Here is a 56,570-nt window from a genome sequence, read left to right on the forward strand (position 1 = left end):
GGGGGTGGCCGTGCGAGCGGGGGGGGGGGGGGGGGGGGGGGGGGGCGGGGGGGGGGGGGGGGGCGCCGCCCCCCCCCCCGGGGGGCGGCCCCCCCCCCCCGGCCCGGTGAGCCGGCCTAGCGGCCTGCCTGCACTAGCTGATGGTGAAGATCAGGCAGGTGAGGATCAGGCAGGTGTACTGGCAGCCGCCACCGTGACCGGTCAGCTCGACGGACTCGGTCTCCGGCAGCTCCTGCAGCGCGGCGAGGTCGGTCTCGAAGCTCATCAGGTTCTCCATGATTGGGTCCTCCCCTTGGTGTGCACCGACCGCGCGGTGCGGTCGGTCGTGGGTGTTGCGGCCGCGCGGGCGGAGCCCGTCGGGTGCGGCCACTGCGGCAGAATCGTTCCGCCACAGGTCTCTCTCCCGGGTGCGGCGGGTCGGCCGGGCCGGGAAGTCTCCGGGGCGCCGCCCGGTGGACGCGGAGTGTGCGTCCCGACGGGCGGCGGTGCTGGTGGTGCAACCGGTGCGGCGGTGCTGGTGGTGCAACCGGTGCGGCGGTGCCAGTGGTGCAGCCGGTGCGGGCCGGTCGGCGGTCAGGTCGGTCGCCCGGTGCGCAGGAACCCGGCCAGCAGTTCGTGCAGGACTGCCCCGCCCTCCTCCGCCAGCACCTCGTGTCCGGCCCCGGCCGCCTCCACGTACCGGAAGTCGGTGCCCTCCGCCCGGCCGATCCTCAGCAACTCGTGCCGCAGTGACCGGGACTGGCTGACCGGGACCACCTCGTCCCGGTCGCCGTGCACGACCAGCAGCGGTGCGGTGAGCCGGTGGGCGAGCTGGAGGACGTCGCGTGGGCCACGGGCGTCCGCGATCGGGTCGCCCCCGCCGAGCCGGGTGGTCAGCGCCCGGACCGGGGCCGCCGCTTCGGCGAGCAGCCGGGCGCCGGACAGGAACGGTGCGACCACGGCGCAGCGGGACACCTGGTCGGCAGGGGCGTGGGCGGTCGCGAGCAGGGCGAGGAAGGCGCCGTAGCTCACGCCGAACAGTGCAGGCGGTTCAAGTCCCAGCGCGGCGCGCTGGCCCGACAGCCCGTCGAGAAGGTGCAGGACGTCTTCGAGATCCGGACCGCCCCAGGCCCCTCGGATGGCCATCGCGTGCTCCAGGCCGTAGCCGATGCTGCCGCGCTGGTTGGGCGCGACCACGGTCAGGCCCCCGGCGGCCATCCGCTGCAGGGCCGGGTCGAACTCCAGCCGCCAGGCGTCCGCCGGTCCGCCGTGCAGGGCCACCACCAGGTGCGGTGAACTCAGCCAGGCTTCGCCGCCGTAGACCACGGCCTCGATCGGACCTGCCGGACCGGCCAGTTCGAGGCTCTGCGCCGGGTGCCAGCGGCCGCCCTCGCAGGGGACGGCGCTCGAGTCCAGCCGGAAACCTGGTGGTGAGGTGTGCGGAACCCTGGCCGGCATGGACCGGGCGGGCAGGTCCTGCACACTCCCCCGTACGGCCGCCTCCGCCGGCCCGATCGCACCCACGATCGCACCCGCCGCCGGGGTACCGGGTGAGGTCTCGGCCGGGTGCGGCGGTCGGGGTGCGCTCGCGGTGGCGATCGGAGCCAGCCGGAGCGGCAGCGGTACGGGGGTGAGGGCGGGGGCGCCGGACGGGCCGAGGTTGAGCAGGGTGTCGATGTCCAGGGTGGCCAGCGCGGCGGGGTGGTCGGGGGCCGAGTACGGCATCCGCAACCCGGCGGCGGACCAGTGGCCGACCGCGCCGAGCCGTCCGGGCGGGATGGGCAGCGGGTCGAGCCGGCCGCCGGTCGGCTGCCACAGGGCCAGCGCGGAGGCCGCGCCGTGGTCGATCTGCACGGCGACCCGCAGCCCGTCCGTGCCGGCCGTGGCCCGGTCGGTGGTTGCGCCGTGGACGGTGCCCCCGGCCTGGACGGTGCCCGCAGCCCGGGCCGTGGCTGCGGCCCAGGCCGTGCCTGCGGCCGGGTCGTCGGCGGTGGCCGGAGCGCCGGGTCTCGGCGGCGGAACGTCCGGGGCGCTCGGGGCGCTCGGGGCGAGCGCGACCGGCCGCAGGAACATCCCCGGTACGTGCAGGCATTCGGGGAAGCGCAGCGGTTCGCTGCCGCCGAGCAGGCCCCAGCCGAGCCGGTCGGCGCCGGGGGCGTCGCTGCGGACCATCGCGAAGCAGGTGTCCGGGTCGAACAGCACCAGCCGGTCGTTGCTGCCCTCGGCGATCTCCAGCAGCGGGGTGACGTGGCCCGAGTCGAGGTCGAGGACCACGGACTTGACCACGCCGGAGCTGACCCGGTCCAGCGCGAGCAGCCGCCCGGTGTGGTCCAGCCAGACCCCGCCGCCGTGCAGCCCGGGGATCTCGGCGACCGGTCGGGGCTCGGACCCGTCGGCGGCCACCAGCCAGACCGCGGTGACCGGCCGGGTGTCGGTGCCGAGGGCGACCGCGACCGGAGCCTGTGCCGGCCGGACCCCGCCGGGCAGCGGCAGCAGGCGCAGTCCCGGCATCCGCAGCGTGCTCAACAGGCTCTCGGTGGGGTGGAGTCCCCCGCGCGAAGGTGCGGACAGCGCGACCAGGTCGTGCCGGTCGCCGTCGTGGCGGCAGAGCAGGACCCGCCCGTCGGGCAGCGGGACCAGCTGCGACCGCAGGCTCTCCGAGCGGTTGCCGGGCAGGACCAGCGCGGTCGGTTCGGCCGGGCCGCTCGCCGGCAGGCGCCAACTCTCCACGTACCAGCCGCCGTCGGCGGCGGCGGCCAGGCAGGCCGCGTGCGAGCCGTCGGAGGCGAAGGTGAAGCTCAGCCGGCGCAGGACCTGGGCGGTGGTGCGGGTGGCGATGCTCATCGTGGGCTCACCTCCTGGGAGTCGTGGTCGAGTGGCTCGTGCGGTCGGTGGGGGCTCATCGCTGGCCCGCCGCCGGATCGGGCCCGGTGTCCTCGGCGCGGGCGGCGAGCGGTTGCGGGTCGAGCCAGATCCGTGGACCGCCGTGGCGGAGCCGCAGGAGGAAGGCGAGGGCCCCCGAAGTGCCCGTCCCGTACGCGGGGGTGGAGCCGGTGCCGGTCTCGTCCGGGAGGACCAGCAGCCCGTCCGAGAGCGCGGCCCGGGAGGCGATCAGGTTCGCGAACTCCCAGGCCCCGGTGCGGAACCGGTCCTCCCCGGTGGCCTCCGCGAGGTCCAGCAGGTACTCGCCGTTCCCGGCCAGGCCGTGGCAGGCGGACGTCCCGCTGTGCCACCGTCCGTCGAGGACGGCCTGGCCGGCGGCCACGGCCAGCTCGTACGCGGTCGGATCACCCGTCGCCCGCCAGAACCGGACCAGGAAGCTGCCGGCCCCGGACGAACCGTTGCACCAGTGCGCCAGCTTGACGCCCGCCGGGTCGCCTGCGCTCTGCGGCCACCACCCGGCGCGTCCGGCGGGACCGTCCCGCCGGACGGTCGCGGCCAGTGTCCCGACGGCCTCGCGGGCCCCCGCGAGCAGCCGCTCGTCCCCGGTGACCTCGGCGGCGGCGAGCAGGAACGCACCCACCCCGGCGACCCCGTGGCCGTACCCGAGGTGCGTGATCCCGGCGAGGCTGGAGTCGAAGTCCTCCGGTACCGGCCAGACCGTGCCGTACGGTTCGCGCTGCGCCGCCTCCAGCAGGCCGCGGGCGGATTCGGCGACCCGCTCCAGGTGCTCGGCGGATCCGGTCGAGCGGTACAGCCTGAGCTGCAGGAACCCGGCTCCGGCGGCGCCGTGGCAGACGTCCGGGTTGGGCCAGGCCGACTGCACCCGGCGGGCCATCGCCTCGGCCCGGCCGGCCAGCGAAGGGTCCGCCAGCGCCTCGGCGGCGTCCAGCAGTGCCCACGCCGTGCCGGAGCGGCCGAAGTGCAGGCCGGGCAGTACGACCGGCTCGGCCGCACAGCGCCGTTCGATCCACTCGCTCGCCGACTCGGCCGCCCGCAGCACCGGTTCACGCACGGTGGCGGGGACCGGAGCCACCGCCGAACGGGCCAGCACCGCGAGCACACCGGCCGCGCCGTGCTGGACGTTGCACGGATCGGTGAGCCGGCCGGACGGGACGGTCGGCCAGAGCCGGTCGCTCCGCTCGGGCCTCGCGCTCCCGGCCAGGTGCCGCAGGCCGTCCACGACCAGGCGGTCCACCAGGGCGGCCGGCAGCGGCTCCCCGTTGCCCTGCACAGGTACGCCCGTAGCCGTAGCCGTAGCCTCCGTCTTCCGGCCGGCCCCGATGTGCCGCACCGTGCCGGCCCGGAGGGCGTTCAGAGCCATGCCCGTGGGCGCGTCCGGGGACGTGCCCGAGAGTGCGGCCGACAGTGCGGTCCGCACCCGGGCCAGGCCCCACCGCTGCTCGGGCCGGTCGGCGCGCAGGGCGAGGACCAGCGGTGCGAGGTGCCGTGCGGTGTCCCCGGCCAGGGCGGCGGACGCCAGCCAGCGGCCCAGCCGGTCGGCGACCGGGCGAGGGACGGGGGAGTCCTCGGGCAGCAGCGGGTCGTGGCCGGTCGAGAGCAGGAAGAACAGGCCGCCCAGGGCGTACAGGTCGGTGGCGTACTCGGCGGGGGAGCCGGTCAGGCCGGGGCCCTGCTCTGGTGCGCGGTACCCGGGCGTGCCGGCCGATCCCGCCGTCCGGCCCGCCTCCGCCGCGAGTTCGAGGTCGATCAGGCGCAGTGAGCCGTCCGGCCGCACCATCACGTTGCCGGGCGCCAGGTCGCGCACCACCAGCCCGGTGGCGTGCACCCGCTCGACCAGGTCGATCAGCGCGAGTGCCAGCGGACCGGCCTCGGCCCAGTCGACGTCGGGCGTGCCGTCGCGGCGCAGCCGTTCGGCGACCCAGCTGCCCAGGGTCAGGCCGGTGATCCGTTCCTGCACCAGGAAGAGGGAGTCGTCCTGTTCCAGCAGTTCCACGGGGTGCGGGGTCAGACCGAGCCCGTCGAGGCGGTCCAGCAGCCGTGCCTCGTGGCGCAGGGCGGTCCTGGCCTCCCGGCCGGAGCGGTCCACCTCGATGTGCGCGCGGGCCTGCTTGACCACCACCTCGGCGCCGCTGTCGGTGTCCCGGCCGAGGAAGACGCCGCCCTTGGTGCTGTGCCGCAGGGCCGCCGTCAGCGCGTACCGGCCGCCCAGCAGGACCCCGGCGCCGCGGGGCCTCCTGCCGCCCGATCCGGCGCGGCCGGGCCCGGTGGTGCGCGATCCCGCACTGCCTGTTTCCGCACGGCCCGATTCCGCACGGCCCGATTCCGCACGGCCCGATTCGACGCTGGGGGAACCCGCACCGCGCCGCCCTCCGGCGCGGCGGGTGTCGGGGAAGGTCGACCCCCTCCCCTCGACGGGGTCGACCGCCCACGGCGGACACCGGTAGCTCGCGGTCCGCACGTCCTCCGCCCTGGTGCCGTCCGGGCCGGTCAGCATCGAGCGGTACGCGCCGTCGTTGCCGAGCTCGGCGCGGGCGGCGAAGGCCCCGTAGCGGTAGTGCACCCGGCTGCCGGGTGCGTACGGCCGGTCGGAGAGGACGGTCGGCCCCGGCAGGCCCTCGGTCGCGCGGTGCAGTTCGCCGGCGATCCGCCGGAACTGCTGCTCGTCGGCCGGGTAGACGGTGATGAACTTCCCGGCGGAACCGCGCTCGCTGTTCCGGGAGTTGAGCTCGTGGAGCTTCTCCCGGTCGGCGGCGAACTTGAACGCGCAAGGGTCCTCGGCGATGACCGAGGCCACGGCGGAGAGCACGTCGGTGGCCGCCTCGGAGGCCGCGCTGACGTGGATCTTCCAGCCCTGCGCCGGAATCCCGGTGCCGGATCCGGTCGGCCGGGCCGTGCACCAGAAGCCCTCGACGGCGACTCCCCAGTCACCCTCGCCTCCCCGGCTTCCGTCGCCGGCCACGGCCGCCCGCGCCACCTCCGGCCACGTGCCGGAAGCCCCCGGCCCGTCGCCGACCGACCCCGGCCCCCCGGCCGTACGCAGCGGTGTGCCCGCCCCCATCTGCTTCACACCCCTTCTCTGCGCTGCCGACGGCGCCCGCCGCAGCGGGCACCATCGGTGTGGTCGGTCTCTCGGAGGTACGGGTGGCTGCCCCGGCCGCGTCCGCCGTGGCTGTGGCCCGACGGCCGGAGGGCCCCGCCGGCCGGCAGCGCCGGTCGTCTGATCGGCGGAGCTGGTGGGCGGAACGCGGTGGCCCGGACTCCCGGCGGAGCGCCCTTCTCGACCCCCCGGTCGAGGCAACTCCCGTTCGCACCACTGAAGTTACTTTCGGGATGGGTGTGGCTCAACGCAGCCGAGGTCACTTCACTCTTAAGGGTGATCTAGATTCGTTTTCGAATGCGCGCGACCCGCAGGGTGTGACCAGAGCGGACGCGGAGGTTCTGCCTCCGTACGCCGCTCCGGTCTCCGCCGCGCGCCCCCGCACGCCGGTTGACGGGCAGCTGTGCGGCAGGTCGACGGGCGGTTGACGGGCGGTTGACGGGTGTCCCGCGGGCGGTTGACGGGCTGCTTCGCCCACGTCGTAGGCCGCTGCCGCCCCTGCCGGGGCTCTGGGGGCGCTCCGCGCGCGGTAGTCTCGACAGGTGCCGAAACTGTCCGACGTCATCAGTGCCCTAGAAGAGCTGTACCCGCCGCAGTGGGCGGAATCCTGGGATGCCGTCGGGCTGGTCTGCGGTGATCCCGAGGCCGAGGTAGGCCGTGTCCTGTTCGCCGTGGACCCGGTCCAGGCGGTGGTCGACGAGGCCGTCGAGTGGGGTGCCGACCTGGTGGTCACCCACCACCCCCTCTACCTGCGCGGCACCACCAGCGTCGCCGCGACGGGTTTCAAGGGCCGGGTGGTGCACACCCTGATCCGCTCCGGGATCGCCCTGCACGTCGCGCACACCAACGCCGACCACGCCGACCCGGGTGTCTCCGACGCCCTCGCCGAGGCGGTGGGCCTGCGCGTGCTCGGCCCGCTGATCCCCGACCCGACCGACCCGGCGGGCCGCCGGGGCACCGGCCGGATCGGCGTCCTGGAGCCACCGCTCACCCTCTCCGCCTTCGCCGCCCGGGTGGCGGCCGGGCTGCCGGCCACCGCCGCCGGCGTCCGGGTGGCCGGGGACGTCGACCGGACGATCACCCGGGTCGCCGTCTGCGGCGGCTCGGGCGACAGCTTCTTCGCCGAGGTCAGGGCCGCCGGGGTGGACGCGTACGTCACCGCCGACCTGCGCCACCACCCGGCCTCCGAGGTCACCGAGGCGGCCCCGGTCGCGCTGGTGGACGCCGCGCACTGGGCCACCGAGTGGCCCTGGCTGAAGCTCGCCGAACACGGACTGGCCACGGCGGCCGAGAAGCACGGCTGGCCGCTGGAGACCAAGGTCTCCCACGTGGTCACCGACCCGTGGACCGCCCACGCCCCGATGACGCCGGCGGCACCCACCGCCGCCTCGACCGGGCAGGTGTGACGGCAACGCGCCCCGGCCCACCCCGCGCAGCACGCCTGCGCACCCCGAACCCGACCTGAACCTGACCGATTCACAGGAGCTCTTCGCTTGAACGCCGCGCCCGCCGACCAGATCCGCCTGCTCGACCTGCAGGCCATCGACTCCCGCCTCGACCAGCTGGCCCACCGGCGCCGCAGCCTGCCCGAGCACGCCGAGATCGAGAAGGCCAACGCCGACCACACCGCGCTCAAGGACCTGGTCGTCGCCGCCCAGGCCCAGCTGGGTGACACCACCCGCGAGCTGACCAAGGCCGAGCAGGACGTCGACCAGGTCCGCACCCGCGCCGCCCGCAACCAGCAGCGGCTCGACTCCGGCGCCGTCGGCTCGCCGAGGGACCTGGAGAACCTCCAGCACGAGATCGGCTCGCTGGCCAAGCGCCAGTCCGACCTGGAGGACGTCGTCCTCGAGATCATGGAGCGCATGGAGTCCTCGCAGACCCGGGTCACCGAGCTGACGGCCCGCCTGGACCACTCCACCGTCGTCCTCAAGGAGGCCGAGCAGCGCCGCGACGCGGCCTTCGCCGAGATCGACGCCGAGGTCGAGAAGGTCAAGCGCGACCGCGAGACCGTCGCCGTGGTCATCCCGGCCGATCTGCTCAAGCTCTACACCCGCCTGCGCGAGCAGCAGGGCGGCGTCGGCGCGGCCCGGCTGTACCAGCGCCGCTGCGAGGGCTGCCGGGTGGAGTTCTCGACCGCGGACCTGGCCGCCATCAAGCGCGAGCCCAAGGACGAGGTCGTCCGTTGCGAGAACTGCTCGCGCATCCTGGTCCGTACGGCAGACTCGGGCGTCTGAGCCCGTACGGTCACGAGCGGGTCGTACGCGTGCCGGCGTCGGCGTCGGCGTGTGCGGGCGCCGGCGTGTGCCGGCGTCGGAGTGTGAGCGTGTCCGGGCGTGGGTGAGCGCCTACGAGGTGGTCCGAGCAGATGATCTGGTCGGCTGGTGGCCGGCCGGGTGATGGAGGGTGAGCGGTCGATGGCAGGGCGAAGGTTCATCGTCGAGGCGGACGGCGGTTCCCGGGGGAATCCGGGGCCGGCCGGCTACGGCGCGGTGGTCCGCGACGGCGACACCGGTCAGATCATCGCCGAGGCCGCCGAGTTCATCGGGCACGCCACCAACAACGTGGCCGAGTACAAGGGGCTGATCGCCGGACTGCGTTCGGCGCACGAGCTGGACCCGGACGCCGCCGTCGACGTCCGGATGGACTCCAAGCTGGTGGTCGAGCAGATGTCGGGGCGCTGGAAGATCAAGCACCCCGACATGCAGCCGCTCGCGGCCGAGGCGCGGACCGTCTTCCCGCGCTCCCAGGTCAGCTACACCTGGATCCCGCGCGAGAAGAACAAGGACGCGGACCGGCTGGCCAACGAGGCGATGGACGCGGGCAAGGCCGGGCGTCAGTGGGAGCCCAAGGACCGTTCGGCGGTCCCGGTCGTCCCCGCCGTTCCCGCCGAGGAGGAGCTGTCGGCGCCGGCCGCGCCCAAGGCTGGCTGGGCGCTCCCGGCCGACCTCGGTACGCCCACCACGTTCGTGCTGCTCCGGCACGGTGAGACCGCCCTGACGCCGGAGAAGCGTTTCTCCGGGAGCGGCGGCAGCGACCCGGCGCTCTCCGACCGGGGCCAGTGGCAGGCGGCGCGGGCCGCAGAGTCGCTCGCCGCGCGCGGCACGATCCAGGCCGTGGTCAGCTCCCCGATGCAGCGCACCCGGCAGACCGCCGAGGCCGTGGCCGCCCGCCTGGGACTGGAGGTCCGGATCGAGGAGGGGCTGCGGGAGGTGGACTTCGGCGACTGGGAGGGCCTCACCTTCGCCGAGGTGCAGGAACGCCACCCGGACGACCTCGCCGCCTGGCTCGGTTCGGCCAAGGCCAAGCCGACCGGCAGCACCGAGAGCTTCGCCACCCTCACCCATCGGATCGGCGTCGCCCGCGACAAGATCCTCTCCCGGTACTCGGGCAAGACGGTACTGGTCGTCTCGCACGTCAGCCCGATCAAGACCCTGGTGCGACTGGCACTCGGCGCACCGCCGGACTCGCTGTACCGGATGGAGCTGTCGGCCGCCTCGTTCTGCGCCGTGCAGTACTACTCGGACGGAAACGCCTCGCTGCGCCTGCTCAACGACACGAGCCACCTGCGCTGACGGGCGTCAGGCGTCAACTGTCAGACGACAGCTGTCACCCTGTCAGCCGTGCGCTGTCAGCCGTCAGATGACAGCGAGCAGCGGACAGCAGGCAGAGAACAGCGAACGACCAGTGACTGACTGATGACAGATTTCAGATTCTGTCATCAGTCAGTCACTGGTCGTGAGTCGCTGTCCGTCATCCGTCGCCGAGTCCCGGAAACCGCTCAGTGCACGTCCGTCACCACGACGTCCAGCTGCCAGGGCTTCCGCGCCGACCCCTGGGCCGACACCTCCACCCGGTAGCCGAGCCCGAGCAGTGCGTCCACCAGTTCGCCCGGCGAGGCCGGCTCGGCCTCCGCGTTCAGCAGGTCCTTGACCAGCCGTCCCTTGGTGGCCTTGTTGAAGTGGCTCACCACCGAGCGCTTCAGCACCCCGTCCACCTCGCGCTCCTGCAGCACCCGCACGGTGGCCGTCCGTGCAGTCAGCTCCCCGGTCGGCTTCCACGCTGCCGCGTACGCGGAACTGCGCAGGTCCAGGACCAGCCCGTCCCCGGCGGCGCTCGGCAGCACCGAGGCCATCTCGCGCCGCCAGTACGCTCCGAGCGCCCCCAGCGGCGGCAGCTTCACGCCCATCGAGCAGCGGTACGGCGGGATCCGGTCACCGATCCGCAGCGCGCCCCAAAGGCCCGAGAACACCAGCAGTGAACGCTCCGCCCGCCGGTACGCGGCCTCGTCCAGCTTGGCCAGTCCGAGCGCGTCGAACAGAACTCCCGTGTACACCTCGCCCGCCGGGAGCGCACCCGCCGTCCGCAGCTCGGCGTTGCGGGCCACCTCGCCGCGCAGGCCCTTGCTCAGCCCGAGTACCTCCTGCGCCGTGTCCGCGTCGCCCGAGCAGAGCTCCACCAGCGCGTTCAGTACGGTTCCGCGCGCCGCCGACAGGCCGGGCAGCGAGAGTTCGTCCAGTGCCAGCGGTACCCCGGCCCCGGAGGCGGCCTTCCCCTCCGACGGCGGCAACAGGACCAGCACAGCGGACTCCTTCAACACTCTGTTGGCAGCGGACCCTGCCAACCTTACGCACCCCGGGCGGCCACCAGGGCCGCGCCCGTCCCCAGCGCCAGGCAGAGCGGGGAGTAGTAGCGCCGGTCCAGCCGCAGGAACCGCTCGGTCCGGGCGATCCGCCGGCCCGAACCCGCCGGGCCGAAGAGCAGCAGCCCGCCGACACCACGTGCCAGCAGCACCCCCGAGACCGCCCCAGCCCCCGCCGTCCGCAGCAGCCGTGGCCCGACCGCAGGCAGCACCCCGGCGCGAGCACCCACCAGGTACGAGGCCGCACCCAGTGCCACCGCCACCTCCGCACACATCGCGGGCGTCGGAAGCCGCTCCACCCCGACACCGACCACGGTGTCGGCGAACTCCGCCGGGCTGCCCAGCGGCCACGGAGTCCGCATCCACACCGCGTGCAGCGCCCCGATCGCGCCGAGCGCCCCGGCCACCACCGCGCCCGTCCGCCGTACTCCGTCCGACGCCCGGTCCGACCCCGGGCCCGATCTCCCCGGCAGGCCCGTCCGCGACACTCCGTCAGGTGCCGCACCCGCCTGCAGCGCCCCGCCCGGCGCCGAATCCGTTGCCGCGGCTTCGCTCGTACCTGCGTTCACGCCCAACCCCCGTTCTGCCGAACCTTGTTCGCCACGCCCACCCTACGGCCCAGCACAGCGGGCCACTCCGGCGCACCCGCCGTACGCTGCGACCATGCCGCGTCCACAGCTCACCGTCAGAGCCGCAGACTCCGCCCGGATCAACACCGAGCTCGCCGAGTTGCGGGCCGGTCTGCACCTGCCCACCGACTGGTCCGCCGAGGTCCTCGCCGAGGCCGAACGGGCCGCCGCCCTGCCCCGGCTGCCCGAGTTCGACGCCACCGACCTCGACCTGTTCACCCTCGACCCGCCCGGCTCCCGCGACCTGGACCAGGCCATGCGCCTGGCCCGGCGCGGTTCCGGCTACCGGGTGCACTACGCGATCGCCGACGTCGCCGCCTTCGTCTGCCCCGGCGGCGCGATCGACACCGAGGCCCACCGGCGGATCCAGACCCTCTACTTCCCGGACCTGCGGGTGCCGCTCCACCCGCTCCGGCTCTCCGAGGGCGCCGCCAGCCTGCTCCCCGGTGAGCTGCGCCCGGCACTGCTCTGGCAACTCGACCTGGACTCCGACGGTGCCGTGCTGCTCGCCGACGTACGCCGGGCCAGGGTCCGCTCGCGCCGCCGACTCGACTACGAGACCGTCCAGCGCGAGCTCGACACCGGTACCGCCGACGAGCAGCTGCGACTCCTCGCCGAGATCGGGCGGCTGCGCGAGGCCCGGGAGGAGGCGCGCGGCGGCGTCAGCCTGCCCATCCCGGAACAGCAGGCCGTGCCGGTCGACGGCGGCTACCGGATCGACTACCGCGCCCCGCGCCCCGCCGACGGCTGGAACGCCCAGATCTCCCTGCTCACCGGCATGGCCGCCGCCGACCTCATGCTGGACGCGGGCGTCGGCCTGCTCCGTACGCTCCCCGGTGCACCCGAGTCCGCGTACGCCCGGCTGCGCCGGATCGCCCGGGCCCTGAACGTGAAGTGGCCGGTCGACACCGGCTACCCCGAGCTGATCCGCTCGCTCGACCCCAGGCGCGCCAACGACGCCGCCTTCCTCAACGAGTGCACCGGCCTGCTGCGCGGCGCCGGGTACCACGCGTTCGACACGGCTCGCGGCGTGCCGCCCCCGGCTGATCCGGCCCACGCCGCCCTCGCCGCGCCGTACGCGCACTGCACTGCACCGCTGCGCCGCCTCGCGGACCGGTACGCCCTGGAGGTCTGCCTGGCGATCGCCGGAGGTGCAGACGTGCCCGGGTGGGTTCAGGAGGCGCTGCCGGGGGTACCGGCGCTGATGGAGAGCGGTGACCAGCGGGCCCGCGAGGTGGAGCGGACCTGTGTGGACCTCATCGAGGCCGAGCTGCTGCGCGGGCGCGAGGGCGAGGACTTCGACGCCGTGGTGATCGAGGTCGACGAGCGGAAACCGGTCAGCGGCACGGTCCAGCTGTGCGAACCGGCCGTGATCGCCCGCTGCGACGGGACCTCCCGGCAGCTGCCGCTCGGCGAGCGCATCCGCGTCCGGCTGACCAAGGCCGACCCGGCCACCCGCATGGTCCGCTTCGCTCCGGCGTGAGCGCGAGCGTGTGCCGTGCGACCGGCCGCCGTGCGCCGTCAGCGGAGTGCCGTCCGGCGGGGTGCCGTCGCCGGCGGACCTCGTGCGGTGACCTGGCCCCTCCGTCGTCGCCGCCGCCTCCACCCGAATCTGCATCGACTCCGCCACCGACCCGTTGGGATGATCAACAGGTGAGCACACCAATCCTCACGCCGACTCCGACGACGCGCGGCCGTCGACTGTTCGTGCTCGCGATCTGCTGCTTCAGTCTGTTCATCGTCGGCCTGGACAACACGGTCGTGAACATCGCGCTGCCGTCGATCCAGCACGACCTGGGCTCGGCGGCCTCCGGACTTCAGTGGATCATCGACGCCTACACCCTGGTGCTCGCGGCCCTGCTGATCCTCTCCGGATCGGTGGCCGACCGGGTCGGGCGACGGCGGGTGTTCCTGATCGGGCTGGTCGTCTTCGTCCTCGGCTCGCTGCTCTGCAGCCTCGCACCCGGCCTGGGCTGGCTGATCGCCTTCCGCGCCGTGCAGGCGGTCGGCGGCTCGATGCTGAACCCCGTGGCGATGTCGATCATCACCAACACCTTTACCGACCGCCGTGAACGGGCCCAGGCCATCGGCGTCTGGGGCGGTGTGGTCGGGATCAGCATGGCGCTCGGCCCGCTGATCGGCGGTTTCCTGGTGGAGGCTGCGGGGTGGCCGTCGATCTTCCTGATCAACGTCCCCGTCGGACTGGTCGCCTGGGCCCTGACCTACCGCTACGTCCCCGAGTCCCGGGCGCCCCGGCCCCGGCGGCTGGACCCGGTCGGGCAGGTCCTGATGGTGGTGCTGCTCGGGACCGGTACCGCCGCGATCATCGAGGGCCCCGGCCACGGATGGACCTCCCCGCTGATCCTGTCCCTCGCCGCTGTCGCCCTCGCGGCCCTGCTGGTCCTGCCCTGGTGGGAACTGCGCACCGCGGAGCCCCTGATCGACCTGCGCTTCTTCCGCAGCGTCCCGTTCACCGGCGCCACCGTCACGGCCGTCTGCGCCTTCGCCGCGCTCGGCGGCTTCCTCTTCCTCAACACCCTCTACCTGCAGAACGTCCGCCACTACGACCCCTTCGAGGCCGGGCTCTGGACGCTGCCGATGGCCGGAATGATGGTGGTCTTCGCGCCGGTCTCCGGACGCATCGTGGGCCGACACGGTCCGCGCGTCCCCCTGCTCGTCGCGGGTGTGGCGCTGGCGGCGAGCGGCGTCCTGCTCACCCGGCTCGCCGACGACTCGCCGCCCGCGCTGCTGCTGATCTCGTACGCGCTGTTCGGGATCGGCTTCGGCCTGGTCAACGCGCCGATCACCAACGCGGCGGTCTCCGGCATGCCCGTCGCCCAGGCGGGCGTCGCGGCCGCCATCGCCTCGACCAGCCGGCAGATCGGGCAGTCGCTCGGCGTCGCCGTGATCGGTACGGTCGTCGCCGCCTCGGCCACCTTCGGCCCGTCGGCCGGTCCCGGGTTCACCGAGGCCAGCCACACCGGCTGGTGGATCGTGGCGGGCCTGGGCGTGGCCATCCTGCTGCTCGGCGCGCTGACCACCACCGCCTGGGCCGCCCGCACCGCGGCCGGGGTCGCCGTCCGCCTCACCCCGGAGCACGGGCGGCAGACGGTGGCGTCCTGACCGCCCACCGGACGCCTGCCGGCCTGCGGCCGTCGGCGGCGGTGCCGCCGTCCGGGCCGACGCCGCCCTCGGGGCCGACACCGGCGCCGGGCCAGGTACGGGACGCCGTCACCGACCGGCTACGATGACCAGTACGGCGGACGAGCCGGCCGGGCGGTCGCGACGGGTCCTCATGGGGCCCGCCGAGGAACGTCCGGGCTCCACAGAGCAGGGTGGTGGGTAACGCCCACCCGGGGTGACCCGCGGGACAGTGCCACAGAAAGCAGACCGCCTGCGGCTTCGGCTGCAGGTAAGGGTGAAACGGTGGTGTAAGAGACCACCAGCGACCGAGGTGACTCGGCCGGCTCGGTAAACCCCACCCGGAGCAAGGTCAAGATCGGTGCCTTCGGGCGCCGTGCGCGGATGTTCGAGGGCTGCTCGCCCGAGTCCGCGGGTAGACCGCACGAGGCTGTCGGCAACGGCAGCCCTAGATGGATGGCCGCCTCCCCGGGCCGCGCAAGCACCCCGGGAGACAGAACCCGGCGTACAGGCCGACTCGTCCGTCGGCCATCTGAGGGAAGGCCCTCCGATCTGCAAGTTAGCAGGTCGGAGGGCCTTTTCCGTTCTCGAAAGCCGAGTTGCTGACCAGCAGCTGAAGGGAGCAGAGCCGGCCTGTTCATCGACAATCGGGTACCCCGTTGCCGTACGGACGTCCGCCTGCTCAGCCCCGCCCTCGGTGAGCCCGCCTCCCGTGGCCATCACCTTGATCACGTCGGCGCCGATCTCCGCGTTGCGCCGCACCCGCTCCCGGACGGCCGCCTCGCCGGGCACCTCATCGCCGAGGAACCGGCAGTGTCCACCAGGCGGCGCAAGGGGATCCGTGTTCGTCTGTCAGGAACCGGGCGCCCCTCCGGAGGCGCCGGCTTGGCGTCCGCCCGTGTGCGATGGCCCACAGGCCAGCCGGGGGAAGCCGTCAGAGCGGGGCTCCAACCGATACACGACGTCGAGAAGATCCATCACCTGCTTGCGCTGCTTCGGCGACAACTCGCCCGCGCTCATGGGAATCCCGAAGAAGTCCGCCAGAGCCCGTGGCGCCGGAGGATCGGGTTCCCCTCTGTGTGTTCTTGCGGAGCGGCCGGGTGTGGCTCTGCGAGATCGCGACACCGGCCTTGCCGATGGCAGCTGCGACGCGTTCGTTGTCTCTGCCGCCGACCCGTCCGGTTGGCGCGCGACGCCTCGCCCGGGGGGCGCGACTGCGTGATGGGCTCGGCGACAGGCGAGGCGCGAGCAAGGCGTTCACCGCGGCCTGGAGCGGCTGACCAGGGTCGCCTGGACGACCTCCCGGATGGCCGGCTGGGCTGCAGCGGTGACCACCTGCCGGGAGCGGGGGCTCCGACGTGTCCGTGCCGTGCACTTCGAGCCGCATGATGATTCGTCAGAAATGCTTGTAAGCAATGTGGTTGGGCACTATCTCCGAGGGGAGAAGCGCACCTCTGCGTCATTGTCACGAACTACGAACCGGGGCTCGGATGAGCAGTGCACGTATGCGACGTCGAGGATGGCCGCTCCTGGCCTGCGCCTTGCTGGTGCTGGCCTTCTGTGCCATTGCCGTTGCGGTGGTACTGCACGAGGTCCTGACCACGGTACTGCTGACGGCGTGTGCGGCAGGTCTGATCGCCGCAGGCGTGCGGCTCCTGGCCGGAGCAGGCAGAGGGCGCTGAGTCCGTGCCCTGCCTGCCGTAGGCGGGGTCGTCGGACGATCGCCAGGGGGCTGAGGTGCGGAGGACGAGCGATCCACGTTCCGCACTGTGCGCCCGCCGGCGCAATCGGTTGCCTGGTGGACGAGTCGGGTCCCTCGCGGTCTGTGTGACGCGATGCCGGTCGGGCTGATCGGCCGCCCAGTCGGGCGGCGGGGCAGGCGCGGAGTGAGGTGCGGAATCCGCCGTTCCCGCCGGTGCCCGGCTGTGCGGCCGCCGCCCTCGCGTCCGGTGGGAGCGGTGCGATGGCATGCACGGCCTTTCCCGGCCGCGTCACCGGTCCTGATCGCCCGCCGACACGCCGGGGCCGGCTACCAGTGGGCGGGGCGGTCGAGGGCCGCGGGCAGCTTGGTGGTGGCGTCGCCCCTGGCCGCGTTGAGCTGGGCCTGGGTGAGGAAGATGCTTCCGGTGAGGTCGGCGCCGCGCAGGTCGGCGTTGCGGAAGTCGGCTCCGATCAGGTCGGCGGACCGCAGGTCGGCGCCGTTCAGGTCGGCCGCGATGAGGTAGGCGCCGCGCAGGTTGGCGCCGCGCAGGTCGGCACCCTTGAGCCTGGCGCCGATGAGGTCGGCCCCGCGGTGGTTCTTCTTGCGGCCCGGGACGTCGGCCCGGACGAGTTCGCTGGTGCGCAGCAGGAGCGTGTTGATCTCGGCGCGGAGTGCGGGGACATCGGCCCGGGCGAGGGTCTCGGCGTCGCTCAGGGTGAGCTGCTCGGTGTCGTTCAGCGCGCGGCGGAGGTCACCGTGGACGGGGCGGGCGGCCGGCAGCTCCAGTGCCTCGGTGAGGTACCAGAGCAGTTCGTGCAGCTGGCGCATGACGGGGAACACGTCGAACATCTGCCGGGCGCTGTCGGGGGCCTGCCGCCAGTCCTGCCCGCCGAAGGTGACCTGGGACACCTTCTGTCCGGCACCGAAGCAGTCGAACACCGTGCAGCCGGGGAAGCCCTTCTGCCGCAGCTGGGTGTGGATGCCGCAGCGGAAGTCCGCCTGGAGGTTGGAGCACGGCTTGCCGGCGTCCTTGTTGACCGCGAAGTCGGCGGAGGCGGCGAACGGCAGCGCCACGCAGCACAGTCCGAAGCAGTTCGCGCAGTCGGACAGCAGGCTCAGCCGACGGCCGTCGGCGGGGGCGCCGGCGGAGGCGGCGTCCGGTGCGGAGGCGGAGGGCGTCGCCGTGGTGCGGGCGGCCGGGGTGCGCGTAGCCGAGGTGCGGGCAGTGCGGGCGGTGCGGGCCGAGGCGGAAGCGGAAGGGGCTTTGCGCTTCTGGGACAAGGTGCTTTCTCCTGCGGCAGGGGTGAGCACCGCCTCCTGCCGCGCTCCGGACCGGACCCCATTGTCCCCGAGTGCGAGCGGTCCGGCCGATCGGGGTGGGCAGCGGGCCGCACCCGAGCAGGTGCCGCCTGCTGCCCACCGTCCGTGCGAGCCGGGTGGGCGAACTTCTGCGGCACCCGGGCCACCCGGCGCCACATGGCCTCGGTGTCGAGTCCTCCGACGGGTACGCCATCCCGGGTCACGCTGCCCTCCACCGGGAGGTGGAGGTCGGCGAGGATCTTGAGCAGGGTGGACTTCCCGCTGCCTTTCCGGCCGATGATCGCCACGATCTCGCCCCGGCGTAGCGTCATGCTGACGTCGGACAGGGCGGGTTCCTGCTCGTCGCCGGGGTGGCAGTAGGTGAGGTCCCGGACCGCGACCTCCGCCGGGGCCGGTGGCGGCCCGCGCCTCCGCCGCCCGGTACCTGGCCATCAGGAACGGTGCGACGGTGTCCGAACGCACCTCCTCCGCCGTCTGCTTGTCGATCACGAACCACCGGTGGATCCGCAGTGCCCGCCGGTCGTCGGAGGTGGTGACGGCGGTGAGGTAGTGGATCCGGGCGACCCGCACTCGGGCGAGCGGCACCGTCGTACGACCGGCCGTCCGGCGAACCGTGGTCGCAGGACCGGCGCGGAGGGGAGTGACCCGGGGCCCCGGGGGTTACTGGTGGTCGGCCCAGACGTACGTCTCGGGCAGCAGCTGCGAGACGGGGACCGCGCGCGGCCGGGACCCGGCGGCCAGGATGACGGTGATGTCCGGGAAGTAGTCGAACAGGACCTGTCGGCAGCGCCCGCACGGCGGCACTATCCCGCGCCCGCCGTCACCGACCGCGACGATCGCCTCCAGCTCGTACGCGCCTTGGGCGGCTGCGGCGCCGAGGACCACGAGTTCGGCGCAGGGGCCGCCGGTGAAGTGGTACGCGTTGAGCGCCGTGACGATACGGCCGTCCTTGGCGCGGGTGGCGGCGGCGACCGTGTGGTTGTCGCCCCGGGCGTACGTCTCGGCGGTGTGGGTGGCGGCCCGGACGAGTTCGAGGTCTATGCGGGGATCGTCCGGGTGGTGATCGACGACGGCCATCGTGTTCGGCTTCCCTGGGGATCGGGGCGACGCGAGTCCCGATGGCGGCACCGCGCGGGAACGGCGTCGCGGCTTGCTCCGGTGTCCCAACCGGCTGCCCTGCCAGTTGTTCCCACCAGTTGTCCCAACCATTGGAACACCGATCGTTCCGAATGCCGACATCGTTTTCGCCGGCACTGCTCCGCCGTCCCGGGGGAACATGGGTGCCCCGGTCGGCGCGGGGCGGACCGGGGCACTCGGGGGGCGGTCAGTCCAGGTTGTGGTGCGGTTCCACGCCGTCGTAGTCGTCGGACGTCCAGCCTGCCGACTCGCCCTCCAGGCCGGCATCGGGACCGTCGCTGAGCAGATCGCCGATGGTGACCGCCCGGGCCTCGCTGCCGGTCTCGTCGCCGGGGGCGGACTCCTCGTGGATGCTGGGCATGGTGTCTCTCCTCGATCGGGTGCTCGACACTGTTGCCCGGAGATTAATCGGACTCGACCGTTCCGGATATCTTTCCCCGCGCGGGCCTCCGCAGGTTCACCCGAAGAGCAGGTGCGGGTCCGGCGTGACCGGCGGCAGTGGAGTGCTCACCCGAGGTAGCCGGGACTGTGCAGCAGGGCGGTGCCGCCGTCACGGCGGGCCCGGAGCGCGTGCACCAGGCGCGGCACCGCATGCGGGTGCAGCAGTTCGAGGGCCCTCGGCACGGGGAAGAAGCCGTACTCGGCCACCTCCTCGGCCTGCGGGTGGATGACCGAACCGGCGGACACGGTTCCGCCGTCGAACATGAACTGAACAGCCGGGTGGGCCTGTTGACCCTGTTCGGGCAGCGGGTCACGCCACTCCACCACGACCAGGCGCAGGCTCTGCGCACTCAGTCCGGTCTCCTCCCGCAGCTCCCGTGCGGCGCATTGGTCCGGGCTCTCGCCCTGGTCGATCGCACCGCCCGGATAGAGCCAGGACTCGCGGTAACTCGCCTTCAGGAGCAGGACGTTGCCATCGGGATCGGTCAGCAGCACACTGCTCCCGACGTAGGCACGGACGAGGCTCGCCAGCCATTCGTGCTCGGGCAGCCAGGTGGTGGTCAACGTGCTCTCTCCTCCTGGGAGTTGTGCGGGTGGTGCAGGTAGTGCAGGTGGCGCGGGTGGTGCAGGCGGTGCGGTCAGGGAGGTTGGGCGGTCAGGCCGGGTCGGTGAGGGTGCTGAGGACGAGTGCGCGGAGCGGCACCAGCAGGGCGCTGTCCCGGCCGTGGTAGACCGCGTTGGTGAGCAGGACGAGGTAGCGGCCGGTGCGCGGGGCGAGGTGGATGCTGGTGCCGGTGAAGCCGTGGTGGTAGGCGACGGGTCCGGCGTCCGGGCCGGTGTCCGCGACGATCCAGGCGAGGCCACGGCGGCGGCCGGGTTCGATGGGTACGGCGGCGCGCATGCTCTCGGTCAGCCAGGGTGAGACGAGCGCGTGCTCGGCGAAGGCGGCCAGATCGGCGGCGGTGCTGAACGCCCCGGCGTGCCCCGCGATTCCGCCCATGAGGGCGGCGCTCGGGTCGTGCACCGTGCCCCAGATCCGGGCCGCGCCGACCAGTCGCGCCTCGGTCGGCGCGACCTGCGGCGAACGGGCCAGCGGACCGTACGACGTCTCGGTCATGCCCAGCTCGCGCCAGAGTTCGTCGGCGAGCAGGTCCAGACGGCGCCTGCGCAGCGTCGCCAGGAGCAGGCCGAGCAGGATGAAACCCCGGTCGATGTAGCGGTGTTGCCCGCCCGGCTCGCTGATCAGCGGCTCCGCGCAGATCAGCCGGGCCAGCGGGGTCGGGTCTCCCAGGTAGCGGTCGAACTGGGTGCGATCGAGCAGGCCGCTGGTGTGAGTGATCAGTTGGCGAACGGTCAGATCGCCTCCCGGTGGCGGAAGTTCCGACCGGATCACGCGCAGGGGGGTGTCGAGATCGAGCAGCCCCTCGCGGGCCGCCCGGCCGATCAGCGGCCAGGTGGCCACCACCTTGGTGAGTGAGGCGAGGTCGTAGCGGGTGTGCTCGTCGGGTGCCGCTGGGCCGCACTCGGCGCCGACCGTGCCGCAGGCGGCGGTGACGCGTGGGCCGCCGACCGTTCCGGCGGTGATCACACCGCCCGGGACCCGGCCGGCCGAGACGAGCGGTGCCATGGCGTTCTGCAGAGTGGCGGCGGCGCCGACCGCCCAGTTCCGGGCCGAGGACACGGTCACTCCCTCCCACATCCTGTGGGGCCCGACTGCGGAACGGGTCCCTGCTCACTCGTACCCCGGCCACCCGTCGTGGAAGCCGGCGCGGAGGTGTGCGGCAAGGTTCGGGGGAGGGGGAGCGGTCGCGCCTTCCGCAGGGGTGCCGGGTTTTCTCCCGCCAGGGCCCGGCAGTACCCGGCAACCCCCGCGTGCGGCAGGGTGCTCGGAGGTCAGGCGGACGCGGCCAGCTCCTCCAGGACGGCGATCGTCCGGTCGGCATCGTCGGAGGCGACGAAGAGGTGGTCGTGGTGGAAGCCGGCCACCACGTTGCAGCTGATGCCGTGTTCGGCGAGGCGTCCGGCGACGGCGGCGGTCAGGCCGACCGCCTCCAGCGCCGAGTGGATGCGCAGCGTGATCCAGGCGGCCACGAACTCGTACCGCAGCCCGAGCGCGTCGGCCTCCTCCTGCGCCACCACGACGGTCGGCCCCTCCGGCTCGGACACCGTCACCACCGGGCGCAGCCCGGCCGGAACGCGCGCGGGGAGGGTGCAGTAGACGTACCGTCCCGGGTTGAGCGTCGGGCGCATTCCACTGAGCAGCTTCTGGAGATCTCGTTCACCGGCCATGGCGGCCACGGTAGTCCGTACGTCCGGCGGTCGCCGGGAGGACGCGGCGGTCGAGCCGGATTCGCTGCCGCGCCGACGGGTGCCGGGATCGGGGCGGTCGACGGTTGAGGCGGGGTCGCGAGCGGTCACCCGGCTTTGGGCGCCTCCACCCAGTTGGGGGCGAAGCCGGGCTCCGCCCCTGGTCGGCGGCCCGACACAACCGTGCCCCGATGGCGCCGACGCCAACTCGGTTCGGGGGAGGGGAGCTTGCCACGTCGGGTTCGCCTGCCGGTGCGTCCGTGCGCCGGCGCGTCCGCGCGCCGGTGTGGATGTGCGGCGCGAGGTTCGTGGTGGTGGGACCGCCGGCCGCGAGGACGGGGTGCGCGGGTGCGGTGCGGCCGTCGGCGGCTGACGGGTGACGGTGGCGGGCCGCAAGCTCAGCCCGGGCGTCGGTGGCCGCCCGAGCCGGTCGACACCAACTCCCGTGCCGGGCAGTGGAACGGACGGTCGCCGACGGGCTGTGCGTGGAGCGGCCATCGGCCTTCTCCGGCCCCGGGTGGGAGGCGATCTGCCAGGGCGGGGCAGCCGAAGGGCGGTTCCTCCGCCATGTCGGTGCGGACCCGGGGGCGGCGGGGCCCCGTGCCCGCGACCGGCGTCCTCCGCTCATGCGCCCCCGGCCCCCGGTCCTCGGGGTGCGGCCGGGCGCCGGCCGGTGTCCTGCGGCCCGCGATCCGGGACGGCCCGGCGCGGTGAGGTGAACGGAGTCGTTGACGAGCGATAGTTAGCGATATATCGTCGAGTTATCGAGATGCTTCGGAAGAGGGGCATCGAGTGAGTGTTCAGAAGGGTGGTGCGCGCCATGCGCGCAAGAGGATCGTTCCGGGGAGAGCGTCGGCGCCCTGAGCGCGGGGAGTTCGCCGGGGAGGGCTTCGAGGCCCGTCACGCCTTCGGCGGCTTCGGCGGGCCGGGTCGGCCGGCGGGTCCGTGGGGGCCCGGGTTCGGCGGGCCGTTCGGCCCCATGGGGGGACGGGGGCGCGGCGGCCACGGCCGCCGGGGCGGCCGGGCCCGGCGCGGGGACGTCCGCGCCTCGCTGCTCGCGCTGCTCAGGGAGCGGCCGATGCACGGCTACGAGATGATCACCGAGATCGGTGAGCGGACGGGCGGGGCCTGGCGGCCGAGCCCGGGATCGGTTTATCCGACCCTCCAGCTGCTGGAGGAGGAGGGGCTGATCCGAGCTCAGGAGGATTCCGGGAAGCGCCTGTTCGAGCTCACCGAGACCGGGCGGGCCGAGGCCGAGGCGGGGTCGGAGTCCCCCTGGGACGAGGCCGGTCGCGGTGTCGACTGGGAGGCGGTCCAGGAGGTCGGCCAGGCGCTGGCCGCCGTGGACCACGCCGTACGGCAGGTGATGGCCACGGGTACGGAGGAGCAGCGGGCCAAGGGGCTCGCGGTCCTGGCCGAAGCGAAGAAGAAGCTGTACCTCATCCTCGCCGACGAGGACTGACCTGCCCGCCGGTCGGGGGCCCGGGGCTCCGCCTGCCCGGCCGGCCGAACGCGATCACGGGGGCATGCGCGGGCGGGCGTCCACGCCGCCCGCTCCGGTTCCGGGCGGGAGCGACGCCCTGGGGCGGGGCGGCCCGGGCGGGAGAGACGCCCCGGCGGAGAGGTGCCCTGGCCGGGGAGGCGCCCAGGGTGCGGCTGGGCCTCGGGCCGAAAGGACCGTGAGGCGTGCCTCACCGGCCGACACCTGCCGACCCCGGCCGAGCCCTGCCCCCGGCTCCCGTCCCAAGTGCGTTCGGCCGGGGGAGTCCCGGACCCGGAAGCTGCCGGAGGGGGCTACGCCGTGGCGGAGGCGTCGTACTCGTACCGCCAGTAGCGGCGCCGCTTGGCGGTGCGCAGCTCGACCCGCCGGTAGACCAGGGTGGTGGCCGGTACGTCGCCGTGGGCGGGGACCGGTACCCGGTAGACCTTGGGCACGCTGTTGAGCGGGGTCAGTGCGACCGGCAGCACCGTGCCGTCCAGTGGCCCGCCCACGAATTCGGTGTCGGCGCTTCTCATCACCCCAGCGTAAGCGAGCCGGCCCCGGGGCCGGTCCGGTCGGATCCGCCCTGCTCAGAGGGGGAGGAAACGGGGTGGCCGTGGAGAACCGGTGACGTTGCGGAAACGGAGCGGCGGAGCCTCGGTGACAGTCGCCGTGACGGCCGCAGCGCCGCCCCCGGTCAATCGGACCCGTTCCGCACCCTTATCCTGCTCTGTACGCCCCCGGGGACCACCCGGGTCTGCGGGCCCCGTACGGGCCGGGTCGGGCGCGCGGTGGTGTGCCTTCCCGCCGAGCCCAACTCTCGTACTCCGTACCGTGACCCAGGCGTTGGCCGTCCGGCAACCCCGGCTCCGGCTCATGGCGGACGCGCCGGATCGAGCACCACCCGGGAAGCAACAGGCGAGCCCGGATGTTGCGTCGGATGTTGCGTCGGTCGCCGCGCCGTACCGGGCGTGGCAGGTCACGGCAGGGTGCGGAAGGGGTCTGATGGAAGCCAGCGGCAGGTGGACGACCTGGTGGCGGAAGCGCGAGCGGCAGCAGTCGGGGGCTGCGGCGGACGGCGCGGACGCCGCAGTGCGCCTCGATCAGCTGCTCGAAGCCGTCAGAGCGGGTTTCCCGGTGGCCCCGGCGGCACACCCGGCCGGCTATCGCTGCTCCTGTGACCGGGTCGGCTGTCCGGCCCCCGCCCAGCACCCCGTCTCGTTCGCCTGGCAGTCCCAGGCGACCACCGACACCGAGCAGCTGACCCGCTGGCTCTCCCGCGACCCGGAGGCGAACTTCATCACCGCCACCGGCCGCGCGCACGACGTCCTGGACGTCCCGGCCGAAGCCGGCCGGCTCGCGCTGGAGCGGCTGGACGCGCTGGGCGTCGGCGGCCCGGTCGCGGCCGTCGGCGAGGACCGCTACCTGTTCTTCACCGCCACCCGGGGCACCCCGCAGGACGAGGACGAGTGGTGGCCGAGCGTGCTGGACAGCACGCCGGACACCATGTCCGAGCACCCCGGTCTGCGCTGGCACTGCCGTGGCTCGTACACCCTGCTGCCGCCCGCCGCGCTCCCGGACGGCTCCGAGGTCCGCTGGCTCGACACCCGTGGCCCCGGGCAGCAACTGCCCGACGCGCTGCGCGTCCTGGACGTACTCACCGACGCCTGCACCGAGGTGGGCGCCGTTGCCGAGGAGCAGTGGCTGATCGGCTAGCAGGCGCCGCTCCGGGACCGGCCGCCGTCATACCGGCCCTCGACGTGCCGGCCGTCGGCGCACCGACCTCGGCGTGCCGGGGTCGGCACCGGCTTGGACCGGTCCGGCGAATCCCGTGCGGCAGCGGATCTTCGGGGGCGCGCCCCTCGGCCGGACAGGTCCCCCGCCGGGCTGAGCCGCGCCGCGCTGTGCCGACCGGGCCGGGCCGGGACAGCCGCGCCGGGCCGACCGGGCCCGGAGCGCGCAGCGGCCGTCCCGGCGCGCGCCGCCGTCACGGCAGGGTGAGGATCTCCGCTCCGTCGGCCGTGACGACCAGGGTGTGCTCGAACTGGGCGGTCCGCTTGCGGTCCTTGGTGACGACCGTCCAGCCGTCCTCCCAGACCTCGTAGTCGTAGGTGCCGAGGGTGAGCATCGGCTCGATGGTGAAGGTCATGCCGGGCTTGATCACCTCGGTGGCCCGCTCGCTGTCGTAGTGCGGGACGATCAGGCCGGAGTGGAACGACGTGTTGATGCCGTGTCCGGTGAAGTCGCGCACCACGCCGTAGTCGAAGCGCTTGGCGTAGGACTCGATGACCCGCCCGATCACGTTGATCTGACGGCCGGGCTTGACCGCCTTGATCGCCCGGTTGAGCGACTCGCGGGTGCGCTCGACCAGCAGCCTGGACTCCTCGTCCACGTCACCGCACAGGTAGGTGGCGTTGAGGTCGCCGTGCACGCCGTGGATGTAGGCGGTCGCGTCGATGTTGACGATGTCGCCGTCCCGGAGGACCGTCGAGTCCGGAATGCCGTGGCAGATCACCTCGTTGACGGAGGTGCAGATCGACTTGGGGAAGCCCCGGTAGCCGAGGTCCGAGGGGTACGCGCCGTGGTCGCACATGTACTCGTGGGCGACGGCGTCGAGCGCGTCGGTGGTGACGCCCGGCGCGATCAGCTTCGCGGCCTCCGCCATCGCCTGGGCGGCGATCCGGCCCGCGATCCGCATCTTCTCGACCGTCTCGGCGCTCTGCACCTCGGGCCCGGTGTACGGCGTCGGTGCGGGCTTGCCGACGTACTCGGGCCGCGTGATGTGCGCCGGAACCTTGCGGGTGGGGGACTGGATGCCGGGTACGAGAACCATGGCCGCGAGTCTATCCGCCGGGCCCCCGCCGCCCTGGCTGTGTGTGCGAGCCGGGCATCGGGAATGATCCCTGTCGAAGCGAACGAGCGACGGGAGACCATCATGGCGCTGGGATTCGGCCACAAGCCCACCGGGAAGCCGGGGGAGTGGTTCTACTGCATCAAGCACGCCAAGGTCGAGGAGGGCCCGGACTGCCCGGCCAAGGACCGGCTGGGACCGTACACCACCCGCGAGGAGGCCGCCCACGCGCTGGAGACGGCCGCCGAGCGGAACCGCGAGTGGCAGACCGACCCGCGCTGGAGCGACACCGAGGGCCCGGCCGACGAGCAGGTGTGAACCTCCCCGGAGGCGTGGCGCCGGGGCCGGCCGCGCGCCCTCGGTCTCAGACGGTCGCCGCCGCCGGACCTTCGGCGGTTCTCCGGGTGGCGCGGACGGCCGCCGCGTGCGGGTCGGTCCTGGAGTCGTACGCCAGCAGCTTCGGCAGTGCGGCGGTGAGTCCGAGCACGCCGACCACGCAGGCCAGTCCGCCCACCCAGACCGAGCTGCGGACACCGATCAGCGCGGCCATGCCGCCGACCCGGACCTGGCCCAGCTGCGGCCCGACCGAGTAGCTGAGCACCTCGACCCCGGCCAGCCGCCCGCGCAGCTCGTCCGGGACGGACTGGTTCCAGATCACCGAGCGGGCGATGCCGCTGATCTGGTCCGCGCCGCCGGCCAGGGCGAGTCCCAGCAGTACCAGCCAGACGTTGCCCGCGAGACCGGCCAGCACCATCGCCGCACCCCAGCCGAGCGCCGCGGCCACCAGCATCCGGCCGTGCCGGTGCACGTGGGAGGTCCAGCCGCTGGTGACCCCGACGGCCAGTGCCCCGGCCGCCGAGGCGCCGTACATCAGGCCGAGTGCCCAGTCCGCGTGCAGTTCACCGGCCAGGAAGGGGAAGACCGCGACGGGGTACGCGAAGAGCATCGCGCAGACGTCTATCGCGTAGGTGCCCAGCAGGTCGGGGCGGCCCCAGGCGTACTTCACCCCGGTCGCGATCGCCCGCAGCGAGGGCTTCTCGGCGCCGGTCGACGGCGGGACGGCCCGCATCCGGGCGAGCAGCAGCAGCGAGAGCGAGAAGGTGACGACGTCCAGCAGGTAGGCGGTCTGCACACCCGCCACTGCCACCACGACACCGGCCAGCGCCGGGCCGACCACCGAAGCGGCGTTGCGGGACAGGGAGTTGAGCGCGAACGCGGCGGGGAGCTGGTCGTACGCGACGATCCTCGGGGTGAGCGAGTCCAGCGCCGGGCGCTGCAGGCCGCCGAGCGCGGCCACCAGGGCGGCCACCAGGTAGACCGGCCACAGCAGCGGCTGCGGCAGCAGCGCGTTGAGCAGCAGCAGCCCCGAGAGCAGGCCGAGCCCGGCCTCCGAGAGCAGCACCAGCTTCCGGCGGTCCAGCGCGTCCGCGAGCGCCCCGCCCCACAGCCCGAAGACGATCAGCGGGACCAGCTCCACCGCCCCGACCAGGCCCACCGCGAAGGAGGAACCGGTCAGTTCCTTGATCTGCAGGGGCACGGCGACGTACGTCAGGAAGCTGCCGAAGGCGGTGACGGACCCCGAGGTCCAGAGCAGGCGGAAGTCCCGGGAGGAGCGCCAGGGGGACACGTCGGGCCGGATCCTGCGCAGCACGGACCGCAGTCGGCCCGGCTGACGGGGCGGTGAGTCGGAGGTCATGGTCCCGTCATGGTGAGCGCCGCCCACAGACGGACGCAACCGAATATGGGACGAACCCGATCGATCCCGGGCCGACTGCTGCCGCCCGTGCGAATCGGGCTGCGCCGGGCCCCGGGGCGGCTCACCAGTCGGCGAGCGGGGAGGTGGCCAGGTGCGCGAGGAAGGGGAGGCGGGGGAAGCGGGGGCGGATGCCGGCGGCGGTGCTGACGAGGTGTTGGACGAGGTCGAAGGGCTCCTCGTCGGCGTCCGGGACGGTGAGGCGCTCGTGGGCGAGGGCGGCGAGGTCGTGGTCGCCGGTGTCGAGGGCGAGGACGGTGGCGCCGCTGCGGCGGGCGTCGTGGACGCGTTCCAGCAGTGGGGCCTCGGCGGTGGCGGGGGCGACGACCAGGACCGTGGCGCCGCGCCGTACCCGCGTCAACAGGCCGACGCCGTGGGCGAGATGGGCGGGTGAGCCGTCCGGGACGCGGTGCCGCAGCAGGACGGGGGAGAGGCCGCTGACACCGGAGAGGCCGGCCTCCGCGTCCAGGTGGGCGGCCAGGTGCCAGGGTTCGTACCGCTCGGTGCCGACCAGCAGCAGCCCGTCGGCGCTGCGGCGGCTGACGCATCTTCGCAGTGCGCCGCCGAAGTTCCGGGTGCTCTCCGGCCAGCCGGTTCCGGCCAGTGACCGGGCCAGTGCTGAAACTCTCATCGCGTCCATAGCCGCACAGGATGGAGCACGGGGCCCGGCTTTGGCAGGATCTTCCGCATGAGTACCCACGATTCAGTGACGGAGCCGACCCGAGGGCTCCCCGACGTCTCCGAGCTGGTGGTCGGCGTCCTGGGCGGCACCGGTGACCAGGGCCGCGGTCTGGCCTACCGGCTGGCCAAGGCCGGGCAGCAGGTGGTGATCGGCTCCCGTACGGCGGAACGCGCCGAGACGGCGGCGGCCGAACTCGGCCTCGGCGTGCGGGGCGCGGACAACGCGACCGCGGCCAGGGAGAGCGACATCGTGATCGTCGCCGTGCCGTGGGAGGGCCACGCGGCCACGCTCTCCGGCCTGCGCGAGGAGCTCGCGGGCAAGCTCGTGGTGGACTGCGTCAACCCGCTGGGCTTCGACAAGCAGGGCGCGTACGCCATCAGGCCGGAGGAGGGCAGCGCCGCCCAGCAGGCCGCCGCCCTGCTGCCGGACTCCCGGGTGACGGCGGCCTTCCACCACCTCTCCGCGGTGCTGCTCCAGGACCCGGCGATCGAGCAGATCGACACCGATGTGATGGTGCTCGGCGAGGACCGCGAGGCCACCGACACCGTCCAGGCGCTGGCCGCCCGGATCCCCGGTATGCGCGGCATCTTCGCCGGCCGCCTGCGCAACGCCCACCAGGTGGAGTCGCTGGTGGCCAACCTGATCTCGGTCAACCGCCGCTACAAGGCCCACGCCGGTCTGCGGATCACGGACGTCTGACGGGGATCGCGGACGTCCGGCGGGGGCCGCCGGTGTCCGGCCGAGCGGCTCCGGGCGGCACCGACCGCACGCGAAGGGCCCCCTGCGCGGTGGCAGGGGGCCCTTCGGCGACAATGGGTGCTGACTGCCCCCGGCACCAGGAGTACAGACCATGCCCCGCAACGCCCTCTACGCCTCGATCGTCTTCGTGCTGGCGGTCGCCGCAGCCGTGGTCTCGTTCGTGCAGGGCAACTGGCTGGGCGTGGTGTGGGTGCTGATGGCGGGTGTCTCCAGCAACATCGCCTGGTTCCACCTGCGCCGTGAGCGCCTGGCGAAGGCCGAGGCGGCCACCGAGGGCTGAGAAGGCCGGCGAGGCTGGGACGGCCGCCCGGGGGCGTGCCCGGGCGGGCCCGGTCAGTTCTCCCAGAAGCTGAACAGGTACCGGCCGAGCACGGCGTAGGCGCCGTCCACGCCGAACAGGTCCATGATCCGGTAGACCAGGTCGAAGAACCACCGGTTGACCTCGGACTGCCAGAGCACGATGAACACCGCGAGCAGCCCGTACGGGGCGAAGGGCTCGACCGCCCGGCGGGCCTTCGGGGAGAGCCACGGCTCGACGATTCCGTAGCCGTCCAGTCCCGGCACCGGCAGCAGGTTCAGCAGGGCCGCGCTGACCTGAAGGAAGGCGAGGAAGCCGAGCGCCGCCGCGAGCGGGGAGACGTTCAGTTCGTGGCCCTCGTAGCTGGTGTGCACGGCGGGGTCGTCCAGCCAGCCCGCGCCGACCGGGATCAGCAGCAGGACCGCGCAGAGGATGTTCACCAGCGGGCCGGCCGCCGAGATCAGACTGTGCTTGAGCCTGCCCCGGATGCGGTGCCGCTCGATGTAGACGGCACCGCCGGGCAGACCGATGCCGCCGAGGATCACGAAGATGATCGGCAGGACGAAGCTGAAGATCGCGTTGGTGTACTTGAACGGGTTGAGCGTGAGGTAGCCCTTCGACCCGATGGTGATATCGCCGCTGTGCATCGCGGTCCGCGCGTGCGCGTACTCGTGCAGGCAGAGCGAGACCATCCAGCCCGCCACCACGAACAGGAAGACCCCGACGCCCGCGTTGCCGTACCCCGACCAGACGGCCCAGCCCGAGGTGCCGAGGGTCGCGACCAGGACCCAGAAGACCGGGCTGATCCTGTGGTCCTCGCTGCGCGAGCGCTGGGTTTCGGCGAAGGTCATGGCGGCGGGACTCCGGGGGTAGGGGAAGGCAAGGGTCGATCATGCCGGGCCGGGCGAGGCCGGGACAAGCGGTCCCCGGTGAACGCACGGCGCGGAGGCAGGGTTCCGCGAGCCCCCGGCGGGCCGGGCGGCGCGCCGGTCGCCGAGGGGTGCCCGGGCGGCCCGGCGGACAAATATGCGTGCGCGTCCGGCGGAGTCCACCAGAATGGTCCCGTGCACTACGGCATTCTCGGAACGACCACCGCCCACCAGGACGACGGCACCCCCATCCCGCTGGGCGGTGCCCGGCTGCGTGCCCTGCTCACCGCGCTGGTGCTGCGGCAGGGGCGGCCCGTTCCGACGGATCTGCTGGTGGACGAGGTCTGGGGCGCCGATCCGCCGCAGGACTCCGCCGCAGCCCTGCAGACGCTGGTCGGACGGCTGCGCCGCACCATCGGACGGGACGAGGTCGGCTCCGGCCCCGCCGGGTACTGGCTGACCGGCCGGGACACCGATCTCGGGGAGTTCCAGCGGCTGGTCGCCGAAGGCCGGGCGGCAGCGGCGGCCACGGACCACGCCCGCGCCGCCGAGCGGCTGAACGCCGCCCTCGGCCTCTGGCGCGGACCCGCCCTCGCCGACCTGCCGGACCGCGGCGGACCGGCCGCCCGGCTGGAGACCCAGCGCGAGGAGGCCCGCAGGCACCGGATCGGCGCCGAACTTGAGCTCGGCCGGGCCGCCGACCTGACCGCCGAACTGGCCGAGCTCTGTGCGGACCGTCCGCTGGACGAGCAGCTGCAACTCCTGCTGATCCGTGCCCTGCACGGCAGCGGCCGGACGGCCGAGGCGCTCCAGCAGTACGAGCGCGCCCGGCGCGGGCTGGCCGAGCAGCTGGGTGCCGACCCCGGGCCGGCGCTCCGGGCCGTGCACCGTGAACTGCTCCGCTCCACCGCGCCCGGACCGACTTCCGCGCCGGCCCCGGAGCCGGCCGCGACGGACGGGCCCACCACCACCCACCCGCCCGCACCGGGCCCCTCCATACCGGCCCCGCCCGCGCTGTCCGCGGCCGCGCCGCCCGTTCCGGACGGGGACCGGCCCGCAGCGCGCCCGGTCGGCAACCTGCGCCCGAGACTGACCAGTTTCGTCGGTCGGGAGACCGATCTCGACGCCCTGAAGACCGCTCTGACGACCAGTCGGCTGACCACCCTCATCGGCCCGGGAGGCTCCGGCAAGACCCGCCTGTCCGTCGAGGCCGGGCGCGCCGCCGCCCAGGCCGCCCCCGGTGCCCCGGGAGCCGGCTGGCCGGACGGCGTCTGGCTCGCCGAGCTGGCCCCGCTGGAGGACCCGGGCGACGTGCCGGCCGCCGTGCTCTCCGCACTCGGCATGCGCGAGACCGTCCTGCACACCGGTGGCGCGGTCGCCGAGGTGGCCCGCAGTTCGGACGACCCGGTACGGCGGATCGTCGAGCACTGCGCCGACCGCCGGATGCTGCTGGTGCTGGACAACTGCGAGCACCTGATCCAGGCCGCGGCCGAGCTGGCCGACCAACTCCTCGCCGAGTGCCCGGGGTTGACCGTCCTGGCGACCAGCAGGGAGCCGCTCGGGGTGCCCGGTGAGGCGGTCCGGCCGGTGGAGCCGCTGCCCGACCCGGTCGCCCTCAGGCTGCTGGCCGAGCGCGGGGCAGCCGCCCGGCCGGGCTTCGACCCCGCCGAGGACCTGGCGGCCTGTGCCGAGATCTGCCGCCGCCTGGACGGTCTGCCGCTGGCCATCGAACTGGCCGCCGCCCGGTTGCGCGGGCTGACCCCGCGCCAGCTCGCGGACCGCCTCGACAGCCGGTTCGCGCTGCTCACCGCCGGTTCCCGCACCCTGCTGCCGCGCCAGCAGACCCTGCGCGCGGTGGTCGACTGGAGCTGGGACCTGCTGGGCAAGCGCGAGCGCGCCGTACTCCGCCGGCTCTCCGTCTTCACCGGCGGCTGGACGCTGGAACAGGCCGAACAGGTCTGCACCGACGGCGTCGAGGTCCCCCGGGAGGAGGTCGCCGACCTGCTGCTCTCGCTGGTGGACAAGTCCCTGCTGGTCGCGGGTCTCGGTACCGAGACCCGGTACTGGATGCTGGAGACCATCCACGAGTACGCCACCGAACGGCTCGCCGAGGCTGCCGCGGACCGGGACGCCGACCCGGCGGCCGACGGCGGAGCGGTGCTCCGGCACATCCGCTGCTTCCGCGAACTGGTCAGGGCCGCCGAGCCGCAGCTGCGCGGTCCCGACCAACTGCACTGGCTGGATGTGCTGGAGCGCGAGCAGGACAACATCCGTGCCGCGCTGCGCCGTGCGGTGGACGGCGGCGAGGAGCAGGAGGCGCTGGTCCTGGCGCTCGGGATGAGCTGGTTCTGGTCCCTGCGGGACTTCCCCACGGAGGCGCGCGGCTGGTACGAGGCGATCGGCGCGCTCGCCCCGGACCCGTACGCCGACGACGCGCCGAAGCCGGTCCCGCTGCTGGTCGATCCGCTGGAGTCGCCGCCGCCGATGCCGCCGGAGCTGCTGCAGGAGGCGCGGCGGCAGATCCATCTGCACCGCCTGGTCTCCATGTTCATCGGGAACATGGAGATGCTCGGGCAGTCGGAGGCGGCCGATCTCGCCCGGCGGGTGGTGGCGACCTACACCGGGGATCTGCCGCAGTCCTTCCGCTTCCCCGCGCTGAACCGGGTCTTCGCGATGTTCCTCTCCGGTGAGCTGGACCAGCTGCGGCCGATGCTCGACGAGGCCGTGGCGGGCTGCCGCCGTCACGGCCGGGACGGCGACCTCGCCTTCATCCTGCAGATCCGCTCCCGGATGCTGAACGACTGGTCGGGTGGCCTGGAGCAGGCGGTCCGCGACAGCAACGAGGCGCTGGAGCTGTTCACCCGGCTCGGCGACCGCTGGGGGATGTCCGAGGCGCTGTCCGCGCAGGCCGAGAACGCCGCGAAGCGGGGTGACGCCGTCCGTGCCACCGAGTCGTACCGGCGGGCCGCGGAACTGGCCGAGGAGCTGGGCTCGCCGCAGGAGGTCCTGCTGATCCGGGTGCGGCTCGGCGAGGCCATGTTCGGCATCGACCTGGCGGAGGGCGAGCGGCTGGTCCGGCAGGCGCTGGCGGACATCCGGGCCGGGAACCACATGATCGACGGCGCGATGTTCTCCGGACGGCTGGTGCTCTGCAACCTGGCCGCCACGCGCGGCGATTACGCCGAGGCGCTGGACCAGCTGGACCAGCTGGAGAGCGGCCAGCGTTCGTTCGGTCCGCTGGCGCCCGCCATCTTCAGGAGCATCGTGACCTCGATCCGGGCGTGGGTGGTCACACTCGGCGGCGATCCCGAGGCCGGTCTCGAACTGCTCAGGGAGGCACGGCGGTTGGTGAACTCGGTGGACGGTGTCGTCACGATCTTCGTCGAGCACATGACCGTGATGCTGCTGCTGCCGGCGATCGGCGTGCTGTGCGGACTCGCCGGGCTGCGTGCGGACCTGGGCCTGGCCCGGCGGGCGGCGGTGCTGGTGGGCGTCCACCGCAGCCTGTACAGCGGGCTCGGCTCGTACGCGGAACGGCTGGAGCAGGAACGGAGCGACCGCGAACTGCGCGCGCTGCTCGGCGAACAGGTCTACCGGGAGGCGCTGGCGGAGGGCGGCGGCCTCACGATCTCGGAGGCGACCGCCCTGCTGAACGACCCGGACGGGTCCGGAGCCTGAGCAAGCGCCCCCGGGCGCCGGACCCCGTCGGTCGATCGGGGTCCGGCGCCCGGGGGCGTCGGCGGGCTCAGGTCCGCTTGCGGAACCTGGCCACCGCCAGCGGAGCGGTGACGGCGGTGATCGCCACCGCCCAGATCAGCACGATGCCCACCGGGTGGGCCACCGCGCCGTGGCCGTTGATCAGTGCCCGGCAGGCGTCCGCCAGGTTGGAGAGCGGGTTGACCCGGGTGAAGGCCTGGAGCCAGCCCGGCATGCTGGAGGTCGGCGCGAAGATCGAACTGCCGAACTGCAGCGGCATGATGACCAGCATCGACACTCCCTGGACGGCCTGGGCGCTGCGCAGCGACATGCCGAGCAGCATGGAGATCCAGACGACCGACATCCCGAAGAGCAGGGAGAGGCCGACGGCCGCCAGCAGGGCCGCGAAGCCGCCGTCGATCTCCAGTCCGAGGATCATCGAGAAGCCGATCAGGATGGTGAAGGAGAGCAGCCCCCGGCAGGTCTCCGCCGCGATCTTGGAGAGCAGCACCGAGGCCCGGCCGATCGGCAGTGTCCGGAAGCGGTCCATCACGCCGGTCTGGAAGTCGCTGTTCAGTCCGGTGCCGACGGCCATCGCCAGGTTGAGCCCGGTGGTGCCGAGCAGCCCCGGGACCATGTACTGGATGTACGTGTGCTGGTCGCCGGAGACGGCGCCGCCGAAGACGTAGACGAACAGCAGCGTGAAGATGATCGGGACGAGCACGGCGTCGAGGATCGACTCCGGGTCGGCCTTGATCCGCATCAGGTTGCGGCGGGTGAGGGCTCCGACGTGCCGCAGGTGGGCTCGGGGGCCGATCCGCGGGTCGGCCGAGTCGTAGGCGATCGCGGCGCTCATGCCACGGGCTCCTTCGCGGGGGTGGGGGTGACGGCGGTGGGCTTGGCGGTGATGGCGAGGAACACCTCGTCCAGGCTGGGCAGTTTGGTGTCGATGGCGCTGATGCCGAAGCCGCGGGTGCCCAGCACGCCCACCACGGAGGTGAGTTGGCCGTCGTCGGCGATCTGCACGGTGAGCAGGCCGGCGTCCGCGGAGACGGTGGCGGTGCCGAGGCCGGCCTCGCGCAGGCAGCGGGCCATCTCGGGCAGTTCGGCGACGTGGACCGGCGTCACGTGCAGGGTGCGGCCGCCGACCTGGGTCTTGAGCTCGCTGATGCCGCCGTTGGCGATCACCTTGCCCTTGTCGATCACGGTCAGCTCGTGGGCGAGCTGCTCGGCCTCCTCCATGTACTGCGTGGTGAGCAGCACGGTGGAGCCGTCGGCGACCATCCGCTGCACCTCGTCCCAGACCTCGTTGCGGGTCCGCGGGTCGAGTCCGGTGGTCGGCTCGTCGAGGTAGAGCACCTTGGGGCGGCCGATCATGCTGGCGGCCAGGTCGAGGCGGCGCCGCATACCGCCGGAGTACGTCTTGGCCGGGCGCCTGGCGGCCTCGGTGAGCGAGAAGCGCTCCAGCAGTTCGGCGGCGCGGGCCTTGGCCTCCTTGCCGGGGAGGTCGAGCAGCCGGCCGATCAGGTAGAGGTTCTCGTAGCCGGAGAGCAGCTCGTCCACGGAGGCGTACTGGCCGGTGAGGCCGATGGTGCGGCGCAGCTGCCTGGGCTGGCGCAGCACGTCGTAGCCGCCGACGAAGGCGGTGCCGGCGTCCGGCTTGATCAGGGTGGACAGGACGCGCACCAGGGTGGTCTTGCCGGCGCCGTTGGGACCGAGCACACCGAGGACGGTGCCCTGGCGGACCGTGAGGTCGACGCCGTCGAGGGCCTTGGTGGTGCCGTAGTGCTTGACGATCCCGCGTACCTCGACGGCGTTGCCGTTGCGGGGTCCCCGGTCGTTCGGGGCGGTGTCGATTCGTGTCATGCCCTCAGGCTGCCCGGAGGGACTGTCAGCCCGCTGTCACGCTGCCGCCACCCCTGTCAGCCCCCTGTCAGCCCACGGTCGGGACACCGTCGGGACGCCGTCGGGACGCCGTCGGGACGCTCTCCCGGCCGGTCGGGCGCGCCGTCGGAACGGGTGCGGGGCCCGCGACCGACCCGGGTCGGCCGCGGGCCCCGCACCGCCGGGCTGCCGCTACTTGAAGCTGTCGCTACTTGAAGGTGTGTTCCGGCGCGGGGAAGGTGCCCGCGCCGACCTCGGCCGCGAACTCGCGGGCGGCGTCGCCGAGGACGGCCCGCAGGTTGGCGTACTGCTTGACGAACTTCGGCACCCGGCCCGCCGTCATCCCGGCGAAGTCGGTCCAGACCAGCACCTGCGCGTCGCAGTTCACGCCCGCGCCGATGCCCACGGTCGGGATCGCCAGCTGCTCGGTGACCTGCGCGGCCAGCTCGGCCGGGACGGCCTCCAGCACCACCGCGAACGCACCGGCCTGCTGCACCGCCTTCGCGTCCCGCAGCAGCTGGTGCGCGGCCTCGTCGCCGCGGCCCTGCACCGGGTACCCGCCGAAGGCGTGCACCGACTGCGGGGTCAGGCCGATGTGCGCCATCACCGGGATGCCGGCCTCGACCAGCAGCTCGATGGCCCGGGCGCTGCGCTCGCCGCCCTCCAGCTTCACCGCGCCGACCCCGGCCTCCTTGAGCAGCCGGGCGGCGTTGTGCAGGGCCTGGGCGGGCGATTCCTGGTAGGAGCCGAACGGCAGGTCGGCGACGATGAGGGCGCGCTTGGTGCCCCGGACGACGGCTGCGGACAGCATCACCATCTGGTCCATGGTCACCGGCACGGTGGTCTCGTAGCCGAGGTGGCAGTTGCCCGCCGAGTCGCCGACCAGCAGGACCGGGATGTCGGCCTCGTCGAAGACACCGGCGGTCAGGGCGTCGTACGCGGTGAGCATCGCCCAGCGCTCACCGTGCTGCTTGGCCTTGGCCAGGTCGCGGACGGTCACCCGGCGGTTGGTGACCCCGCCGTAGAGGACGGTCGGCGTGCCGTCCTGCGTCTGGGCAGGCGAAAGCGGAGAAGCGTTCATCGAACAGGCTCCTGAAGGGTTGTCGTCTCGTGGCGCCGTGCGGCGTCCCCGGATCTGCTCCCATGCTTGCATGCCGTGCGCCCGGCGCAAAAGAGCAGGGATCGGACAGCTCCGCACGCCCCGGCGACCTCCTCCTTTGCCTCATCGTTACGATACGGCACCGTCTCGTATCGAAAGTGGGGCTATGCTGGGCCGAAAGGGGTTACGAGACGCATCCGGCTCGTAAGTCCGCACTTCCTCGTACGGACGGGAACGCACTCCGATGGCCACAGCCGCACCTCAGCGGATCCCCGAAGCGATACACCGTCGTCGCTGGGTGATCCTGGGCACCCTGGTGCTCGCCCTGCTCGTCGTCGTCCTCGACAACTCGATCCTCAACGTGGCGATGAAGACCATCGCCTCGCCCGCCCCCACCGGCCTCGGCGCCAGCCAGAGCGACCTGGAATGGGCGATCAACTCGTACACGCTGGTCTTCGCCGGACTGCTCTTCACCGCCGGTCTGCTCGGTGACCGGATCGGCCGGAAAAAGACCCTGCTCGGCGGCATGCTGGTGTTCGGGCTCGGCTCGCTGCTTTCCGCACTGGCGTCCTCGCCCGGCCAGCTGATCACCTTCCGGGCGGTGATGGGTCTCGGCGGCGCCTTCGTGATGCCCGCCACGCTGGCCATCATCATGAACGTCTTCGAACGGCACGAGCAGCCCAAGGCGATCGGCATCTGGGCCGGTGCCGTGGGTCTGGCGATCGCGATCGGCCCGATCACCGGCGGCCTGCTGATCGAGCACTTCTGGTGGGGCTCGGTCTTCCTGATCAACGTCCCGATCGTGGCCGTCGCGCTGGTCGCGATGGCGCTGCTGGTCCCGGACTCGCGCGACCCGAACCCCGGCAGGCTGGACCCGGTCGGTGTGGTGCTCTCCGTCATCGGCCTGGTCGCGCTGATCTTCGGCATCATCAAGGGCGGCGAGCTCGCCGACTTCACCAGGTCCGAGGCCTGGGGCCCGCTGCTCGGCGGCCTGCTGGCACTGGTCCTGTTCGTCCTGCACGAGAAGCGCACCGACCACCCGGCGCTGGACGTCAGCTGGTTCCGCCGCAAGCAGTTCACCGGCTCCGTCGTGGTGATCGGCATGGTCTTCTTCGCACTGATGGGCGTCTCCTTCTTCGGCGTCTTCTACACCCAGAGCGTGCGCGGCTACAGCGCCCTGCAGGCCGGTGTGCTGATGCTGCCGATGGCCGCCGCCCAGATGCTCTTCGCCCCCCGGGCGCGCCTGGTGGTCGACCGCTTCGGCGTCCGCGCCACCTGCGCCGGCGGCATGGCCCTGATCGCGATCGGCTTCCTCGGCTACCTGCTGCTCGGCCTGACCACCTCGATCTGGGTGCTGGTCGTGCTCGGCTTCGTGATGGGCGCTGGCATGGCGCACGTGATGCCGCCGGTCACGGTCGCCATCATGGGCTCGCTGCCGCGCGAGAAGGCCGGCGCCGGGTCGGCGATCAACAACACCTTCCGCCAGGTCGGCGGTTCGCTCGGGGTCGCCGTCCTGGGCGCCGTGCTCTCCACCTCCTACCGGGACGGCGTGGCCTCCCAGCTCGCCCAACTCCCCGCCCCGCTGCGGGACAAGGCCGGGGAGTCGCTGGAGGCGACCATGGCGATCGCCGACGGCACCCACCACGCCGAACTGATCGGCCCGGCCAAGGACGCCTTCATCCACGCGATGCACATCGTCTCCGGGCTCTCCGCCGGGATCACGGTGGTCGGCGTCCTGCTCGCCTGGTTCCTGCTCCCGGCCAAGGCCCCGGCCGGCCCCGGCGGCGCGCCGCAGGCCCAGACCGAGCCGCAGCAGGCCGCCAAGGTCTGACCGGGCCGGGGGCCACGGCGCGGGCCGTGGAAGGAGAGGGGGACGGCCGCGGTCGCGGACCGCGGTGGTGAGACGGACGGTGGAGAACGGCTGTGGAGAATAAGGCCATGCAGATCGAGACCACGGCCCCGACGCCCCGGGTCGAGCCCGAGTGCCCCGCCACCGAGCCCTGTGCCCGGCGGCGGGGCCGTCCGCGCAGCGAGGCCGCGGAGCAGGCGATCGTCGCCGCCGTCGAGCAGCTGATGGGGGAGGGAGCCGGTCTGGCCGACCTCTCGATCGAGGGAATCGCCGCGGCGGCGGGCGTCGGCAAGGCCACCATCTACCGGCGCTGGCCCAACAAGGAGGCCCTGCTGGTCGACGTGGTCGCCCGGCTGGAGTCCCCCGAGCCCGAGCTCACCGGCGGCACGGTGCGCGAGGAGCTGCTGGCGATGATGGAGTTCATGCGCCGCCGGGGTCTGGCCAAGCGCTCGCGCTGGGTGCTGAAGGCCGCGCTGGGCCAGCTGAACAGCTGGCCCGAGCTGCGGGCCATGTACCACCGGCAGGTGATCGAACCGCGCCGCGAGCTGGTCCGGCAGATCGTCCGGCGCGGCGTCGCCGAGGGCCTGATCCGCTCCGACCTGGACACGGACCTCCTCTCCGAAGTGGTGATGGGACCGATACTGCTGCGCACCGTCTTCTGGGAGGAAGCGCCGCTCGACGATCCCGCGCTGGCCGAGCAGCTGGTCGACGCCCTCCTCAACGGCATCGCCGCCCCGGCCGCCGCCGACGCCCCCGCTCCGGCGGCCGTCGGCCCGGCCACTGCCCAGGAACGTGCCCCGGGGGGTTCGTCCGGTGGTGAATCTCACTGATCAGGTGCGCGCCGCAACCCCCCGCGACGATGGCTGCGTCTGTCCCGGCATAGGCTGATCCGAGAATCCGACAAAAGCGGCATCAGCTCGGTCAGACGGGGACAGTACGGAGGATCAGGGCATGGCGCAGCTGGACAGGGCAGTGGAACCCCAGGGCGGCGGGGACGACCCCGCCTCCTCGGGCACCACCGGCCGTCGGACCGGCGGCGCCAGGATCCGCGCCTGGTGCCGTGGTTGGCGTCCCGCCGGGCGGCGCGGCTGGATCACCGCCGCGCTCGCGGTGCTGCTCGCCGGGCTGCTCGCCCTGCACTCCTCGCTGCCCAACTCCGTGGGCAACCTCGGCAGTCTGCTGGAGACGTTCCTGCCCTGGCTGGGCCTGGCCGTGCCGCTGCTGCTCGCGGTGGCCGTGCTGCGGCGTTCGGCCACCGCGCTGGCGGCGGTGCTGCTGCCCGCGATCGTCTGGCTCAACCTGTTCGGCGGGCTGCTCTTCGACAAGAGCAGCGGCAAGGGCGACTTCACCGTCCTCACCCACAACGTGGCCGCCGCCAACAGCGATCCGGCGGGTACCGTCCGGCTGCTGAACGACTCCGGTGCGCAGATCGTCGCCCTGGAGGAGCTGGCCGGGCAGGCCGTCCCGACCTACACGGCGGGGCTGGCGGCCGCCTACCCGTACCACGCGGTGGAGGGCACCGTCGGCCTCTGGTCGAAGTACCCGCTCAGCGACGTCTCCGAGGTGGACATCAAGATCGGCTGGACCAGGGCCTTCCGCGCCACCGTGGCCACCCCGCAGGGCCTGCTGGCGGTGTTCGTCGCGCACCTGCCGTCCGTCCGGGTGAAGTTCGACGCGGGCTTCACCGCGGGTCAGCGGGATGTCAGCGCGCAGGCGCTGGGCGACGCCATCGAGGCCGAGCACCTGAAGAAGGTGCTGCTGCTCGGCGACCTCAACGGCACCATGAACGACCGCAGCCTGGCCCCGATCACCTCGCAGATGCGCTCGGCCCAGGGGGCCGCCGGGGACGGGTTCGGGTTCAGCTGGCCCGCGTCCTTCCCGATGGCCCGGATCGACCAGATCATGAGCAAGGGCGGCCTCAAGCCCACCGACTCGCGGACCCTGCCCGCCGACGGCAGCGACCACCTCGCCATCGCCGCCTCCTTCAAGTACTGAGCCGGGCAAGTACTGAGCCGGGCCTTCGAGTGCCGAGCCCGGCGCCGAAGGGCCGGGCGGGGCCGTTTGAGCAGCCGCTCCAACGCGCTCCGGGGCATGGTCCGCTCCACCCCACCGCCCGGTTTCGACCTGGCCGGGCCCCGCAGTGCTGCGGCAACAGCACTGCGGGGCCGACGGGTTGACGGTGCGTCGACCCGAACTGGTCGACGGTGTGTCAGCCGCGGCGCCAGCGGTTGGTGATCGGGAGGCGGCGGTCCCGGCCGAAGCCCTTGACGGAGATCTTGGGGCCCGGCGGGTACTGGCGGCGCTTGTACTCGGCGGTGTCCACCAGGCGGACGATCCGGTCGACCAGCTCGGGGTCGAACCCGGCGGCGACGATGGCGTCGCGGCCCTGGTCGCCCTCGACGTAGAGGTCGAGGACGGTGTCCAGCAGGTCGTAGTCCGGCAGCGAGTCGGTGTCGACCTGGTCGGGGCGCAGCTCGGCGGACGGCGGCTTGGAGATGGTGTTCTCCGGGATCGGCGGGGTCTCGCCGCGCCGGACGGCCTCCTCGTTGCGCCAGGAGGCGAGCCGGAAGATCAGCGACTTGTAGACGTCCTTGATCGGCCCGTACGCGCCGACCGAGTCGCCGTAGAGGGTGGAGTAGCCGACGGCGAGCTCGCTCTTGTTGCCGGGGGCCAGCACGATGTGGCCCTCCTGGTTGGAGATCGCCATCAGCAGCGTGCCGCGCAGCCGGGACTGGAGGTTCTCCTCGGCGAGGCCGCTCAGGCCGAGGGACTCCATGTAGGCGTCGAACATCGGGGCGATGGAGACGGTGCGGAAGTTGAGGCCGGTGCGCTCGGCCAGCTCGGCGGCGTCGTCGCGGGAGTGCTGCGAGGAGTAGCGGCTGGGCATGGAGACGCAGTGCACGTTCCCGGCGCCGACGGCGTCCACCGCGATGGCGGCGACCAGTGCGGAGTCGATGCCGCCGGAGAGGCCGATCAGCACCGACTTGAAGCCGTTCTTGCGGACGTACGCCCGGGTGCCGGTGACCAGGGCCTGGTAGATCTCCGCCTCGTCGCCCACCTCGGCGGCGATCCCGGGCGTGACCCGCTCCGCGGGGGCGGGCAGGGGCTCGCCGCCGAGGTCGGTGCGGACCAGCCGGAGGCCGTCGCTGAGCAGCAGCCCGTCGGTCTGGTCCGAGGTGGCGGCGGGCAGGTCGAGGTCGAGGACCAGCAGGCTCTCCTCGAACTTCGGGCCCCGGGCCAGTACTTCGCCGTCGGCGGCGACCACCAGCGAGTCGCCGTCGAAGATCAGCTCGTCCTGGGCGCCGACCATGTTCAGGTAGACCAGCGGGCAGCCCGCCTCGGCGGCCCGGCGCGCGACCAGCTCCAGCCGGACGTCGTCCTTGTTCCGCTCGTACGGCGAGCCGTTGATCGACAGCAGCAGGCCGGCCCCGGCCTCGCGGGCGGCGGCGACCCGGCCGCCGTCCTGCCAGATGTCCTCGCAGATGGCCAGCGCGACGTCCACGCCGTGCAGGCGCAGGACGGAGAGCTGGTTGCCGGGGACGAAGTAGCGGTACTCGTCGAAGACGCCGTAGTTGGGCAGGTAGTGCTTGGCGAAACGGTTCACCACCGTGCCGCGGTGCAGCACCGCCGCGCAGTTCTGCGGCGACCCGGCCGGGCGGCCCGCCCTCGGTACGTCCTGCTCGGAGCGGCCGAGGTAGCCGACCACCACGGGCAGCTCGCCCAGGCCCTCGGCGGCGAGCCGCTCGGCCAGCTCGACCAGCGCGGTCCTGGACGCCTCGACGAAGGAGCGGCGCAGGGCGAGGTCCTCGACGGGGTACCCGGTCAGCATCAGCTCGGGAAAGGCGACCAGCTGGGCGCCTGCCTCGGCGGCCTTCCTGGTCCAGTGCACCACCTCATCGCTGTTGCGTGCGATGTCACCGACCCAGGGGTCGATCTGGCTCAGGGCGAGACGGAGATTGGGCATGCCACGAGTGTAATCGTCTAACTGACGTTATGTCGCGGGTGGGGTCCGTCACTCGGTGCGGGGGGCCGTGCGGGGGCCGTCCAGGTGTCGGCAAGTCGGTGCGGATCCGCCATGATGGGGGCAGCCGCTCCGTGAGCCGCTTCCGCCGGCCGCTTTCGCGTGCCTCCGTGCGTAACACGAACGTAAAGAGCAGAGGTGAGACTGTCCCCATGGGCAAGCAGCAGGAGTTCGTGCTTCGTACGCTCGAAGAGCGTGACATCCGTTTTGTCCGGCTGTGGTTCACCGACGTGCTCGGGTTCCTGAAGTCGGTCGCAGTGGCACCCGCCGAGCTGGAGCAGGCCTTCGAGGAGGGCATCGGCTTCGACGGCTCGGCGATCGAGGGATTCGCCCGGGTGTACGAATCCGACATGATCGCCAAGCCGGACCCGACCACCTTCCAGATACTGCCGTGGCGCTCGGAGACCCCGGGGACCGCGCGGATGTTCTGCGACATCCTGATGCCGGACGGCTCGCCCTCGTACGCCGACCCGCGCTTCGTGCTCAAGCGCACCCTGGAGAAGGCCTCCGAGCAGGGCTTCACCTTCTACACCCACCCGGAGATCGAGTTCTTCCTGCTGAAGAACCTCCCCGGCGACGGCACCGCCCCCATCCCCGCCGACCAGTCCGGCTACTTCGACCACACCCCGCGCGGCGTCGGCCACGACTTCCGCCGCCAGGCGATCACCATGCTGGAGTCGATGGGCATCTCGGTGGAGTTCTCCCACCACGAGGGCGCCCCCGGGCAGCAGGAGATCGACCTGCGCTACGCCGACGCGCTCTCCACCGCGGACAACATCATGACCTTCCGCCTGGTCATGAAGGAGGTCGCGCTGGAGCAGGGCGTGCACGCCAGCTTCATGCCCAAGCCCTTCTCCGACCACCCCGGCTCGGGCATGCACACCCACGTCTCGCTCTTCGAGGGCGACCGCAACGCCTTCCACGAGTCCGGCGCCGAGTACCAGCTGTCCAAGGTCGGCCGTTCCTTCATCGCCGGCCTGCTGCGGCACGCCGCCGAGACCGCCGCCGTCACCAACCAGTGGGTCAACTCCTACAAGCGGATCTGGGGCGGCTCGCAGCGCACCGCGGGCGCCGGCGGCGAGGCCCCCTCCTACATCTGCTGGGGCCACAACAACCGCTCGGCGCTGATCCGGGTCCCGATGTACAAGCCGGGCAAGCAGGGTTCCACCAGGGTCGAGGTCCGCTCCCTGGACACCGGCTGCAACCCCTACCTCGCCTACGCGGTCACCCTGGCCGCCGGCCTCAAGGGCATCGAGGAGGGCTACGAACTGCCCCCCGGCGCCGACGACGACGTCTGGGCCCTCTCCGACGCCGAGCGCCGCGCGATGGGCATCCAGCCGATGCCGCAGAACCTCGGCGAGGCGATCGACCTGATGCAGCGCAGCGAGCTGGTCGCCGAGACCCTCGGTGAACACGTGTTCGACTTCTTCCTGCGCAACAAGCGCCAGGAGTGGGAGGAGTACCGCTCCGAGGTCACGCCGTTCGAGCTGCGCAAGAACCTCCAGGTGCTCTAAGCCCCGCCGCGTCCCTTCCGGGCCCGCTCCGTCGTCGCCGACGGGGCGGGCCCTGCCGTGTCAGCCGGCCGGGCGGGTCGGCACGAGCGGACGGGGGAGTGCGGTGGCGGGGCCGCGCAGGCGGCGTTCGCAGGGGCGTTCCACGTAGTGGTGGAGGGCGGCGGCGAGCGCCAGGGTCGCGGCGAGCAGGGTGAGCCAGCAGGCGAGGGCGGCGGCGCCCCGGGCGGGGTGGCCGAGCGCGTGGAGCCAGCAGCGGACGACGATCTCGTGGGTCAGGTACCAGGCGAACGACCAGTCGCCGAGGCGGACGAGGAGCGGGCGGGCCGGCCAGGGGGTACGGGACGGACCGGTCCGCGCGACGGTGAGGTCGGCCTGGGCGGCGGCGGCGATCAGGGCGGCGAACAGCGGGGCGGAGAGCAGCTGGGAGGCCGAGTACGGGCCGTCCCAGGCGGGGTCGGGAACCGCGCGGGACCAGGGGACCAGGAGCAGGTGCCAGCCGGCGACGGCCAGGGCGGTCCACCCGAGCGGCAGGCGGGGGAGCATCCCGCGGCGCAGGGCCAGTCCCGCCGCCATGCCGAGCAGGAACTGCGGGGTCCGGGTCAGCGGCAGGTAGTCCAGCAGCCAGCTGCGCAGCGCCGGGTCGGCGACCGCGGCGCCCGCCACCCACAGCAGCGGGCCGAGCGCCAGGCAGAGCAGGCCGAGCGGACGCAGTCGACGCGGGGTCAGGGCGGGCAGCAGTACCGGGAAGAGCAGGTAGAACCAGGCCTCGTCGCCGAGTGACCAGCCGGCCGGGTTGCCGCCCATGGTGAGGGACCGGAACCACGGGTGCAGCAGGAGCAGCGAGCAGAGCGCCGCCCTGAGCGGCAGGGCGGTCCCGATCCAGGCGTACACCGCGAGCGAGAGTCCGGTCGCCAGTGCGTGCAGGGGCCAGACCCGGGCCAGCCGGCGGCGGTAGAAGCGGGTGGCGGGGACCGGGGCGTCGGCGTACGTCCAGGCCAGCACGGTGCCGGAGAGGACGAAGAAGAAGGTCACCCCGCTGCGTCCGTACCAGACCGCCGGGCCGACCAGGGGGAGCCCGCCCACCTGGCGGGCCAGGTGGTAGAGCACCACCAGCAGTGCGGCCCAGAAGCGGAGCCCGGTGAGCGAGGGCAGACGTGCGGGCATCGAGGGTCCTGGGGCCGGTTTCGGGGCGGGGCTCAGGGTCTAACTCGGCGGTGAGCACAAGGTGACGGAAGGTCAACAAATGGGTGGGTTTTCCTCGGAGTTATGCAGTGTGACTAATATCCATCTGTCAATGTTCTTACCAGATCTGACCAGTCGTGAACGGCTGGTGTCATCTTCAAGGAGCATGCCCTGCGCACGCGCGCGATTCGGCGGATCCGCTCGACCAGGATGTCCCTTCGGGCAGCCCTGCTCGTCCTGGCGGTCGTACCCGGCCTGGCGCTGGCCGCCCTCTGGGGCGTGACCAGCGGTCAGACCCTGCTGGACTTCCAACGGCAGGCGGCCCAGGGCCTGTTGGCGCAGAAGGCGGGCCAGCCGTCCAACGTCGTCTACTACAACCTGCAGGAGGAGCGGCGGCTCAGCGCCGAAGCCCTCGCGACCCACGCGGGCGCCACCGATGCGCTGGTCAGGCAGCGCAGGTCGACCGACGATGCGATCCGCACCTTCCAGTCCCTGTCCGGGGTCGCCGCCGACGGCGCGCCCGCCGAGGTGCGCGACGCGGTCGGCCGGGCCCGGCAGGCGATGAACCAGCTCTCCGCCCAGCGCCTGCTGGTGGACCAGGGCGGCAGCGAGCAGCAGGCGGCGGTGTACCGCTACTACACCGACCTGATCGCGGTCGACCTCAGACTGTTCACCGCCCTCAGCCACGTGGACAACGGCAGGGTCACCACGGTCTCCCAGCCGCTGGTCGACCTGTTCTGGTCCAAGGAGATGATCTCCCGCTCGGATGCGCTGCTGGCCCGGGGCTGGCCCACCGGGAAGCTCAGCGTCAAGGACTACCAGCTCCTCGTCCAGACCCTCTCCGAGCAGTCCTTCCAGTACACCACCAAGGTCGCGCCCTATCTGCCGGCCGACGAGGCGGTGAAGGGCAGGGAGCTCGTCGAGAGCCCGGCCTGGCAGGCCAAGACCGAGGTGGAACGGAACCTGTTGCGCCCGAGCGCGCCGGACTCCGCCGGGTTCGTCGCCATCGGCTCGGACCAGCAGAAGTGGCGTCAGGCGATGGACCAGCTGACCCCCCGGCTGGTCGACCTGCTGGAGCGCCGCACCGCCGCGGTGGTGGAGGTCGGCAAGGACGCCGTCATGTCCCTGCTGATCAGGGTCGTGCTCACCACCGTGGTCGGCCTGGTCGCGGTCGTCGCGGTGATCCTGACCTCGTGGCGGCTGACCCGTACGCTGCGCCGCCGGATCGGCGAACTCCAGGTCCAGGCCGAGGAGCTGGAGCGGAAGCTGCCCGAGGTGGTCGAACGGCTCGGCCGGGGCGAGCAGATCGACGTCGAGACCGAGGCCGGCGGCATCCGGCAGGACGCCCGCAGCGGCGCCGACGACGAACTCGCCCAGCTCGGCGAGGCCCTCAACCTGGCCCGCGCCAGCGCCATCACGGCGGCCGTCCGGCAGGCCGAACAGCACCGGGGGTTCGAGCGGCTGCTCCAGCGCATCGCCCGCCGCACCCAGCTGCTGATCGGCCAACAGCTCAAGAAGCTGGACGAACTGGAGCGCAAGCACGAGGACCCCGAGGTGCTGGACGGCCTCTTCGACCTCGACCACCTCACCGCCCGTCTGCGCCGCTACGAGGAGAACCTGGTCATCCTGGCCGGCGGCGCCCCGCACCGGCGCTGGCGCAAGCCGGTCCCGCTGCTGGACGTGATGCGCGCGGCCCAGGGCGAGGTGCAGGACTACCGCCGGGTGGTGCTGGACCTCGACGGCAGCCCCTGGCTCTCCGAGCGCGCCGTCGGCCCGGTGGCGCACATCCTGGCCGAACTGATCGAGAACGCGCTCAGCTTCTCCAAGCCGCCGAGCCCGGTCGAGGTCCGGGCCGCCCGGGTCGGCCGGGGGACGGCGATCGAGATCGAGGACCGCGGCCTGGGCATGGACGACGAGCAGCTCGCCGAGGCCAACGAGCTGATGAGCAGCCCGCCCCGGACGGACGTGCTCGCGCGCGCCGACGACATCCGGCTCGGCTTCTTCGTGATCGCCCGGCTCGCGGCCCAGCACGGGCTGCGGGTGGAGTTCCGCCCCTCGGCGTTCGGCGGGACCAGGGCGGTCCTCTTCATCCCCGACGAGCTGATCACCTCCGAGGGGCCGCCGCGTCCGGTCGCGGTGCCGCCGGTGCAGGGCGGGCTGCCGACCCGGTCGCGCGGCCGCGCACTCGCCAAGGTCACGGCGCTGACCGAAGCGACCGGCCCGGTCGAGCGGGCCGAGCAGGTCGGTTCGGGTGCGCCGGTCGAGCCGGGTCGTCCGGCCGGTCCGGTGGCGGGCGAGGGGCACGGGGCGTACGGGTCGGGCGGGCCGAGCGGGCCGTACGAGCCGGACGCGGCGGGCGGGCCGTACGAGCCGGTGCCGGACGCGCAGTCCGTCCCGTGGCCGGCGCGGCAGGACGCGTCAGTGCCCCGGCAGCCGTCCTTCGAGGTGCGGGAGCGGCCGGTCGGGCCGGAGCCGGCCGTCGCCGTCGACGCGACGGACGAGCGGCCGTGGTCGGAGGACACCCTGGTGCTGCCGGTCCGGAGCGCGCCCGCCCCGGAGGCGCCGCTGCCGCGCCGGGTCAGACAGGCCAGCCTGGTGGACGAGCTCAGAGTCCCCCCGGTGAGGCCGACCGCCGCACCCAAGCCGCCGCGCTGGGACGAGAACCCGCTGTTCCGGCCGGCCCCCCGACGGGCCGGAGCAGCCATCGGTGCGTTCCAGCGACGGTCCCGGGCCGCCCGCGAGTCCGCCGGGCAGCCCGTTCAGCAGGAGCCGGGCCTCCCCTCGCGGGAGCACCGGCCCGAGGCCGGCGGGCCGCTGCCCGCCGACTCCTGGAAGACACCTCCCATCCCTACGACGGAAGACCGGTCATGACTCGCACAACCGCCACCCACCAGGATCTCGACTGGCTGCTCGACGGCCTGGTGGACTCGGTGGCCGGGACCAGAAACGCCGTGCTGCTCTCCGACGACGGCCTGGTGGTGAGCCACTCCCGCAGCATCGAGCGCGCCGACGCCGAGCGGCTGGCCGCCGTCGCGACCGGGCAGCAGAGCCTGGCGCGCGGCGTCGGCCAGCTCTTCGACGGCGGTCCGGTGCACCAGGTGATCGTGGAACTCGCCGAACTCTGGCTGTTCATCATCGCCGCCGGCCAGGGCACCCACCTGGCGGTGATCGCCTCCCAGGAGGTGGACGCCGAGGTGATGTCGCTGGCCATGCACAACCTGGTGCAGCAGGTCGGGCAGAAGCTCGGCACCCCGGTCCGCGACGACTTCGACGCCTTCGGCGCCCGAGGTGGGCAGCGCGGGTGACCCCGTACTGGGACGAGGAGGCCGAGGAGGACGCCGCGGGCAGCATGGTCCGCCCGTACACCATCACCCGGGGCCGCACCGTGCCCGAACGGGACGACTTCAGCCTGATCACCGTGCTGACGACCGTGCAGGACCCCAGGGACGAGCACGGCGCACCCGTACGGCCGGGACGGCGCGCGCTCCAGCCCGAGCACCGGGCGATCCTGGAGCGCTGCCGGCACCCGGCCGCGGTCGCCGAGGTCGCCGCCGACCTCGACCTGCCGGTATCGGTGACCAAGATCCTGCTGGCGGATCTGGTCGCCCACGGCCTGCTGCTGGCCCGTGCCCCGCTGTCGGTGGCGCGGGCCTCCGGCGGCCCCGACCTCGGCCTGCTGGCCGCCGTCCGTGACGGACTCCGGAGACTCTGAGACAGTGGGATGACAGCGAGATGACGAGCAGTCAGGCGGCTCCCGCCGCCGTCAAGATCCTGATCGCCGGGGGTTTCGGCGTCGGCAAGACCACCATGGTGGGCGCGGTCAGCGAGGTCGCGCCGCTGCGCACCGAGGAGTACCTGACCCGGGCCAGCGTCGGCGTGGACGACCTGGACGGGATCGACCAGAAGGACACCACCACCGTCGCGCTGGACTTCGGCCGGATCACGGTCAGTCCGGAGCTGGTGGTCTACCTCTTCGGCACCCCCGGTCAGGAGCGCTTCTGGTTCATGTGGAACGACCTGGTCAACGGCGCGCTCGGCGGGGTCGTCATCGCCGACACCCGCCGCCTGGAGACCAGTTTCGCCTCGATCGACTTCTTCGAGAGCCGGGGCATCCCCTTCGTGGTCGCGATCAACTGCTTCCACGGCCACAACACCCGTACCGCGGTGGAGATCAGGGCCGCGCTCGACCTCGACCCGAACGTCCCGCTGCTGATCGGCGACGTCCGGGAGCGGCCGTTCGGGCGGGACGTGCTGCTCGCCCTGGTCGACCACCTGATGGCCCTGTCGGCCCCCGAGGGCCAGGCCGCCCCCGAGGCCGAACCCGTGCCGGCCGGCTGACCCCGCGACCGCTTCCCCGCGAGATCCCTGGAGGGACCTGAGATGGCATCACCCTTGCGTGTCCTGATCCACGGCGGCGGCATCGGCGGGCTCAGCCTCGCCACCGCGCTGGCCGGACGCGGCCACACCGTCGAAGTCGCCGAACTGCGGGACGAGTTGGACGCGCTCGGCGTCGGCATCGTGCAGCCGTCCAACGCCCTGCACGTGATGCGGGAGCTCGGTGTGCTGGAGGAGTGCCTGGAGGCCGGCTTCCCGTGGGAGGTGCTGACCATCTGCGACCCGGGCGGGAACGCCCTCGCCAGGATCCCGCAGCCCCGGATGGGCGGCGCCCCCGCCGCCAACGGCATACCGCGCCCCGCGCTCGCCGAGGTGCTCGGCCGGGCCGCCGCCGGGGCGGGCGCCCGGATCCGCTTCGGCACCACCATCACCGAACTGGCCGACGACGGCGAGGGCGTGGAGGTCACGCTCTCCGACGGCTCCAGCGGCCGCTGGGACCTGGTGGTCGGCTTCGACGGCATCGGCTCCCCGCTGCGCGGCCGCCTGTACGGGGGGCGGTTTTGCCCCGAGTACACCGGCTTCGCCAACTGGCGGGTCACCGTGCCCCGGCAGCCCGAGGTGCAGGGCGTGGTGATGAGCACCGGCAACCTGGCGGCGAAGGCGTTGCTCACCCCGATCACCGGGGAACTGATGTACCTGGGCGCGGTGTTCGCCGAGGCCGAGGACTTCAGGCCCGACCCGGCGCGCGCCCACGAGCAGCTCGCCGAGCGGCTGTCCGGCTTCGGCGGCCCGGTCGCCGGGGCGCTCGCCGAGGTCACCGACCCCGCCACCGTGGTGTACTCGCGGATCTCCCAGGTCACCGTGGACGAGCCCTGGCACGTCGGCCGGGTGGTGCTGGCGGGTGACGCCGCGCACGCCTCCACCCCGCACCTCGCGCAGGGCGCGGCGATGGCGGTCGAGGACGCGCTGGTGCTGGCCCGGTCGCTGGAAGGCGCGGACGGCGTTCCGGCCGCGCTCGCGGCGTGGGAGGCCAGGCGTCGGCCGCGCGCCATGTGGGTGCAGGGCATGTCCCGGGCGGTGCTCAAGCAGGAGACCGGCACCGCCACCACGCCGGAGGAGGACGAACTGCTCAAGGTCGGCATCCCGGGCGCGGCCCACGTCCTGGTGCAGCCCTACTGACGGAGCCGCGGCCCGCCCGGCCGGGCCACCAGGGGCGCGGGGAACCGCGCGAGAAGCGCGCACTCCCGTACCCCGCCGGCGGCCCGGTTCCCCGCACCCCTGGAGGGCCTCCCCGCGGGGCCGCGCATGGCGGTCCTGTCGCGGCCGGGACGGGACACGTACGCTTCCAGCAGGGTCGGCAGCTGGAGGGGCGATGGCAGTGGAGGAACGGGCCGGGAGCCGGACCAGTCGCCTGGAGGTCCGGCTGGTGCGGCGGGGCTTCACCGATCCCGAAGCGGCCGTCCGGCTGCTGGCGGAGCCGGCCCTGGGCGGGCTCGCCGCCGACCCCGTACTGCTGGACGCACTCGGTGCCACCCCGGATCCCGACCTCGCGCTGCTCGGTCTCGCCCGGCTGCTCGAAGCCCTCGACGAGCCCGAGCGGCACACCCTGCGGGACACCCTGACCGGCTCCAAGCCGCTGCGCGACCGCCTGCTCGGGGTGCTCGGCGCCTCCACCGCCCTCGGCGACCACCTGGCCCGCCATCCCCGCGACTGGCACGCGCTGGTCACCTTCGAACTCCGCGACATCCACCCGGGCCCGCAGGACTTCCTGCGCCAGCTCTCCGACCGGGTCTGGCGGGGCACCGCGACGACCGGCGCGGACCGGGCCGACGCCCTGCGGGTCGCCTACCGCCGCTGCCTGCTGGCCATCGCCGCCCGCGACCTCAGCCGCACCACCGACCTGCCGCAGGCCAGTGCCGAACTCGCCGACCTGGCCGGGGCCACGCTGCAGACCGCCCTGGACATCGCCGCCGAGGAGGACCCGGAGGCCGCCCGGGCCTGCCGGCTCGCCGTGATCGGGATGGGCAAGTGCGGCGGACACGAGCTCAACTACGTCTCCGACGTGGACGTCATCTTCGTCGCCGAGCCCGGCGAGGGGGTGCCGGAGCACCGCGCGATGCAGGCCGCCACCCGGCTCGCCGCCCGGATGATGCGGCTGTGCTCCGACACCACCGGCGAGGGCGCCATCTGGCCGGTGGACGCCAACCTCAGGCCCGAGGGCCGCAACGGACCGCTGGTCCGCACCCTGGCCAGCCACCTCGCGTACTACCAGCGCTGGGCCAAGACCTGGGAGTTCCAGGCGCTGCTCAAGGCCCGGCCGGTGGCCGGGGACGCGGAACTCGGCGCCGCGTACACCGCCGCCACCGCCCCGCTGGTCTGGCAGGCCGCCGAGCGCGACAACTTCGTCACCGACGTCCAGCAGATGCGTCGCAAGGTCCTGGACTCCATCCCCGCCACCGAGGTGGACCGGCAGCTCAAGCTCGGCCCCGGCGGCCTGCGGGACGTCGAGTTCGCCGTCCAGCTGCTCCAGCTGGTGCACGGCCGCACCGACGAGACCCTCCACAGCGGCAACACCCTCGAAGCCCTGGCCGCACTCAGCGCCGGCGGGTACGTGGGCCGGGCCGACGCCGCCTCGCTGGACGCCGCGTACCGCTTCCTGCGCGCCCTGGAACACCGCATCCAGCTGCACCGGCTGCGCCGCACCCACCTGATGCCCAGGGACGAGGCCGACCTGCGCCGCCTGGCCCGCTCACTCGCCCACCTGATCAACGACGACACCCGGGCCGACCCGGTCGCCGCCCTGCAACGGGAGTGGAAGCGCCACACGGTCGAGGTCCGGCGACTGCACGAGAAGCTGTTCTACCGGCCGCTGCTGGACGCCGTCGCCGAACTGCCCGTCGGCGCCGTCCGGCTCAGCCCCGCGGCGGCGAAGGCCCGGCTGGTCGCCCTCGGCTACGCCGACCCCGGCACCGCGCTGCGCCACCTCACCGCGCTGGCCGCCGGAGTCAGCCGCAAGGCCGCCATCCAGCGCACCCTGCTGCCGGTCCTGCTCGGCTGGTTCGCCGACTCCGCCGACCCGGACGCCGGACTGCTCAACTTCCGCCAGGTCTCCGACGCGCTCGGCCGCACCCCCTGGTACCTGCGGCTGCTGCGCGACGAGAGCGCCGCCGCCGAGCAGCTCGCCCGGGTGCTCTCCGCCGGGCGGCTCGCCCCCGACCTGCTGCTGCGCGCCCCGGAGGCGGTCGCCATGCTCGGCGACCCGCAGGGACTCGTCCCGCGCGGGCGGGCCTCGCTGGAGTCGGAGATCCTGGCCGCCGTCGGCCGGGCGGGCAGCGCCGACGCCGGGGTGGCCTCGGCCCGCTCGGTACGGCGGCGGGAACTGTTCCGTACCGCCGCCGCCGACGTGCTCGGACGCTTCTCGGACGATCCCGGCGAGGCCGTCGACACGGCCGGGGAGGCGCTGACGGCGCTCAACGCGGCCACCCTCCAGGGCGCGCTACGGGCCTGCATCGCCGAGTGGGAGGCCGTGAACGGCGAACTGCCCACCCGGCTCGCGGTGATCGCCATGGGCCGCTTCGGCGGGCACGAGCTCGGGTACGGCTCCGACGCGGACGTCCTGTTCGTCCACGATCCGCTGCTCGGGGTCCTCGAACACGACGCCGCCCGCGCGGCACAGGCCGTCTGCCACCGGCTGCGCACCCTGCTCGGCGCCCCCTCCACCGAGCCGCCGCTGCTGGTCGATGCCGACCTGCGGCCCGAAGGCCGCAGCGGCCCGCTGGTGCGCACCCTCGCCTCGTACGGCGCGTACTACCGGCGCTGGTCGCACGCCTGGGAGAGCCAGGCGCTGCTGCGGGCCGAACCGGTGGCGGGCGACGTGGAACTGGGCACCAGCTTCCGGCAGCTGATCGATCCGCTGCGCTACCCGGGCATGGGCGTCCCCGAGAAAGACCTGCTGGAGATCCGGCGGATCAAGGCCAGGATCGAGTCCGAACGCCTCCCGCGCGGCGCCGACCCGACCACCCACACCAAGATCGGGCGGGGTGGCCTCGCGGACGTGGAGTGGACCGTCCAGCTGCTCCAGCTGCAGCACGGGCACGAGCTGCCGGAGCTGCGGACCACCCGGACCAGGCTGGCGCTGGCGGCGGCGGCGAAGGCCGGGCTGGTCGGGGAGCCGGACGCGGAGGTGCTCGACGCGGCCTGGGTGCTGGCCTCACGGGTGCGCAGCGCCGTCATGCTGGTCCGGGGCCGGGCCGGGGACAGCTTCCCGGTCGACGGACGCGAACTGGCCGGGGTGGCGCGCTACCTCGGCTACGGCTCGGGCCACACCGGGGAGCTGGTCGACGACTACCGCCGGACGACCCGGCGGGCCCGCACGGTGGTCGAGAAGCTCTTCTACGGACCCTGAGGTGCGGGCCCCGGGACGCAGCCGGCCCCGCGCAGTTCCCCGCGCCCCCCGGAGCCACCCGACTGCGGCCCGCCCTGGAGGGCTTGCCCCCGGCGGGACTAGCGGCGGGAGGCGCCGACCGGGGTGCTCCACTGGGCGGGGACGGTGACCGGCCGGCCGGAAGCCGGGTCGGCCGGTACCCGGGGGAGCCGGTAGGCCCAGGAGTGGTAGATCAGCCGGGAGGCGACGAAGCCGAGGGTGAGGCAGATCTCGCCGCCGATCGCGTCCATCCAGAAGTGGTTGGCGGTCGAGATGATCACCAACAGCGTGGCCAGCGGGTAGGCCAGGCCGAGCAGCCGGGCCCAGAGCGGCCTGGCCAGGAAGAAGATCGCCAACCCGCACCACATCGACCACCCGATGTGCATCGAGGGCATCGCCGCGAACTGGTTGGAGACGTGCGCGCCCGCGCCCGAGGCCATCGAGCCCCAGGTGTCGTGCACCTTCACGGTGTCGATGAACCCGCCGGCGTCCATCAGCCGGGGCGGGGCCAGCGGGAAGAAGTAGAAGCCGACCAGCGCGATCCCGGTGGTGACGAAGAGCACGGTCCGCGCCGCCGCGTAGCGGCCCGGATGCGAGCGGTACAGCCACACCAGCACGCCGATGGTGACGATGAAGTGCAGTGTCGCGTAGTAGTAGTTCATCCCGACGATCAGCCAGGTGACCGAGTTCACACCGTGGTTGATCGAGCGCTCGACCGCGATGCCGATGCTCTGCTCGAAGTGCCAGATCCAACTCGCGTGCTTCTGCGCGACCGTCGCGTGCTCGGGGACGGCGTTGCGGACCAGGGAGTAGATCCAGTAGCTGAGGCCGATCAGTGCCAGCTCGAACAGGAGCCGGGGTCTCGACGGGTTCCTGCGCTGCTCGCGAATGTGGTTGCGGAGCGCGGCGCTGCGCGTCTGGGCGGCGCTGGTGGCTCCGTCCGGCGGGTGGCTCGATCGAACCGTGCCGTCGACGGAACCTGCACCGCTGGCCGCCTCGGCGCGTTCGGCGCCGGCTGTACGGATCTCGGTCGGTTCCCCCATGGACGAGAAGTCTGCCAGACGTCCTGTGGCCGTCTGCTCATCCTGCGGTAGTGGATTCTTCACCAGCTGTCCCCCCAGGGGGCTAGGGGGCGGCGACCGGAGATGGGCATGGGGACCATTGTGACTCGCACTCGAACGACCCGGCGACCCGCCCCCCGAGTAGCGGGGAAGAGTGCGGGGGCGTAGCGCGGGAGCGGCGGGGGAGGCCCGCCGGCTGTCAGGCGCGACGGGCCACCGTCCCCGCACACGGGCCCGCCCGTCCCTCATCGGCAGGTCCGTGTGGTGCCGCCGCACAGCGGGGCACGCAGTGACTCTTTCCTGCGCACAACGGTTCGGTCAAGAGATTGCTTGCAAGTTTTACAACATCTTGCTGAAACATCTTGCAGTCGCTAGCGTCCACGCCACTCAATGACGACCAGCTGCCTCAAGGGAGAGCCGCAGTGGCCGAAACAACGCTCCGCCACCCACGGAGCACGACCCCTTTCCGTAGATCCGGTCTCCGCATATCCGGCCGGGCGCCCGTGCTGCTGGCCACCTCGCTGCTGGCGACCTCGCTCGTGGCGGCGACGCTCGGTCCGGCCGCTCCCGTGGTGGCCGCCACCCGCCCCGCCCCGCCCTCGGACGCCGCCCTGGCCGCCACGGCCGGGCGGCACGACCTGACCCGTGAGCAGTTCTACTTCGTCCTCCCGGACCGCTTCGCCAACGGGAACCCCGGCAACGACACCGGCGGGATCACGGGCTCGCGGCTGGACAACGGACTCGATCCCACGGACAAGGGCTTCTACCACGGTGGCGATCTGCAGGGCCTGATCGACCGGCTCGACTACATCCAGGGCCTGGGCACCACCGCCATCTGGATGGCGCCGATCTTCAAGAACAAGCCGGTGCAGGGCAGCGGCGACGCGGCCTCGGCCGGCTACCACGGCTACTGGATCACCGACTTCACCCAGGTCGACCCGCACTTCGGCACCAATGCCCAGCTCAAGGAGCTGATCGCAAAGGCGCACGCCAAGGGCATCAAGGTCTTCTTCGACGTCATCACCAACCACACCGCCGACGTCATCGACCACACGGAGGGGAAGGACGACTACCGCTCGACCGGCGCCTACCCGACCCTGGACACCGACGGCAACCCGGTCGACGAGACCGCCGTCGCGGACGCGGGCGCGCCCTGGCCGAAAATCACCGCCGACTCCTTCCCCTACACCCCGACCTTCCGCAGCGCGGCGGACGCGAAGGCCAAGACCCCGTCCTGGCTGAACGACCCCGCGCTCTACCACAACCGGGGCAACTCGACCTTCGCCGGGGAGTCCGCCACCGAGGGCGACTTCTCCGGTCTGGACGACCTGGACACCCAGAACCCCAAGGTGGTCGAGGGCTTCAAGAAGATCTACCAGGGCTGGGTCAGGGAGACCGGCGTGGACGGCTTCCGGATCGACACCGTGAAGCACGTCGACATGGCCTTCTGGCAGAACTGGGCGCCCGCGCTCAAGCAGTACGCCGCCCAGCAGGGCGACAAGAACTTCTTCATGT

At 73.1% G+C, this 56,570-nt stretch carries 46 protein-coding genes and 1 other RNA gene (1 of these 47 cut by a window edge); 24 read left to right on the forward strand and 23 right to left on the reverse strand.

Features of this window, described 5'->3' with window-relative positions; all coding sequences use genetic code 11:
• Positions 1 to 133: 133 nt before the first annotated feature.
• From ACFC1R_RS05230 to lanL, 3 genes are all read right to left on the reverse strand, one after another.
• Positions 134 to 277, reverse strand: a complete 144-nt coding sequence (locus tag ACFC1R_RS05230; protein WP_375932973.1) for a VenA family class IV lanthipeptide — start codon at positions 275 to 277, stop codon at positions 134 to 136.
• Positions 278 to 573: 296 nt separating this feature from the next.
• On the reverse strand, positions 574 to 2,823 hold the full coding sequence (locus tag ACFC1R_RS05235) for an alpha/beta fold hydrolase (protein ID WP_375932976.1): 2,250 nt from the start codon (positions 2,821 to 2,823) through the stop codon (positions 574 to 576).
• Between the two features lie 55 nt (positions 2,824 to 2,878).
• Positions 2,879 to 5,842, reverse strand: a complete 2,964-nt coding sequence (lanL, locus tag ACFC1R_RS05240; RefSeq protein ID WP_375932979.1) for a class IV lanthionine synthetase LanL — start codon at positions 5,840 to 5,842, stop codon at positions 2,879 to 2,881.
• Between the two features lie 680 nt (positions 5,843 to 6,522).
• On the opposite strand from lanL, the gene ACFC1R_RS05245 reads away from it, so the two are divergent.
• The 3 genes from ACFC1R_RS05245 (at position 6,523) to ACFC1R_RS05255 (ending at position 9,555) form a co-directional block, all read left to right on the forward strand.
• The gene (locus ACFC1R_RS05245) at positions 6,523 to 7,386 is read left to right on the forward strand and encodes a Nif3-like dinuclear metal center hexameric protein (protein WP_375932982.1); all 864 of its coding nucleotides are present in this window, start codon (positions 6,523 to 6,525) and stop codon (positions 7,384 to 7,386) included.
• An 87-nt stretch (positions 7,387 to 7,473) separates the two neighbouring features.
• Complete coding sequence (locus ACFC1R_RS05250) at positions 7,474 to 8,217, forward strand: zinc ribbon domain-containing protein (protein WP_375932985.1); 744 nt, start codon at positions 7,474 to 7,476, stop codon at positions 8,215 to 8,217.
• Between the two features lie 180 nt (positions 8,218 to 8,397).
• Positions 8,398 to 9,555 (forward strand): bifunctional RNase H/acid phosphatase, encoded by a 1,158-nt coding sequence (locus ACFC1R_RS05255; protein ID WP_375932988.1) that lies wholly within the window; start codon positions 8,398 to 8,400, stop codon positions 9,553 to 9,555.
• Positions 9,556 to 9,761: 206 nt separating this feature from the next.
• On the opposite strand, the gene yaaA is transcribed toward ACFC1R_RS05255, so the two are convergent.
• Positions 9,762 to 10,562 (reverse strand): peroxide stress protein YaaA, encoded by an 801-nt coding sequence (yaaA, locus tag ACFC1R_RS05260; protein ID WP_375932991.1) that lies wholly within the window; start codon positions 10,560 to 10,562, stop codon positions 9,762 to 9,764.
• A 44-nt stretch (positions 10,563 to 10,606) separates the two neighbouring features.
• Entirely contained in the window at positions 10,607 to 11,032 is a 426-nt protein-coding gene (locus ACFC1R_RS05265) for a DUF3995 domain-containing protein (protein WP_375932994.1), read from the reverse strand.
• Positions 11,033 to 11,285: 253 nt separating this feature from the next.
• On the opposite strand from ACFC1R_RS05265, the gene ACFC1R_RS05270 reads away from it, so the two are divergent.
• The 4 genes from ACFC1R_RS05270 (at position 11,286) to ACFC1R_RS05285 (ending at position 16,074) form a co-directional block, all read left to right on the forward strand.
• Positions 11,286 to 12,734, forward strand: a complete 1,449-nt coding sequence (locus ACFC1R_RS05270; protein ID WP_375932997.1) for an RNB domain-containing ribonuclease — start codon at positions 11,286 to 11,288, stop codon at positions 12,732 to 12,734.
• 170 nt (positions 12,735 to 12,904) lie between these two features.
• Positions 12,905 to 14,374, forward strand: coding sequence for an MFS transporter (locus ACFC1R_RS05275; RefSeq protein ID WP_375933000.1), 1,470 nt, complete (start codon positions 12,905 to 12,907; stop codon positions 14,372 to 14,374).
• A 141-nt stretch (positions 14,375 to 14,515) separates the two neighbouring features.
• An RNA gene (gene rnpB / locus ACFC1R_RS05280) (RNase P RNA component class A) lies at positions 14,516 to 14,916 on the forward strand.
• Positions 14,917 to 15,897: 981 nt separating this feature from the next.
• Complete coding sequence (locus ACFC1R_RS05285; protein WP_375933003.1) at positions 15,898 to 16,074, forward strand: hypothetical protein; 177 nt, start codon at positions 15,898 to 15,900, stop codon at positions 16,072 to 16,074.
• A gap of 347 nt (positions 16,075 to 16,421) precedes the next feature.
• Here ACFC1R_RS05285 and ACFC1R_RS05290 read toward each other — a convergent pair whose 3' ends face one another.
• The 7 genes from ACFC1R_RS05290 to ACFC1R_RS05320 all read right to left on the reverse strand — a co-directional run bounded on the left by ACFC1R_RS05290 (position 16,422) and on the right by ACFC1R_RS05320 (position 21,281).
• On the reverse strand, positions 16,422 to 17,213 hold the full coding sequence (locus ACFC1R_RS05290) for a pentapeptide repeat-containing protein (protein ID WP_375933435.1): 792 nt from the start codon (positions 17,211 to 17,213) through the stop codon (positions 16,422 to 16,424).
• Positions 17,210 to 17,740: an ATP-binding cassette domain-containing protein gene (locus ACFC1R_RS05295; protein ID WP_375933438.1), complete on the reverse strand. Its 531-nt coding sequence runs from the start codon at positions 17,738 to 17,740 to the stop codon at positions 17,210 to 17,212. The genes ACFC1R_RS05290 and ACFC1R_RS05295 overlap by 4 nt, the downstream gene beginning before the upstream one ends.
• Before the next feature lie 334 nt (positions 17,741 to 18,074).
• Positions 18,075 to 18,491, reverse strand: a complete 417-nt coding sequence (locus tag ACFC1R_RS05300; RefSeq protein ID WP_375933006.1) for a cytidine deaminase — start codon at positions 18,489 to 18,491, stop codon at positions 18,075 to 18,077.
• Between the two features lie 247 nt (positions 18,492 to 18,738).
• Positions 18,739 to 18,912 (reverse strand): hypothetical protein, encoded by a 174-nt coding sequence (locus tag ACFC1R_RS05305; RefSeq protein WP_375933009.1) that lies wholly within the window; start codon positions 18,910 to 18,912, stop codon positions 18,739 to 18,741.
• A 146-nt stretch (positions 18,913 to 19,058) separates the two neighbouring features.
• Positions 19,059 to 19,556, reverse strand: a complete 498-nt coding sequence (locus ACFC1R_RS05310; RefSeq protein ID WP_375933012.1) for an NUDIX domain-containing protein — start codon at positions 19,554 to 19,556, stop codon at positions 19,059 to 19,061.
• Positions 19,557 to 19,647: 91 nt separating this feature from the next.
• Complete coding sequence (locus tag ACFC1R_RS05315) at positions 19,648 to 20,673, reverse strand: serine hydrolase domain-containing protein (RefSeq protein ID WP_375933015.1); 1,026 nt, start codon at positions 20,671 to 20,673, stop codon at positions 19,648 to 19,650.
• A 212-nt stretch (positions 20,674 to 20,885) separates the two neighbouring features.
• Positions 20,886 to 21,281 (reverse strand): ACT domain-containing protein, encoded by a 396-nt coding sequence (locus ACFC1R_RS05320; RefSeq protein ID WP_375933018.1) that lies wholly within the window; start codon positions 21,279 to 21,281, stop codon positions 20,886 to 20,888.
• Between the two features lie 838 nt (positions 21,282 to 22,119).
• On the opposite strand from ACFC1R_RS05320, the gene ACFC1R_RS05325 reads away from it, so the two are divergent.
• The gene (locus tag ACFC1R_RS05325) at positions 22,120 to 22,761 is read left to right on the forward strand and encodes a PadR family transcriptional regulator (RefSeq protein WP_375933021.1); all 642 of its coding nucleotides are present in this window, start codon (positions 22,120 to 22,122) and stop codon (positions 22,759 to 22,761) included.
• 332 nt (positions 22,762 to 23,093) lie between these two features.
• Here the strand turns inward: ACFC1R_RS05325 and ACFC1R_RS05330 are convergent, their stop codons facing one another.
• Complete coding sequence (locus ACFC1R_RS05330; RefSeq protein ID WP_375933023.1) at positions 23,094 to 23,315, reverse strand: hypothetical protein; 222 nt, start codon at positions 23,313 to 23,315, stop codon at positions 23,094 to 23,096.
• A gap of 469 nt (positions 23,316 to 23,784) precedes the next feature.
• Between ACFC1R_RS05330 and ACFC1R_RS05335 the strand changes: the two genes are divergently transcribed.
• Positions 23,785 to 24,495: a bifunctional DNA primase/polymerase gene (locus tag ACFC1R_RS05335; RefSeq protein WP_375933026.1), complete on the forward strand. Its 711-nt coding sequence runs from the start codon at positions 23,785 to 23,787 to the stop codon at positions 24,493 to 24,495.
• Positions 24,496 to 24,766: 271 nt separating this feature from the next.
• On the opposite strand, the gene map is transcribed toward ACFC1R_RS05335, so the two are convergent.
• A complete protein-coding gene (gene map / locus ACFC1R_RS05340; RefSeq protein ID WP_375933029.1) occupies positions 24,767 to 25,612 on the reverse strand; it encodes a type I methionyl aminopeptidase in 846 nt (281 codons plus the stop codon).
• A gap of 102 nt (positions 25,613 to 25,714) precedes the next feature.
• Between map and ACFC1R_RS05345 the strand changes: the two genes are divergently transcribed.
• On the forward strand, positions 25,715 to 25,948 hold the full coding sequence (locus tag ACFC1R_RS05345) for a hypothetical protein (RefSeq protein ID WP_375933032.1): 234 nt from the start codon (positions 25,715 to 25,717) through the stop codon (positions 25,946 to 25,948).
• A gap of 46 nt (positions 25,949 to 25,994) precedes the next feature.
• Here the strand turns inward: ACFC1R_RS05345 and ACFC1R_RS05350 are convergent, their stop codons facing one another.
• Together ACFC1R_RS05350 and ACFC1R_RS05355 are read right to left on the reverse strand one after the other, a co-directional pair.
• Positions 25,995 to 27,326 carry an MFS transporter gene (locus ACFC1R_RS05350; RefSeq protein WP_375933035.1) on the reverse strand — a complete coding sequence of 444 codons (1,332 nt, stop codon included), beginning with the start codon at positions 27,324 to 27,326 and terminating at the stop codon, positions 25,995 to 25,997.
• Between the two features lie 121 nt (positions 27,327 to 27,447).
• A complete protein-coding gene (locus ACFC1R_RS05355) occupies positions 27,448 to 28,023 on the reverse strand; it encodes a hypothetical protein (protein ID WP_375933038.1) in 576 nt (191 codons plus the stop codon).
• A gap of 48 nt (positions 28,024 to 28,071) precedes the next feature.
• Here ACFC1R_RS05355 and npdG point away from each other — a divergent pair, with 48 nt between their 5' ends.
• Complete coding sequence (gene npdG / locus ACFC1R_RS05360) at positions 28,072 to 28,764, forward strand: NADPH-dependent F420 reductase (RefSeq protein WP_375933041.1); 693 nt, start codon at positions 28,072 to 28,074, stop codon at positions 28,762 to 28,764.
• A 151-nt stretch (positions 28,765 to 28,915) separates the two neighbouring features.
• Positions 28,916 to 29,104 (forward strand): hypothetical protein, encoded by a 189-nt coding sequence (locus tag ACFC1R_RS05365; protein WP_375933044.1) that lies wholly within the window; start codon positions 28,916 to 28,918, stop codon positions 29,102 to 29,104.
• Positions 29,105 to 29,157: 53 nt separating this feature from the next.
• On the opposite strand, the gene ACFC1R_RS05370 is transcribed toward ACFC1R_RS05365, so the two are convergent.
• Complete coding sequence (locus ACFC1R_RS05370; protein ID WP_375933046.1) at positions 29,158 to 29,973, reverse strand: site-2 protease family protein; 816 nt, start codon at positions 29,971 to 29,973, stop codon at positions 29,158 to 29,160.
• Between the two features lie 213 nt (positions 29,974 to 30,186).
• On the opposite strand from ACFC1R_RS05370, the gene ACFC1R_RS05375 reads away from it, so the two are divergent.
• A complete protein-coding gene (locus tag ACFC1R_RS05375; RefSeq protein ID WP_375933049.1) occupies positions 30,187 to 33,669 on the forward strand; it encodes a BTAD domain-containing putative transcriptional regulator in 3,483 nt (1,160 codons plus the stop codon).
• A 67-nt stretch (positions 33,670 to 33,736) separates the two neighbouring features.
• On the opposite strand, the gene ACFC1R_RS05380 is transcribed toward ACFC1R_RS05375, so the two are convergent.
• The 3 genes from ACFC1R_RS05380 to panB form a co-directional block, all read right to left on the reverse strand.
• Complete coding sequence (locus ACFC1R_RS05380; protein WP_375933052.1) at positions 33,737 to 34,543, reverse strand: ABC transporter permease; 807 nt, start codon at positions 34,541 to 34,543, stop codon at positions 33,737 to 33,739.
• The gene (locus ACFC1R_RS05385; RefSeq protein WP_375933055.1) at positions 34,540 to 35,553 is read right to left on the reverse strand and encodes an ATP-binding cassette domain-containing protein; all 1,014 of its coding nucleotides are present in this window, start codon (positions 35,551 to 35,553) and stop codon (positions 34,540 to 34,542) included. Before ACFC1R_RS05385 ends, ACFC1R_RS05380 begins: the two co-directional genes overlap by 4 nt.
• 226 nt (positions 35,554 to 35,779) lie before the next feature.
• Positions 35,780 to 36,652 carry a 3-methyl-2-oxobutanoate hydroxymethyltransferase gene (gene panB / locus ACFC1R_RS05390; protein WP_375933058.1) on the reverse strand — a complete coding sequence of 291 codons (873 nt, stop codon included), beginning with the start codon at positions 36,650 to 36,652 and terminating at the stop codon, positions 35,780 to 35,782.
• 262 nt (positions 36,653 to 36,914) lie between these two features.
• Between panB and ACFC1R_RS05395 the strand changes: the two genes are divergently transcribed.
• The 3 genes from ACFC1R_RS05395 (at position 36,915) to ACFC1R_RS05405 (ending at position 40,514) form a co-directional block, all read left to right on the forward strand.
• Complete coding sequence (locus tag ACFC1R_RS05395; RefSeq protein WP_375933061.1) at positions 36,915 to 38,501, forward strand: MFS transporter; 1,587 nt, start codon at positions 36,915 to 36,917, stop codon at positions 38,499 to 38,501.
• A 107-nt stretch (positions 38,502 to 38,608) separates the two neighbouring features.
• Positions 38,609 to 39,349 (forward strand): TetR/AcrR family transcriptional regulator, encoded by a 741-nt coding sequence (locus tag ACFC1R_RS05400; protein WP_375933064.1) that lies wholly within the window; start codon positions 38,609 to 38,611, stop codon positions 39,347 to 39,349.
• Between the two features lie 121 nt (positions 39,350 to 39,470).
• Positions 39,471 to 40,514, forward strand: a complete 1,044-nt coding sequence (locus ACFC1R_RS05405) for an endonuclease/exonuclease/phosphatase family protein (RefSeq protein ID WP_375933067.1) — start codon at positions 39,471 to 39,473, stop codon at positions 40,512 to 40,514.
• A 214-nt stretch (positions 40,515 to 40,728) separates the two neighbouring features.
• On the opposite strand, the gene ACFC1R_RS05410 is transcribed toward ACFC1R_RS05405, so the two are convergent.
• Entirely contained in the window at positions 40,729 to 42,483 is a 1,755-nt protein-coding gene (locus ACFC1R_RS05410) for an NAD+ synthase (RefSeq protein ID WP_375933069.1), read from the reverse strand.
• A 209-nt stretch (positions 42,484 to 42,692) separates the two neighbouring features.
• Here ACFC1R_RS05410 and glnA point away from each other — a divergent pair, with 209 nt between their 5' ends.
• Positions 42,693 to 44,054 carry a type I glutamate--ammonia ligase gene (gene glnA, locus ACFC1R_RS05415; protein WP_045304820.1) on the forward strand — a complete coding sequence of 454 codons (1,362 nt, stop codon included), beginning with the start codon at positions 42,693 to 42,695 and terminating at the stop codon, positions 44,052 to 44,054.
• 60 nt (positions 44,055 to 44,114) lie between these two features.
• Here the strand turns inward: glnA and ACFC1R_RS05420 are convergent, their stop codons facing one another.
• Positions 44,115 to 45,218 carry an acyltransferase family protein gene (locus ACFC1R_RS05420; RefSeq protein WP_375933073.1) on the reverse strand — a complete coding sequence of 368 codons (1,104 nt, stop codon included), beginning with the start codon at positions 45,216 to 45,218 and terminating at the stop codon, positions 44,115 to 44,117.
• A gap of 228 nt (positions 45,219 to 45,446) precedes the next feature.
• On the opposite strand from ACFC1R_RS05420, the gene ACFC1R_RS05425 reads away from it, so the two are divergent.
• The 6 genes from ACFC1R_RS05425 (at position 45,447) to ACFC1R_RS05450 (ending at position 53,976) form a co-directional block, all read left to right on the forward strand.
• Positions 45,447 to 48,107, forward strand: a complete 2,661-nt coding sequence (locus ACFC1R_RS05425) for a nitrate- and nitrite sensing domain-containing protein (protein WP_375933076.1) — start codon at positions 45,447 to 45,449, stop codon at positions 48,105 to 48,107.
• A complete protein-coding gene (locus ACFC1R_RS05430) occupies positions 48,104 to 48,541 on the forward strand; it encodes a roadblock/LC7 domain-containing protein (protein ID WP_375933079.1) in 438 nt (145 codons plus the stop codon). Before ACFC1R_RS05425 ends, ACFC1R_RS05430 begins: the two co-directional genes overlap by 4 nt.
• Positions 48,542 to 48,585: 44 nt before the next feature.
• Entirely contained in the window at positions 48,586 to 48,948 is a 363-nt protein-coding gene (locus tag ACFC1R_RS05435; RefSeq protein ID WP_375933441.1) for a DUF742 domain-containing protein, read from the forward strand.
• A gap of 20 nt (positions 48,949 to 48,968) precedes the next feature.
• Positions 48,969 to 49,574, forward strand: a complete 606-nt coding sequence (locus ACFC1R_RS05440; RefSeq protein WP_375933082.1) for an ATP/GTP-binding protein — start codon at positions 48,969 to 48,971, stop codon at positions 49,572 to 49,574.
• A 42-nt stretch (positions 49,575 to 49,616) separates the two neighbouring features.
• A complete protein-coding gene (locus ACFC1R_RS05445; RefSeq protein WP_375933085.1) occupies positions 49,617 to 50,750 on the forward strand; it encodes an FAD-dependent monooxygenase in 1,134 nt (377 codons plus the stop codon).
• 193 nt (positions 50,751 to 50,943) lie between these two features.
• On the forward strand, positions 50,944 to 53,976 hold the full coding sequence (locus tag ACFC1R_RS05450; protein WP_375933088.1) for a bifunctional [glutamine synthetase] adenylyltransferase/[glutamine synthetase]-adenylyl-L-tyrosine phosphorylase: 3,033 nt from the start codon (positions 50,944 to 50,946) through the stop codon (positions 53,974 to 53,976).
• A 98-nt stretch (positions 53,977 to 54,074) separates the two neighbouring features.
• Here ACFC1R_RS05450 and ACFC1R_RS05455 read toward each other — a convergent pair whose 3' ends face one another.
• A complete protein-coding gene (locus ACFC1R_RS05455; RefSeq protein ID WP_375933091.1) occupies positions 54,075 to 55,037 on the reverse strand; it encodes a phosphatase PAP2 family protein in 963 nt (320 codons plus the stop codon).
• 521 nt (positions 55,038 to 55,558) lie between these two features.
• On the opposite strand from ACFC1R_RS05455, the gene pulA reads away from it, so the two are divergent.
• On the forward strand, positions 55,559 to 56,570 hold the start of the coding sequence (gene pulA, locus ACFC1R_RS05460) for a pullulanase-type alpha-1,6-glucosidase (protein WP_375933094.1). The gene runs 4,484 nt beyond the window's last position; the window shows 1,012 of its 5,496 coding nt (coding positions 1-1,012); its start codon is at positions 55,559 to 55,561; its stop codon lies beyond the right edge, outside the window.

The organism is Kitasatospora sp. NPDC056138, assembly GCF_042264695.1.
Taxonomy (GTDB): domain Bacteria; phylum Actinomycetota; class Actinomycetes; order Streptomycetales; family Streptomycetaceae; genus Kitasatospora.

Bases quoted from the DNA above. Each gene is read 5' to 3' on its own strand.
- ACFC1R_RS05380 (WP_375933052.1), bottom strand. From the start codon at position 34,543: ATGAGCGCCGCGATCGCCTACGACTCGGCCGACCCGCGGATCGGCCCC.
- ACFC1R_RS05230 (WP_375932973.1), bottom strand. From the start codon at position 277: ATGGAGAACCTGATGAGCTTCGAGACCGACCTCGCCGCGCTGCAGGAG.
- ACFC1R_RS05430 (WP_375933079.1), top strand. From the start codon at position 48,104: ATGACTCGCACAACCGCCACCCACCAGGATCTCGACTGGCTGCTCGAC.
- ACFC1R_RS05270 (WP_375932997.1), top strand. From the start codon at position 11,286: ATGCCGCGTCCACAGCTCACCGTCAGAGCCGCAGACTCCGCCCGGATC.
- ACFC1R_RS05445 (WP_375933085.1), top strand. From the start codon at position 49,617: ATGGCATCACCCTTGCGTGTCCTGATCCACGGCGGCGGCATCGGCGGG.
- ACFC1R_RS05350 (WP_375933035.1), bottom strand. From the start codon at position 27,326: ATGACCTCCGACTCACCGCCCCGTCAGCCGGGCCGACTGCGGTCCGTG.
- ACFC1R_RS05305 (WP_375933009.1), bottom strand. From the start codon at position 18,912: ATGCCCAGCATCCACGAGGAGTCCGCCCCCGGCGACGAGACCGGCAGC.
- ACFC1R_RS05450 (WP_375933088.1), top strand. From the start codon at position 50,944: ATGGCAGTGGAGGAACGGGCCGGGAGCCGGACCAGTCGCCTGGAGGTC.
- ACFC1R_RS05410 (WP_375933069.1), bottom strand. From the start codon at position 42,483: ATGCCCAATCTCCGTCTCGCCCTGAGCCAGATCGACCCCTGGGTCGGT.
- ACFC1R_RS05395 (WP_375933061.1), top strand. From the start codon at position 36,915: ATGGCCACAGCCGCACCTCAGCGGATCCCCGAAGCGATACACCGTCGT.
- npdG (WP_375933041.1), top strand. From the start codon at position 28,072: ATGAGTACCCACGATTCAGTGACGGAGCCGACCCGAGGGCTCCCCGAC.
- ACFC1R_RS05385 (WP_375933055.1), bottom strand. From the start codon at position 35,553: ATGACACGAATCGACACCGCCCCGAACGACCGGGGACCCCGCAACGGC.
- ACFC1R_RS05235 (WP_375932976.1), bottom strand. From the start codon at position 2,823: ATGAGCATCGCCACCCGCACCACCGCCCAGGTCCTGCGCCGGCTGAGC.
- ACFC1R_RS05255 (WP_375932988.1), top strand. From the start codon at position 8,398: ATGGCAGGGCGAAGGTTCATCGTCGAGGCGGACGGCGGTTCCCGGGGG.
- ACFC1R_RS05370 (WP_375933046.1), bottom strand. From the start codon at position 29,973: ATGACCTTCGCCGAAACCCAGCGCTCGCGCAGCGAGGACCACAGGATC.
- ACFC1R_RS05345 (WP_375933032.1), top strand. From the start codon at position 25,715: ATGGCGCTGGGATTCGGCCACAAGCCCACCGGGAAGCCGGGGGAGTGG.
- ACFC1R_RS05355 (WP_375933038.1), bottom strand. From the start codon at position 28,023: ATGGACGCGATGAGAGTTTCAGCACTGGCCCGGTCACTGGCCGGAACC.
- ACFC1R_RS05420 (WP_375933073.1), bottom strand. From the start codon at position 45,218: ATGCCCGCACGTCTGCCCTCGCTCACCGGGCTCCGCTTCTGGGCCGCA.
- glnA (WP_045304820.1), top strand. From the start codon at position 42,693: ATGGGCAAGCAGCAGGAGTTCGTGCTTCGTACGCTCGAAGAGCGTGAC.
- ACFC1R_RS05335 (WP_375933026.1), top strand. From the start codon at position 23,785: ATGGAAGCCAGCGGCAGGTGGACGACCTGGTGGCGGAAGCGCGAGCGG.
- ACFC1R_RS05300 (WP_375933006.1), bottom strand. From the start codon at position 18,491: ATGGCCGTCGTCGATCACCACCCGGACGATCCCCGCATAGACCTCGAA.
- map (WP_375933029.1), bottom strand. From the start codon at position 25,612: ATGGTTCTCGTACCCGGCATCCAGTCCCCCACCCGCAAGGTTCCGGCG.
- ACFC1R_RS05325 (WP_375933021.1), top strand. From the start codon at position 22,120: ATGCGCGCAAGAGGATCGTTCCGGGGAGAGCGTCGGCGCCCTGAGCGC.
- ACFC1R_RS05455 (WP_375933091.1), bottom strand. From the start codon at position 55,037: ATGGGGGAACCGACCGAGATCCGTACAGCCGGCGCCGAACGCGCCGAG.
- ACFC1R_RS05440 (WP_375933082.1), top strand. From the start codon at position 48,969: ATGACGAGCAGTCAGGCGGCTCCCGCCGCCGTCAAGATCCTGATCGCC.
- ACFC1R_RS05425 (WP_375933076.1), top strand. From the start codon at position 45,447: ATGTCCCTTCGGGCAGCCCTGCTCGTCCTGGCGGTCGTACCCGGCCTG.
- ACFC1R_RS05320 (WP_375933018.1), bottom strand. From the start codon at position 21,281: ATGGCCGGTGAACGAGATCTCCAGAAGCTGCTCAGTGGAATGCGCCCG.
- ACFC1R_RS05400 (WP_375933064.1), top strand. From the start codon at position 38,609: ATGCAGATCGAGACCACGGCCCCGACGCCCCGGGTCGAGCCCGAGTGC.
- ACFC1R_RS05365 (WP_375933044.1), top strand. From the start codon at position 28,916: ATGCCCCGCAACGCCCTCTACGCCTCGATCGTCTTCGTGCTGGCGGTC.
- ACFC1R_RS05435 (WP_375933441.1), top strand. From the start codon at position 48,586: ATGGTCCGCCCGTACACCATCACCCGGGGCCGCACCGTGCCCGAACGG.
- ACFC1R_RS05330 (WP_375933023.1), bottom strand. From the start codon at position 23,315: ATGAGAAGCGCCGACACCGAATTCGTGGGCGGGCCACTGGACGGCACG.
- ACFC1R_RS05405 (WP_375933067.1), top strand. From the start codon at position 39,471: ATGGCGCAGCTGGACAGGGCAGTGGAACCCCAGGGCGGCGGGGACGAC.
- panB (WP_375933058.1), bottom strand. From the start codon at position 36,652: ATGAACGCTTCTCCGCTTTCGCCTGCCCAGACGCAGGACGGCACGCCG.
- ACFC1R_RS05285 (WP_375933003.1), top strand. From the start codon at position 15,898: ATGCGACGTCGAGGATGGCCGCTCCTGGCCTGCGCCTTGCTGGTGCTG.